This is a genomic window from Paramylibacter kogurei (genome assembly GCF_002742285.1).
GTDB lineage: Bacteria > Pseudomonadota > Alphaproteobacteria > Rhodobacterales > Rhodobacteraceae > Amylibacter > Amylibacter kogurei.
Window position 1 is genome coordinate 113,189 of record NZ_MDGM01000012.1, and the last position, 57,671, is coordinate 170,859.

Here is a 57,671-nt window from a genome sequence, read left to right on the forward strand (position 1 = left end):
TCCGCACCGCTGATAAAATGTTTCGATCCGTTTAAAACCCAATCATCACCATCGCGCACCGCACTGCAATTCATGCCGCGCACATCAGAACCAGCATCAGGTTCTGTCATCGCCAAGGCGTCCATGCGATCACCACGCACGGCGGGCAAAAGATAGCGTTCAATCTGTTCGCCCTGACAGGCCATCAGGATATTTTGAGGTCGCCCGAAAAAGTGATTGAGCGCCATTGAACCACGCCCCAATTCGCGTTCGACAAGCGCAAAATCCATGTGGGTTAGCCCAGCGCCGCCAACTGATTCTGGGAAATTACACGCGTAAAAGCCAAGCTCCTTGGTTTTGTTTTTGATATTTTGTGCGATTTCATTTGGAACTTCGCCGCAGCGCTCTACCAATTGTTCATGTGGATAGATTTCGTTTTCAACAAAACTGCGCACCGTATCCACGATCATTTCTTGTTCTTGGGTCAGGCCAAAATGCATCACGACTATCCTCTGGTTTGCTTGGGATCGGGCAGGGCAGCATGCGCCGCTGCCATGGTTGCAAGATTTGCTGCAAGTTCGGGTTGTGGTTCACACGCGCGGCGTGTTTCAAGGCTGACATGGATCAATAATTGTTCACCTGTGGCCAACAATGTTCCATCCGCCGCCAACATACGATGGTGCAATCGTAGCTTTTTGCCCCTGGCTTCCAATAATTGCGATTGCACAGAAATGGTGTCACCCGCATGGGTTTCCTTGATAAACTGGATATGAATATCCACGGTGAAAAAGCTGTTTCCATTGGCGATATAGGTTTCATCCGCGCCGACCGCGCTCATCATCATGTCGGCAGCATCTGAAAAGACTTGGCCATAACGGCTTTCGTTCATGTGACCATTGTAATCTGTCCAGTCCACGGGAACGATACGGTTGGCAGTGATAACGGGCGCAGACACGTTGGAATCAATCGTTGGGCGAAACGATTTTTCATGAGTGTTTATCAATGCACCAGCGGCGGAATCCTGACCTTTTAATGCACGCATCATCGCGACCAAATTATCATCGCGTAATCGTTCCAATTCGCGGATGGATTTTCCATCCGCTTGATCATCAGATTGTGCACCAATGGTGTTTACCAATTCATCGGTTAATTCGGGAACGTCCATCAATTTTGTCCAAGGCCATTTAAGACAAGGGCCAAATTGTGCGATGAAATGTTTCATGCCCGCTTCGCCCCCGGCGATGCGATAGGTTTCGAACAAACCCATCTGCGCCCAACGCAGCCCAAACCCATATCGGATCGCGTTGTCGATTTCTTCGGTTGTTGCGATCCCGTCATTGATGAGCCATAAACCTTCGCGCCAAACGGCCTCTAGAAAACGATCTGCGATATGCGCGTCGATTTCTTTGCGAACATGCAATGGGAATAACCCCAGCGAGGCAAGGATCGTTTTTGCACGATCTACGATTTCGGTTGGGTTTTTTGCACTTGGCACCAATTCGATCAGGGGCAGCAAATACACGGGATTAAACGGGTGGGTTACAACCAGTTGTGCGGCGCAATCCATGCCGTCTTGTAATTCAGACGGCTTGAATCCTGATGTGGATGAACCAATGATCGCGGCGGAATCGACTGATTTTGCAATTTCTTGATAAACCGCGTGTTTCATTTCCAACCGTTCTGGCACGGATTCTTGCACCCATGATGCACCCGTGACAGCGTCGCCAATTGTATCGCAAAATGTAATGCTGCCTTCGGTTGGCAAAGCGGTGTCGTATAACATCGGAAGCGCGCGGCGCGCATTGGCAAGGACCGCATCAATTTTACGCGCGGCCTCTGGATCGGGGTCGAACACGCGGACATCCCAGCCATTCAATACGAACCGCGCCAGCCAGCCACCGCCGATCACACCACCGCCAATAATTGCTGCTGTTTTGGTCATTTTGGTGCTCGTTTTGTTAGGTTTAGTTTTTCACGCACCTCTGCAGGGCCTATGATTTCCGCACCCATATTTTCGATAATAGCGCGTGCTCGCGTAACCAACGCTTCGTTCGTGGCAAGTTCACCTTTGCCAAGCCAAAGGTTGTCTTCTAATCCCACACGCACATTGCCACCCGCCAAAACGGCGGCGGCGACATATGGCATTTCATTGCGCCCAATTGAAAATGCCGACCAATTCCAATCGGTTGGCACATTATTTACCATCGCCATAAAGGTATTCAAATCATCGGGCGCACCCCAAGGGATACCCATGCAGAGTTGCACCAACGCAGGAGATTTCAAAACCCCGCGTTCAACCAAGTTTTTTGCGAGCCACAAATGCCCAGTATCAAATGCTTCGATTTCGGGTTTAACACCCAAGTCTTCCATCATTGTTCCCATGGCCTCTAACATGCCAGGGGTGTTAGTCATGACATAATCGGCCTCTGCGAAATTCATCGTGCCACAGTCAAGGGTGCAAATTTCAGGCAAGCATTCCGCGATATGTGCCATGCGTTCTTCAGCACTCGCCATATCTGTTCCCGCCCCAAGGGGAAGCGGTGCGGATGGTGGGCCAAACACCATGTCACCGCCCATGCCCGCGGTTAGGTTCAACACCATATCAACATTTGCATCGCGCACACGATCCGTCACCTCGCGGTAAAGTTTGGTATCACGCGATGGCGCGCCCGTTTCGGGATCCCGCACATGGCAATGGACAATTGCGGCACCCGCGTTCGCAGCGGCGATACAGCTTTCTGCGATCTGTTTGGGGCTGCGTGGGACATGGGGGCTTCTGTCTTGGGTTGAACCCGATCCTGTGACAGCACAGGTGATGAATACGCGTTTGTTCATTTCAAGTGGCATGGTGAAATCCTTGGAAGTGTGGTGGCATGATGGTGATATGACTTGCGTTTTCGCGGTGTGCTGAATTAGACATATTTCATGCGATTTTGGACAAAACCACAGCAAGATAAAATCACTGTTGATATTTTGTTATTCGATCAGTTTTCCAATCATTGTTTGGCGAATTGTTTGGAACCCTTGCGTGCGGCAAATGATTTGGCGGGGCAGCGGATTTATCAATGGCGGTTTTTCACGATGGATGGTGGGCCTGTGCAATCATCCAGCGGATTACCGGTGCTGCCCGAACAAGCATTGGGGGCAGCGCAAAATGGGGAATATCTTTATGTGATTAGCAGCTATCATTTTCGCAAATTTGATACGATCGCAACCAAACGTGCGCTTCAATCGGCGGCCAAGCGATCCAGAAATATTCTTGGTCTGGATACAGGATCATGGTTGATGGCATCCGCAGGGTTGTTGGATGGCTGCAAGGCCACAATTCATTGGGACATATTTGATAGTTTTAGCGAAACATTTTTGAATGTGGATGCCAAAAAGGAACGTTTTATTTTCGATGGCAATCGTGGCACCTGTGGTGGAGCAATGGCGGCATTTGATATGGCGCTTGCGTTGATTTCAAAACTGAACGGCGAGGCGTTGAAATTGGATGTGGCGACATTATTCATGCACGACACGCCAAGCGAATTTGGGCGATCATTGGTGATCCATCGCGCCATTGTGCGCGATGCGGTGCATTTGATGCGCGCACATTTGGAAACCCCGATCAAAATTGCACAAATTGCTGAAAATTTGGGGTGCCATGAAAAATATTTACAGCGCGAATTCATCGCTGATCTGGGGGCGCCACCTGGGAAAATATATCGCTATATTCGCCTATCGGCCGCGCGTGATTTGGTGGTGTCAACTCAGATGCCCATATCGGAAATTGCGGTGCGCGTTGGTTACGATAATGCAAGCGCAATGGCACGGGCATTTAAATCACGATTTGGCCACAGCCCAGATAATTTTCGCAAACAATAAAATCAGTGCCCAGATTGGATAAGTGTGCGAATTTTATGTGCCTTTTCAAAATGATCCAGACCATGTGTCTTGATCCACCAAGTTGCCGCCTCCATCAATAAATCGGGATCGTCGTTTTTATTGGCAAAGAACGCGTAAAATGACAGGCCAACATTGTCCCCTTTTTGCGCGATCTTTTGATCACAGATACGGATGGCTTTGTCACGTAATGTCTGGCGCATTTATCAAGAGCCTTTTTTCGTAGAAATTTCAAAATGCGCATCGATGATCTGTTTGGATTTGGCCATGCGTGTTGCGATTTCGGCGCCCAATAATTCGATCGAAGCAGTGTCCGTTGCGTTTTGAAACAAGATTTCGCCAGCGGTGCTAAGCTCGTCAGATTTAAAATCCTCTTTTAATAGCAAGCGCTTTAAATGTTCGACCTTGGTTAAAAACAAATGGTTTTTTATTAATTCATTCCCGTTATCTTCGCTGATCTGCCCCGCTTTTATTGCCCCTTGCAATTGTCCCATCGGAGTAAGTGCATCGATTTTAGAAAGGAGTGCACAAGATTGTGCCAACAATTCAATTTCCAACAATCCTCCTGGTGCCTTTTTCACCGGCAGGGATGAAGCATTCCCATGCGGTTCGGTGCGAAGCCGTTCGATCATTTCAATGACCTGTGTTCGCACCACGGATGGATCGGTTTGGGATACCAGCACCTCTTGGCGAACCGAATTCAAAATATTACCGAGCTGATGATCCGCCGCGAGCACACGTGATCGGGCTAGCGCCAAATGTTCCCACACCCACGCCTTGTTTTTTTGATAATCTTCAAATGATGTAATGCTTGTGGCAACTGGCCCAGATCGACCAGATGGGCGCAAGCGCATGTCCACATCATACAGTTTGCCGTTGTGCATTGATGCAGAGAGCGCGGAAATTAATGTGCGTGTGAATTTGGCGTAATAGCTGCGCGTATCAAGTGCGCGTTTCCCGTCTGAATCGGCCAGTGGGTCGCCAGAAAAAATCACGATGATGTCCAGATCAGACGTACAGGTCATTTCCCGCGAACCAAGTTTTCCCATAGCCAAGACGGCAAATTCGCTTCCTGCTATTTTGCCGTATCGGCGTTCCATTTCGCGCCGAACCAATGCAACACAATGTTCAACGCTCACCTCTGCCAAATTGGAAAATGCACGTTCTGCCGCGCTGATGTTTAGGGTGCCACGCAATTGCGCAACAATGATGCGAAAATGTTCTTCGCGATGCCAGCCGCGAATTTGATTGAGCGACAATTCCAAATCATCGGGATCGCTAATAATCGCAGAGAATATATTCCGATACGTATCGCGATCTCGTTTTGCGGGGGCGAGGGCTGCGTCTTCTAACCCGTCCAATACTTCGGTTTGTTGCGCAAGGCTGCGTGCCAATGGCTTGGACAATGCACATATATCCATGACCAGTTTCAAGAGCTCTGGGCGTTTGTCGAATAGAGACAATAATTGAACCCCTGAATTCAACTGGGACATGAATAGATCGAAATGCTCCAAATGCTCGGCACTGTTGGGGGCATCATCGGCCTCTTGTAAAATGATCGGAATAATGCGGTCAAAGATATCTTTGGCGCGATCTGTGCGCAGGGCGCTGAACGATTGCCAGCGATCAAACATTGCTTGTTGTTCGATGTTTGGCGCATGGCCTGTGTCCGATTTGACATTGGCAACGCCCGTTACCTCGGTTGTGGCGCGTGTGGTTTCCAATGCGTTTAACACGTCTTTGGAGAAACTTTGCAAATCTGCATAGCCAGATAAATTGGCCAATTGTAACATGCCCTTGTCATTATTAGGGAGTGCATGTGTTTGTGCATCGCGTAACATTTGAATGCGGTGTTCAACATCGCGATGCTGTCGATAGGCATGGGTGAGTTTTTCTGCAATCTGGGCATCCAATCGATTGCTTTGCACCAATTGTTGTAATGCCTCTAGCGTATTTGGGGAACGAAGGCTGTCATCGCGCCCGCCATAGGTGAGCTGATGGGTTTGGGTGAAAAATTCGATTTCGCGAATGCCCCCACGCCCCATTTTCATATCATGCCCAAGCAGCGTTATCGGGCCATTAACACCTTTGTGTTGGCGTGCCTGAACCAATATGCTTTGAACATCTTCCATCGCGGCAAAATCAAGGTTTTTGCGCCAGATGAAATTTTGCAAGCGTTTCAGAAATGCATTCCCAGCTTTAATATCAGCAGCACATGCACGCGCCTTGATAAATGCGGAACGTTCCCATGTCCGCCCTTCGTTTACGTAATACACCTCTGCGCTGGACATTGTTGGGCAAACGGGGGTTACGGACGGATTGGGACGAAGCCGCAAATCAGTGCGAAACACATACCCATCGCCGCGCCGTTCATTCAAAGTTTTGTAAACGGCACGGGTAATTTTAACGAATTCAGCACGAATTTCATAAACGTCTGATGCAGGGTAAATCGTATCGTCGAATAAAAATATCAGATCAATATCGGAAGAATAGTTAAGCTCATGCGCCCCCATTTTTCCCATGGCCAAGACAATTAATCCACCACAGGGGTGGTCGTAAAAAACAGAGGCGGGAAGTGTCCCTTTGGCCAATGATTTTGCGATTTCTGCCTTACACGCCGTGTCGGTGGCAAAATCTGCAAATTCGGTCAATTTACGCGTGATGGTTTCTAGCGGCCAAATTCCCGACAAATCACAAATTGCCAACAAAAGAGCGACCCGTTTTTTTGCGATGCGCAAATGGGTAGCAAGATCATCACCACCTTGTGCGACAACTTCATTTAATATCGCGTCAAACACGGCGTCTGGATCGGTGTCCGATACCGTGTTAAGCCATCCAGCCTCGGCATTTAGTAATTCACGTAAATATGGGCTTGATCCCGCGATACCAGCAATCAATTCCTGTGCCTGTTTGGGCAATTGTTGATAAAATTGCACTGTGTCAGCGCCCAATTGGGAATCAAAGGCAACGGGGAATTTGGTGATGTCATTGCGAAAAATCATAACCACATTTAGATAGTGCACAATATGGATGGTCAAGCGCTGGATTATCCAAAATAAATGGGTAATGACGTGTTGACTCTGTCCATTTTGCGCCTATAACCCGCCCATCGCTGTGAAAGCAGTGACCATATTGGTGTTTGTGGCCCCAGCAATGGGATATGCCTGTCGCCCGACGCGATGATGCGAAGGGAAAGGAAAGCACCTTTCATATAAAATGAGAGGAACCAGCCAGTGACTAAACGTACTGCTGCCAAATATAAAATTGACCGCCGCATGGGTGAAAACATCTGGGGTCGTCCAAAATCACCAGTGAACCGTCGTGAATATGGCCCCGGTCAACACGGTCAACGCCGCAAGCAAAAATTGTCAGACTTCGGTATTCAGTTGCGCGCAAAGCAAAAACTGAAAGGTTACTACGGTGATTTGACAGAAAAACAATTCCGCCGCATTTACGCCGAAGCTGTGCGTGTAAACGGTGACACAGGTGAAAACTTGATCGGTTTGCTAGAACGTCGTTTGGACGCCGTTGTATACCGTTCAAAATTCGTACCAACAGTTTTCGCTGCACGTCAATTCGTGAACCACGGCCACGTGACAGTGAACGGTCAAAAGGTAAACATCCCTTCTTACCGTGTAAAAGAAGGTGACGTGATTGAAGTGCGTGATAAATCAAAACAAATGGCTTTGGTTTTGGAAGCAACACAATCCGCAGAACGCGATTTGCCAGAATATTTGAATGTTGATCATGGCAAGTTGACATCAACATTCGTTCGCACACCTGGTTTGTCAGACGTGCCATACCCAGTGATGATGGAACCAAACTTGGTTGTGGAATATTACGCGAAAAACTAATCTTCGCCGACATTCGAATTTTAAGGTCGCTCAGTTTTGGGCGGCCTTTTTCGTTATGAAGGAATGTTTTTAAATCGATCGGGCAGGATGAAACGATATTTATCGACATCTTTGGTCGCATCGGGATCGAAAAAATCCACGGGTCGGATGTTTGCGATTTTGCCACCATTAAAACGGTGAAAGTTGTCGTTGGTTATGGGTTGTTTCCGATGTTCTGGTAATAATTCATCAAACAAATCATGATGGATCAATTCCAAGGGGCTTTCTTCTCTTTTCCAAAATTTTGAAATCGATTTGTGTGTTTCATCTATTGTTTGTTTCCATCGCGATTTTTGACCACCGCGCATTTGTGAAAACGCAACAAGACGACGAGTTTGGCGTTGTTCAAGGTGGCCAAGATCAGCAAACCGAAGATGCACCAACAACAGATTGGTATCAAAACGAACCGGCCCATAGGCCCCATGCCCAGCGATATCCGCGGGCTCTCCAAGAATATGGGGTTTGCAGAAATTCCAGCGATAAGAATAATGCCTGCGCTGAGAAAATACATTTTGCAGCGGGTCAAATGGCGCATCGTTTTCATGTTGATAAATTTCAAGACCAACACCGGAACGGATGCCAATTTCAGGCAGTTCATCCAAATATCCACACAGACCATTTGCATGATCCGCCACATAAATTTCATCTGTATCGTTAAAAACGACACAATCATAATAGGATAAAAGGGATCGCACAAAATTCCCAATTGCCGCAAAACGTTGGTCGTCAAAGCTCCCGCGGCGATCTGCGTTTTTGTCATTCGCGGGTGTGTCAAATGGGATGTTTACGATATTTTTTGCGGCAGGAATGATCGATTTTGCAGATGCTTCGGTGGAATTGTGATCAATGATAAAAAGGTTTTCTTCGCCAAATTGACCCGCATAATAACGATACCAATTGGGAAGATAGAAATCTTCGTCACGCACCATGGTAAGTGCGGCATATCTGCGTTTAGTCACTTTTATCTATCCAATTCACCACTGTGTTTGATGCCATGATAGATAACGCAAAAGAAAAAGCCAGCGTCACATTTGATCGCTGGCCTTAGATTGTTTCAACTCATTGCGTAGATTATCGGCAAATACCCACATCGTCGCATAATACGCCCGCAGCACCACCGACGACGGCACCCGCCACGACGTTACCACCCGCAGTGCTTGCAACAACCGCACCTGTTGCGGCACCGACAAGCCCGCGTTCGGTTTCCGTATTCACAAAACAACCCGTTAATGCCAACATGGCGCTACCACAGATAATAAGAGATATTTTTTGCATGTTTCTGCCTTTGTTTAAGTCAGCACATTGTATTGCATTGACATGTGGTGATTGTAATTCAATTATTTGCGAGCGGCGGTTTTGTGCTGTTTTATATGTGGTATCGGCAAACCATTGCCGATGCAGGTTTTTCGCAAATCAAGAACAAATGAAAACTTGATGCTCGCAAAGGCGTGGCACAAGGAGTAGGGGTTGCGTATGAATAGTCTTTCGATATCTCAAGCCACTGCATTACCACGCTGGCGCCGCCCGTTCGCATTATTGGCCTTGATGACATTTGTGATGCAACTAGCCTATGCCACGTGGATGGCATTGCTCAATAATTTTGTTCATGATCGTGCTGGGTTCGATGGTTCAGACATTGGCTGGTTACAATCCATCCGCGAAGTTCCAGGATTTTTCGCGGTGGGTGTGATCGTCGTTTTATGGGTGATGCGTGAACAGGTTTTGGCGATTGTATCGCTTGTGGTTTTGGGGGGTGCGGTTGCTGTGACCGCATGGTTCCCAACCTTTGGCGGGTTATTGATCACAACATTTATTTCCAGCCTTGGGTTTCATTATTATGAAACGGCAAAGCAATCTTTGGAACTTCAATGGATACCCAAAGACCGCGCACCAGTGATGTTGGGGTGGTTGTTGGCGATTGGCTCTGCGGGTTCGTTGCTGGCATATGGTTCAATCATGCTTGCGTGGAAAGTGTTGGGATGGGATTACAACGCATTGTATATGGTTGGTGGGTGTTTGACGTTAATCATCGCGGTGTTTTGTTATTTTGCTTATCCGCCTTTTCATGGACCAGCGGTGCAGCACCGACATATGGTTTTACGCAAACGGTATTGGCTGTATTATGCATTGCAATTTATGGCGGGTGCTCGGCGACAAATATTTTTGGTTTTTGCTGCGTTCATGATGGTTGAACGGTTCGGGTTCGAGGTACACGAAGTGACTGCGTTGTTCCTTATTAACTATATCGCCAATATGATTTTTGGCCCGATCATGGGCAATCTGGTTTTAAAAATCGGCGAGCGAAATGCACTGGCATTGGAATATGTCGGTTTGGTTTTGATTTTTGCGGCTTACGGCGGGATCTATATCTTTGGCTGGGGCATTGTGTTGGCGGCGAGCCTTTATGTGCTGGATCATTTGTTTTTTGCATTGTCGATCGGATTGAAAACCTATTTTCAAAAGATCGCAGATCCATCCGATATTGCACCCACCGCAGCGGTTGCATTTACGATTAACCACATTGGCGCGGTGGTATTGCCAGCGTTGCTTGGTTATTTGTGGTTGGTGTCACCCGCATCGGTTTTTGCCGCCGCCGCATTCATGGCATTTTTGTCATTGGTATTGGCGCTTTGTATTCCGCGCAATCCTCGCGCAGGGCATGAAACAATTTTTACAGCATTGCATAGACAGCGCCAAGCCACGTAATTGCGCCTGACAAGCCAGACATGGTGGTATAAACAAACGAAAATTCGTAAAACTTCAGAGATAAAAATGCCCACATTCACCGCACTTACGACGCTTTCGAATAAACAAAACGCAGATGCATTGGCGGAAGCGGTTGAAAATATTCATCCCGAACCAACAGGTGTTGGCGTTTTTGAAATCGAAGATGGATCAGGCATGTACGAGGTTGGCGTGTATTTCATCGAACAACCCGATGACATCGCGCTATCTCTCTTGGCGGCGGCGCATGGGGCAAAGCCATTTGCGATTTCTGAATTGCCCGAAACGGATTGGGTTGCTGAGGTGCGCCGTGAACTGGCCCCCGTGCATGCAGGGCGCTTTTTCGTTTACGGAAGCCATGATGCAGACAAGGTTCCAGATGATGTTATGCCATTGCTGATCGAGGCTGCGATGGCATTTGGTACGGGGCATCACGGCACCACACAGGGGTGTTTAACCGCGCTTGATACGCTTGCCCTGAATGGGTTTCATGCAAAAAATGCAGTTGATATTGGCTGTGGTACCGCTGTTTTGGCGATGGGTGCGGCGTGTCTTTGGCCTGAAAATGTCATGGCAAGCGATATTGATGAGGTTGCGACCGAAACCGCATTGGCAAATGTCAAATCCAATGGATTGGAAGGGCGCATTGATGTGGTGACATGTGCTGGATTTGATCACCCTAAATTACATAGCAAGGCGCCATATGATCTTATTCTTGCGAATATTCTAAAGGGACCGTTGGTTGCGCTGGCACCTGATATGCAAACACATTGTGCGCCAAGTGGTTACGTTATTTTATCGGGATTATTGAACGAACAAGCAAACGATGTGAAAGCAGCGTATATCGAAAATGGCTTTGCACTGGTGGATCATTTGAAAATTGGTGAATGGTCAACGCTAACCTTGCAGCGAAACACTTAACATTTCATTTTTTTGAGTTATGCTACCGCATAGGGCTAAAACTAGGTGATGCCATGGATAACAACGCAAAAGATTTCGAAAAACGCTTAAAAAAGATTGAAAAGGGTTACAAAAAATCGGGCCGCCATAAGGTGGGCAGTAACCCAAAAGCAAAACCATATGCTGGTCGCGGCACATACGGTGCGGTTGATACAGGTATGAATTATTATCGTAAACGCGAAGGGTTCAAATTTTGGACATTCATGCGTCGGGTCATGTTTTTTGGTATCCTGGCGTTTTTCTGCGCACTTGGTTTGCGCGTGTTTATGTCAATTCAGATGGGTGCAGATGCGTATGACGCACGTGTGGCGGAACTGCGCGAAGGCACACAGGGTGAACAATACGCCGCTATGGGCATGCAACGTGGCACATTGATGTTAACAGTTGAAAGCTTTGTGCGCGATGTGATGAAGAAACCCGCTGAAAGCGCGCCTGCAACGGCATTGCCAAATGGCACAGCCGTGCCCGCCGATGCGCAAACCCCAAATGCAGAACAAGCGCCAAGCAATTAAGCATTGGCGCTTGTTAAGCGTATCAAAATGTCGGGGAGAGATTACATTTTGATTTTTTGGCAAACTGTTGAAATGTCGCCATAGCAAAGACCGATGTCTGTCAATTCGCGATCTGATAAACGAGACAGCTCTTTTGCGGTCAAACGGCGGGCATACCATGTTGCAACTGTTGAACGAACATTGTCCAAAACATTGATTGCGCGGAATACGGAGATTGCACCAAATGGCGCTGTTTTTACTGGTGAGTGAATAGCCATTGGAACATCCTCTAGTTGGCATGAATTTCTTATCCCGCATGTAGGGAGGCCATAAGTGATTCACAAATGCCCAATTGACATACCCGTGATGCAATCACTGCATATATTTTAAGCAAGCCATGCTTGGCACTTGGCAGATGTTCTTGTTTCGTGCTATCTAATGCAAAACAAAAACAAGAGGCAGGGCATGCGCGTTATTGGAATTGATCCCGGATTGCGAAATATGGGTTGGGGAATCGTTGATGTGTTTGGTTCCAAAACCAGACATATCGCAAATGGCACATGTCGTAGTTCAAACAAAGAAAGCCTTGCCATGCGGCTGATGTCGCTGCACCGCCAATTATCGGATGTGCTGGCCATTCATCAACCCGATACATCTGCCGTGGAACTAACATTCGTGAACAAAGATGGCGCTGGTTCGTTGAAACTGGGACAGGCGCGCGCGATTTGTTTGCTTGCACCTGCGCAATATGGTTTGGACGTTGCCGAATACGCCCCTAATCAAGTGAAAAAGGTTGTGGTTGGCGTGGGGCACGCGGAAAAGCAACAGGTTGATCATATGGTGCGGATGCAGCTGGGCGCGGTTGAAATACATAGTGCCGATGCCGCCGATGCCTTGGCGATTGCGCTGTGTCATGCGCATCATGCACAATTCGCAGGGCGGCTTGATGCGGCCATCGCAAAGGCAGGTGCGGCATGATTGGAAAAATCACAGGGCGCGTTGATTATCGTACAACGGATTATGTGTTGGTCGATGTGCAGGGCGTTGGTTACGTTGTTTATTGTTCTGATCGCACCTTGGCGATGTTACCGGGCAAGGGTGAAGTGACGGCGCTTTATACCGATTTGTTGGTGCGCGAGGATAACCTTCAACTGTTTGGTTTTTTGACCTTGGCGGAAAAAGAATGGCATAAATTGCTGACCACGGTTCAGGGCGTGGGCGCAAAGGCCGCGCTTTCTATTGCTGGAACTTTGGGTGTTGATGGTATTTCACGTGCTATCGCGCTTGGTGATATTGCTGCCGTGAAATCCGCACAGGGTATCGGGCCAAAGATTGCGCAGCGGATCGTGACAGAGTTGAAAGACAAAGCACCAAGCATCATGGCGCTTGGAACTGCGGGCAACACGACGGTGGAGGCGGACACGGATATGGTGATCGAAACGCCAAGCCCAAGTACCCGTGCAGCGTCATCACCGCCACCAGCGCAAACTGCGGGTGCGCAGGCCGATGCATTATCCGCATTGGTGAACCTTGGATATGGCCAAGGAGAGGCCGCCAGTGCCATTGCGTTGGTTTTAGGGGATCAACCTGATTTGGATTCAGGCGGGTTGATCAAGGCCGCGTTGAAACGCTTGGCACCCACGGGTTGATCGGTTAGGGCTGTTGCATGAACGAACCAGACCCAACATTGCGCCCCGACGAATTGCCCGAAGATATTGATCGCGCAATGCGCCCAAGTGCGCTGGACGATTTCATTGGTCAGGCAGGCGCGCGTGCCAACCTTAAGGTATTTATTGAAAGTGCGAAAAAACGTGGTCAAGCAATGGATCACACGTTGTTTTATGGCCCGCCCGGATTGGGCAAAACCACACTCGCACAAATTATGTCCAAGGAATTGGGCGTGAATTTTCGCATGACTTCTGGACCCGTTTTGGCAAAGGCAGGTGATTTGGCGGCGATTCTTACGAATTTAGAAGAACGCGATGTTTTGTTTATTGATGAAATCCATCGTTTAAATCCCGTGGTTGAAGAGGTGCTATACCCCGCACTGGAAGATTTCGAATTGGATTTGGTGATCGGCGAAGGTCCCGCTGCACGGACTGTGCGCATTGATTTGCAGCCATTTACGTTGGTGGGGGCGACAACACGGCTTGGTCTGTTAACTACGCCATTGCGTGACCGGTTTGGTATTCCAACACGGTTGGAATTTTATTCGGTTGATGAACTTTGCCAAATTGTGGAACGCGGCGCGGGATTAATGGGAATCCCAACATCCGCTGACGGCGCACGTGAAATTGCACGTCGCGCGCGTGGCACACCACGGATTGCGGGGCGATTGTTGCGCCGCGTTGTTGATTTCGCTGTGGTAGAGGGCGATGGCACCATTGACCAAAAAATGGCTGACAGCGCGTTAACGCGATTGAATGTTGATGATCTGGGGCTTGATAGTGCAGATCGCCGTTACCTACGCCTCTTGGCGGAAAATTATGGTGGTGGACCAGTTGGCGTTGAAACGATCGCAGCGGCATTATCGGAATCGCGCGATGCAATTGAAGAGGTCATCGAACCTTTCTTATTGCAACAAGGATTGATACAACGCACCCCGCGTGGCCGTATGTTGGCAGCGAAAGCATGGGCGCATTTGGGTCTGTCTGCGCCCAAGCCCGCACCACAATCTGATTTATTTGGAACCGGAAAGTAATGTCAAAAAACACATCTCCCGAAGCCATCGAAAAGCTGTTCGATCATAACGGAACCTATCGTTTTGCGCGTTGGGGGCGCCCGATTGCGCCAGTTGTTTTTGGTGTTGATGATGACACGTTGACGGCGATGAAATCGGCAATGGCAACCACGGTGGGTGTTGCCGGACAAACGCTTGTGGAAACAGATCCAGAACTTGGTTCAAATTTCATGTGGTTCTTTTGCCAAGAATGGAATGAAATAATGTCGGTTCCGGATTTGGAAAAACTGGTGCCAAATCTGGATCAAACGATTGTGCAATTGGAACAACGTAATTTAAATTCACACCGTGTTTTTGCATTTGATAGTGATGGTGCGATCAAGCTGTGTGTGATGTTTGTCCGCATCAAAGGTGAAATGGTGGATGTGCCTGTGCATGTTTTGACCACAGGTGAAACATTTCAGGCAATGGCGTTATGGTCACCCAATGCATTCCAAGACGAAAGCCCAATTGCGATTATTCAGGAAAACAACCTGTGTTTGGTCAAACCAGAATATGCCGCTATTTTGCGCGCAAGTTATGATGCAACCATGCCAGCGGTTGCGGATGATGCATCCCATGCGTTGCGCGTGTCTGCGCGTGCGCTAAAGCTGTGGCAGGATATGCAACAATGACCCCACATGAATTTAAACTGCATGTGTTTTACGAAGATACGGATATGGCGGGTATTGTGTATTATGCCAATTACCTGAAATTCATTGAACGTGGACGATCCACATTAACGCGTGAAATCGGTATCGATCAGCTGGAAATGCAACGCAATGGTGTTGTTTTTGCAGTGCGAAAAGTCGAAGCTGAATACCTTGGCGCCGCAAAATTGAATGACGAATTGGTGATTGCTACAGTTTTGCAACAAGTTAAGGGTGCAAAAATACTGTTTCAACAGGAAGTGTTGCGTGGTGATGAACTATTGTTTTCCGCTTTGATAACAGTGGTTTGCATTGGCGAAAACGGTCGCGCAACGCGTATTCCCGCAGATGCGTTGCAAAAATTCCAGAAATTTTCCGCTTAAAGCGTTAAACGCACCCAAAAATCTAGTTTTTCCTAAAAAAACCCGTTAAACTGACCCGATAATAATAATCGCCACGTAAAAATACGGGCATAGGCAGAACGAGCGGTAACATGGAAGCAGAAGCACTTGGTGCGGCAGCAGAAATTGATTTTTCTATGCTGACTTTATTTTTAAGAGCAACTCTCACTGTAAAAATTGTGATGTTAATATTGATTTTCGCGTCCGTGTGGTCGTGGAGCATTATCATCCAAAAATTTATCAATTACAAAAAAGCCAAAGAAGAATCCGCGATGTTTGATCGCGCGTTCTGGTCGGGTGAACCACTTGATAAATTATACGAGCGAACAGGATCGGAACCAAAAGGTGGATCTGAACGGATATTTGCCGCCGCAATGGGTGAATGGCACCGTTCATATCGCCAAGATGGCGAATTGATCGCAGGTGTTCAGCAACGTATCGATCGTTCAATGGATGTTGCCATCGCGCGCGAGAGCGAAAAATTGAACAACGGTTTAACCTTTCTGGCAACCGTTGGATCAATTGCGCCTTTTGTGGGTTTGTTTGGCACCGTTTGGGGCATTAAAAACGCATTCGAAGAAATCGCCATTCAGCAAAATACCAACCTTGCCGTTGTGGCACCTGGTATCGCAGAGGCGCTGGTCGCAACCGCGCTTGGTCTATTGGCCGCGATCCCCGCGGTGATTTTTTACAATAAACTGTCTACGGATGCCGATAAACTAATCGGTGATTACGATAGTTTCGCCGATGAATTTGCAACAATTCTGTCACGTCAAATCGATAGCTAGGAGGCCATCATGGGTGCAGGTGTAGTGCAACGTGGTGGCGGCGGTGGCGGTAAGCGCCGAAGCCACGCAAAACGCAGACCAATGTCAGAAATAAACGTGACACCATTTGTGGATGTGATGTTGGTTTTGCTGATCATCTTTATGGTGGCGGCACCATTGTTGACGGTTGGTGTTGAAATTGATTTGCCGGACACAAGTGCCGAAGCATTGCCAACAGAACAAGAAGAACCGCTCACAATCACAATTAGTGCCGATGGTGAAATCCAAATTCAAAACGAAGGTTTGAACGGTGCGCCGTTGATTGCAAAACTCAAAGCAATCGCCGCAGAACGTGAAAGCGACAAGGTGTTTTTACGCGCAGATGGCGGCGTAAGTTATAGCGTCGTTGCCGAAGTAATGGGCGCGTTGAACAGCGGTGGATTCAAAAACATCGGACTTGTCACCGACGCAGGTGGCCCCGCACTTGATGGGACAGACCAGTAACCAAATGGATACCGGGATTAAAATATCAGCATCAGCGCATGCGGCATTGATTGCCGCTGCGATTTTTTCTGGACAACTTTTCCGTGCCGCCCCAGAGGATACGGTGGCGGTTGCACAAGTGTCGCTTATTTCTGGTGATGAATTGGATGCAATGACAATCCAAACGGTGGACGAAACCAATATTGACGAACCAACGCCATCAATCACGCAACCAAGCGAACCCGCTGTTGTGGAACCCGAGGTCGCGGAACCAGAATCAAGCCCGCCAGAGGTTGAAGAACCTGCACCTGTTGGTGAGGTTGAAACCACAGATGTTGGCACAGATGCAATCATCGAACAAGCAGGCGAAGTCAAAGACGAAGAATTTGCGATGGCCGCACCAAAACAAGCGGATATCGTGACAGATCAGGTGACCGAAAAACCCGAAGATATTGCCAAGCCTGTGGAACAAGCCATTCCGTCTGTTACACCAAAAGAAAAGCCCAAGGATTTGGTGGAGCCAAAAGAAGAAGCAACGCCCAAAGAAACCACAACCAAGGTTGTGACAGAGGCGGATGAACTAAACCAAAACGATCCAATGAAGACAGTGCGCCCAAAAGGACGCCCGCAACAATTGGCGAAACTGGAAGAACCCGCAGAGGAAAAGCCAGAACCCAAACCCGCGCCAAAACCGGAAACGCAACCCGATCCAACACCCGCGATTGATCCATTGGAACAAGCGATTTTGGATGACCTGAAAGCAGAAGAGGCAAAGCGCACAGCCGCCGCTGAAACTGGTGTTGCAAATGCAACGGCGGGCGAATCCAACGTGCGCAAAGGTTCACCATTGTCGCAATCCGAAAAGGATGGTTTGATATTCGCAATCAAGGAATGCTGGAATGTACCCTTTGGCATTGAAAATGCAGAAGAGCTCGCCGTTACAGTTGGATTTGAATTGCATCCTGATGGGCGTTTAAAGGGGCAGATTAATTTCCTATCTGAGGGGGATGAAAACTCTGGCCTAACAGCAGTGGCATATCGCGCTGCGCGTTCTGCTATTGTGCGTTGCTTGCCCTATGACAAACTGCCCCAAGAAAAATACGATTCTTGGAAAAAGGTAGAAGTCACATTTGACCCCAAGAAAATGGTGCTGCGATGAGCTTTGATCGCGAAAAATGGACAATTATTGGTGGCGTTTGCGCCATGGTGTTGTCGGGGGGCTTGGTCGCGGCAACGTGGATTGGTGGCCCTGCGGATGTTGTGGCCATCGATGATCAGGTACCCGAACGCACATTAAATGCGCAAAAGGAAATCGAAGATATCGCCGCTGCAGAGAAAGCCGCGAAAGCCAAAGAAATCGCCGATCAAAAAGAACGTGATCGTATCGCCGAGATTGCCAAGAACAAAGCAATCGAAGAGCAAATCGAACGTGAACGGATGGTGAAACTGGCGGCAGAAGAGCATGAACAAGAGGTCGCCGCACAATTCATAGCGAGCAAAGTCACCACCGCCGAAATCAAAAGACAATCGCAAACCACAGCACAAGATGTTGAAAAAGATGTGGCAACACCACCTGTTGATCCTGTGGCGGAAACAGGCAGCGAAATTGCCCAACAGAGTGTGACAAAAACAGAAGAAACCCCAGCCGAGCTTGCCGCAAAAGCCAAAGAAATTGCCGATCAAAAAGAGGCGGAACGCGTTGCAGAAGAAAAACGACAAAAGCGGATCGCACAGCGCAAACTTGCACAAGAAAAAGAAGCCGCAAAATTACAAGAGTTAAAGGCGGCACAAGAACGTGCGCAAAAACTTGCGGCGCGCAACAAAGCAGCCGCAGAAAAACGCCAACGTGAATTGGCCTCAGCTCAGAAAAAGCTGGAAGAAGCACAGAAAAATTCGATCGAAGCGTCAATGCCAAGTGCCGTAGCATCGGTGACAGATGCCACGCCTCCTTCCAATGAAACGATGGAAAAGGCAGAGCTAACCAAGGTTACCGATTTGGAAGTCAATCAAGATCCCATTGCACAGGACCCGCCAAACGCAATGGCGCAGTTCAACGTGGCCATGATTGCGAAATTTGCCAAGGAAAAAGACATTGCACGTGCAAAAATGCGCGAAAGAAAATTGAACCCAACCGCATTCCAACCAAAGAAAGCGGCAACAAAGTCAGCAGAAAAGGTTGCAAAAACAGCAACAAACAATGCGAATTTGCTGCCGCGTGTTGCCAAAAATTCGGTTGCGGCACAGATCGCGGCGTGTTGGAAATCTCCGCAATTGTTTGCAGAAAATAACGATAACCGTATCACATTACGTGTTGCGTTAAATAAACAAGGGTTCATGTTAAGTAGCCCAAAACTAACCAATTGGACCGCCGATAATTTTGCCAGATCGGATGGTTTTAGCATGGCGCGTCGCGCTTTGACGCGTTGCCAACCTTATCAATTGCCTGTTCAAAGCTACGCTTCTTGGCGTAATCTTTCGATTGTGTTCGGGCCTAAATCAGTGAGTGTGAAATGACGAATTTCTTGAAATCACTTGCAATCGCAAGTGTGATTGCCGCCCAACCGTATTGGGTTTGCGCCCAAGAAGAAGGCGCATTGCGCATTACCATTGAAGAGGGCATCATCGAACCTATGCCCATTGCCGTGCCAACATTTGTGGTGGGAAATGGCGCAGGTGAATATGCACAAAAAGTGACAGATGTTATCATTCAGGATTTGGTCGGAACTGGATTGTTTCGCGCCATTCCACAGGATGCGCATATTTCAACGGTAACAGATTTTTCTGCGCCAGTTGAATATGCTAATTGGAAAGCGATCAACGCTGATGCGTTGGTGACAGGCAATGCGACCAATGCGGATGGCAAGCTTACATTGCAATTTCGCCTGCACGATGTCACCGGACAGCGCAATATTGGTGAAGGCATGCAATTTGTCGCTGGATCGGACAGCTGGCGGCGCATGGCGCATAAGGTGGCCGATGTGATTTATGCACGCCTAACTGGTGAAGAAGGCTATTTCGATAGCCGCGTTGTTTATATCGCCGAAGAAGGTGCAAAAAATGATCGTAAAAAACGCCTAGCGGTTATGGATTATGATGGTGCGAACATTCGCTATCTTACTGATAGTAATTCAATCGTATTGGCTCCGCGCTTTTCACCAAATGCACGTGAAATTGTTTATACGAGTTATGAAACAGGGCAGCCAACGGTGTTTACGATGAATGTGGATACGCTTGCGCGACGTGCACTTGATCAAACACCCGGTATGACCTTTGCGCCACGATTTTCGCCTGATGGAACCAAGGTTGTTATGTCACTTGCGGATCGCGGTAACACCGATATTTATATGATGGATATTCAATCGGGGCAAAAAACGCGTTTGACAGATTCAGCGGCGATTGAAACCGCGCCAAGTTTTTCACCAGATGGTTCGCAACTTGTTTTTGAATCGGATCGCGGTGGCGGACAACAAATTTACATTATGGATGTTAACGGTAGTGGCGTTCGCAAGGTCAGCAATGGCAACGGGCGATATGGCACGCCGGTCTGGTCGCCGCGTGGTGACATGATTGCGTTTACAAAGATGGTCAATGGCCGGTTCCACATTGGTGTGATGCGCACAGATGGCAGTAATGAAAAATTGTTAACTGCCTCTTTTTTGGACGAGGGTCCAACATGGTCGCCCAACGGGCGCGTTGTGATGTTTTTTCGTGAAACACCGGGGGAAAGTGGCGCACCATCGTTACATTCGGTTGATATTACGGGGCGAAATTTGAAAAAAATTCCAACCCCAACTTTTGGGTCTGATCCTGCGTGGTCAAATCTGTTAAACTAAGGAAAGTGGGCGGTGCCCAAATAACAATAACCAGCGGAAAATCCGCGATAAAAAGGTAGAGCAAATGCAGATTACAAAATTAGCGATTGCCGCGATTGCGGTGTTAAGCGTTGCAGCATGTGACAAAAACAAAGGTTTGGATGACGGACCGATGGATGGCGTCAACGGTGCAAATGGCGCAAATGCGGGAATGGTGGGAAATTCTGATAACATTTCATCATCAAGTCTGGACCCATCCAGCATCGCATATTTCAAAGAAACAATTGGTGATCGCGTGTTGTTCGCCGTTGATCAGGTACAGCTTTCACCCGAAGGTGCCGCAACATTGGATAAACAAGCGGGCTGGTTGATCGCAAATCCAAATGTGACGATTTTGATCGAAGGTCATGCGGATGAGCAAGGCACACGTGAATATAACCTTGCCCTAGGTGCGCGTCGCGCAAGTTCTGTATCAAATTATCTTGCAAGCAAAGGTGTGCCAGATTCACGTCTGAAAACCATCACCTATGGCAAAGAACGTCCGTTGGAAGTATGTTCAACAGAAGTTTGTTATGCCAAAAACCGCCGCGCAGTGACCGTGGTTGCTGGCGGATTGGGAAGCTAGGAAAACGTGATGAAATTGGCCAAATCATTTGTCTTGACCGCATCGATCGCATTTTTTGCGTTCGATGCCAGCGCACAAGATAACAGCCAGACATTGGCCGATATCCGTGCCGAGATGACATATCTATATGCAGAAATTCAAAATCTGCGAAACGAATTGTCGGAAACGGGCAATGCAACGGCGCCCGCAAATTCGGGCCCAGCATTGTTGCGGGTGGATCAAGTTGAAAATGATTTGCGCCGGATCACGGGGCAGATTGAACAACTGGAATATCGCATCGATCAAATTGTCAAAGACGGCACTAACCGTATTGGTGATTTGGAATTTCGGTTGGTTGAACTGGAAGGTGGCGATATTACCCAGCTTGGCAAAACACCAACTTTGGGTGGTGATGTGGGTGCGGCACCATCTGCAACTGTTGATACTGGTGCAGGCATGGAATTGGCCGTTGCTGAAAAATCGGACTATGAAACCGCTGTTGCAATGTTTCAGTCGGGCGACGCCGCGGGCGCAGAAACCCAATTTGCATCATTTTTGCAAAATTACCCAGGTTCACCTCTGACCGCATCCGCGCAATATTGGCAAGGTGAAGCACAGGCGAGCCTTGGCAATTGGAATGATGCATCGCGAAATTTCTTGGCCAGTTTGAAACAAGACGGAGCAAGCGAACATGCGGGCAAGGCTATGTTGGGGCTTGGCATCGGATTGGCGCGTTTGGGTAAAACCGAGCAAGCTTGCCAAACGTTAAACAGTATCGCAACACGATACCCAAATGATACGGCAGTTGGCCAAGCAAACGCCGAAGCAATCGAGCTTGGTTGTTCTTGAATACGCAAAAGACATCGCTTGACTTAACCCCATTTAATCAATGTTTAACCGCGCTTAGCGATGGTGCGATTGGTGCGGCGGTTTCAGGGGGAAGCGATTCAATTGCCATGTTAACCCTGCTTGCCGATTGGTGCGCACAAAACGAGCGAAACCTCTTCGTTGCAACGGTGAACCACAATCTGCGCAAAGAGGCCGCATCAGAGGCCGCATTTGTTGCTGAATTTTGTGCGAAACGCGGGATCGCACATGAAACATTGATTTGGTCGGGTTGGGATCAGCAGGGAAATCTGCAAGATGCGGCGCGAAATGCGCGTAAACATCTTTTGTCTCAATGGGCCAAGAAAAACGCAATTCAAACCATCATGATTGGCCATACCAAGGATGATCAGGCCGAAACGGTTTTGATGCGATTGCTACGGGGGTCGGGTGTGGATGGGATCAGTGGCATTTTTCCAATTGAAGTTGCTGATGGCTTGACGTGGATGCGTCCATTGCTTGAATATAATCGGCAAGATCTGCGTGACTACCTTGTATCCATCAATCAAACTTGGGTTGATGACCCAAGCAATACTGAAACGCGATTTGATCGTGTAAAGTTGCGTAATATATTACAAGATATCAAAGACGCGGGATTATCCACGCATGGGATTATGACCACGGCGAATAATATGAAACGCGCACGTCATTATCTGGAAAACGCATTGTCGAATGCAGCCAGTGATATTTGCCAAGTCACGGGCGCTGGATCTATTTTAATAGATAAAGCGAAATTTTGCGTGCTTGATGCCGAATTACGCCTTCGTCTTGTCGCGCATTGTTTAAAACAAATTTCAGGCGGCATCTATCCTCCGCGCTTAAATGCGTTGGAAATGGTTGTTGGGCGATTATTGTCAGGGCAATCAGCGTCGTTAAACGGTTGTCTGCTTCGGTTACGAGTGGATAAGATGATTGAAATTTCGCGCGAACCCAATGCCATGTCGTCACAACAAGGAATTACCAATCTTTTTGATAATGTTTGGGAAATTACATCGGCGCAAAAATCCAGTGACGTGATTGTTGCGCCGTTGGGCGAAACGGGTATTTCGCAAGTTACAGATTGGCGTGAACTTGGGTTTTCACGATACGCGTTGATGGCCACGCCGGCCATTTGGCGAAAAGAGGAATTGATAGCCGCGCCAATTGCGGGTATGTGCAATGGCTACACCTGTCGATTGACGTGGGGTTATCACGAGTTCTTGACGTCGATCCTGACGCATTGAATCTTTTGAAAATAGCCTTAAGTTTAATGGGCAAAATAGAATCTGTCGTACCTTCGCGACAGGATTTAGGAGAATTACCTTGGGCAACAGCAGAAACCTGATATTTTATATCGTTGGCTTTTTCCTTTTAATGGCGATGTTCAACATCTTTAATGGCGCCGCGAACACACCATCGGATCGATTGGTTTATTCCGAATTGATGGAAAAAGTCGAAGCGGGCGAAGTGAAAACCGCACAGCTTAACGGCGAAAATGTCGTGATCGAAGATAACGCAGGTACAAAATACCGCGCCGTAGTGCCCTATGACGAAGGCGAATTGATTAAAAAGCTGCTTGATGCAGATGTCGAAGTGACAGCGGAGCCACAAGGCGAAACGGCATTCGAATTTTTTGCCAAATACTTCTTGCCGATTTTATTGCTGATTGGGGTGTGGATTTATTTCATGAACCGCATGCAAGGTGGCGGCAAGGGTGGCGCGATGAGCTTTGGTAAATCCAAAGCAAAAATGTTGAATCAAAACGAAGATCGTAAAACATTTGATGATGTTGCCGGCATCGACGAAGCCAAAGAAGAGCTAGAAGAAATCGTAGAGTTTTTGCGCGATCCGCAAAAATTCTCGCGTCTTGGCGGCCAAATCCCAAAAGGTGCGTTGCTAATCGGCCCTCCTGGTACAGGTAAAACATTGTTGGCGCGTGCTATCGCGGGCGAGGCGGGTGTTCCGTTTTTCTCTATCTCTGGTTCTGATTTTGTTGAAATGTTTGTGGGTGTTGGTGCATCGCGTGTGCGCGACATGTTTGAACAGGCCAAAAAGAACGCACCTTGTATTGTATTTATCGACGAGATCGACGCCGTTGGTCGCCATCGTGGCGCAGGTTACGGCGGTGGTAACGATGAGCGCGAGCAAACGTTGAACCAATTGCTGGTTGAAATGGATGGGTTTGAGGCAAACGAGGGCGTGATCCTGTTGGCTGCAACCAACCGTCCGGATGTTTTGGACCCTGCATTAAAACGCCCCGGTCGTTTCGATCGCCAAATTCAGGTGCCAAACCCAGACATCAAAGGCCGCGAGAAAATTTTAGAAGTGCACGCACGCAAAACGCCACTTGGCCCTGATGTGGATTTGCGCATCATTGCACGTGGTACACCTGGATTTTCGGGTGCGGACCTTGCCAATCTGGTGAATGAGGCCGCGTTGACCGCTGCGCGCACTGGCAAACGTTTCGTCACCATGGAGGATTTTGAATTCGCCAAAGATAAGGTGATGATGGGGTCTGAGCGCCGCTCAATGGTTTTGACCGAAAAACAAAAGGAAAAAACCGCCTATCACGAAGCAGGGCATGCCTTGGTTGGTTTGTCATTGGAAGAATGTGATCCAGTTTACAAGGCCACCATTATTCCACGTGGGCAAGCCTTGGGTATGGTGATTTCCTTGCCTGAAATGGACAAATTGCAATACAGCCGAATCGGTTGTGAGCAATATTTGGCGATGGTGATGGCTGGTAAAGCTGCCGAAATATTGAAATACGGCGAAGACCAAGTGACCAGTGGACCAAGTGGTGACATCCAACAAGCATCGGCAATGGCGCGTTCAATGGTGATGCGCTGGGGCATGTCCGACAAGGTTGGTGACATTGATTACCAAGCTGCGCATGAAGGTTACACAGGCGGCAATGTCGGCGGTTTTTCAATTTCTGCAAAAACCAAAGAATTGATCGAAGACGAAGTGAAGCGCCTGATTGACGAAGGTTACAAAACCGCGACCAGCATCTTGAAAAAGAAAAGCAAAGAATTTGAACGTCTGGCGCAGGGTTTGTTGGAATACGAAACGCTGACTGGCGAAGAAATTCAAAAGGTCATTGATGGCAAGAAAATCGGCGAAGATGACGACGATGACAAACCATCGGGCGATGCAAAACCAAGCGTTGCAGCAATTCCAAAAACCAAGAAGAAACCGCGCAAACCTGACGCGGGATTGGAACCCGAACCAACCGCATAAAAAAGAGGCCCGCCAATGGCGGGTCTTTTCTTTTGGGGAACAAGGTTTCGGATATGAAACGTAAAAACCGCTCAAAGCCGATTCAGATGCGTTTTGTGTCGGTTTTTATCTGCGTCTTGGCTTACAAATCGCGCCATAGATAGTTATCACATTTCTCTGGGAGAGCTTGAATATGGCCTATAAGACCGACATCGAAATCGCACGCGAGGCGAAAAAGAAACCGATTCAAGAAATCGGTGCGAAACTGGGCATCCCCAGTGATGATCTTTTGCCATTTGGTCATGACAAGGCAAAGGTCAGCGCGGAATTTATCGCCGCACAACGTAACAAAGAAGACGGCAAGCTGATCTTGGTAACCGCGATTAACCCAACACCCGCGGGTGAGGGGAAAACCACCACCACGGTTGGTTTGGGTGATGGATTAAATGCCATTGGCAAAAAGGCTGCGATCTGTATTCGCGAAGCATCCCTTGGCCCATGTTTTGGGATGAAGGGTGGTGCCGCTGGTGGTGGTTATGCACAAGTGGTTCCAATGGAGGATATGAACCTTCATTTCACGGGTGATTTCCATGCGATCACATCGGCACACAACCTTTTGTCAGCGATGATTGATAATCATATTTATTGGGGTAACGAGCTGGAAATTGACCAGCGCCGTGTCGTTTGGCGCCGCGTGTTGGATATGAACGATCGGGCATTGCGTGACATTGTCACCAGCCTTGGTGGCGTATCAAACGGTTTCCCACGCCAAGCCGGTTTCGATATTACCGTTGCATCCGAAGTGATGGCGATTTTGTGTCTGGCACTTGATATCGACGATCTGCAAAAACGTCTTGGTGATATTATCGTGGCTTATCGCCGTGATCGCACACCAGTGTATTGCCGCGATATCAAGGCTGATGGTGCGATGACGGTGTTGTTGCAACAGGCGATGCAGCCAAACATCGTTCAAACGTTGGAAAACAATCCAGCATTCGTACACGGTGGGCCCTTTGCAAATATTGCGCATGGTTGTAATTCGGTTGTTGCCACGACCACCGCATTGAAGTTGGCGGATTATGTGGTGACAGAAGCGGGTTTTGGCGCCGATCTTGGTGCGGAAAAATTCCTTAATATCAAATGTCGTAAAGCAGGCATCGCACCAAGCGTGGTTGTTTTGGTTGCCACTGTGCGTGCAATGAAAATGAACGGTGGTGTGGCCAAAGCCGATTTGGGTGCGGAAAATGTGGATGCAGTGAAAAATGGTTGCCCAAACCTTGGCCGTCATATTGAAAATCTGAAATCATTTGGTGTGCCTGTGGTGGTTGCGATTAACCATTTTGTCACCGATACCGATGCCGAAGTACAAGCCGTAAAAGATTTCGTTGCCAGCCAAGGATCCGAAGCGATCCTATCCAAACATTGGGAATTTGGATCAGAAGGTTCCAAAGATTTGGCGACGCGGGTGGCACAAATTGCTGATGCGGATATGGCAAGTTTTGCTCCGATCTATCCCGATGAAATGCCTTTGTTCGAAAAGGTGGAAACCATTGCCAAACGCATTTACCGCGCTGACGAAGTATTGGCAGATAAGAAAATTCGAGATCAGCTAAAACAATGGGAAGAACAGGGTTATGGCAACCTGCCAGTCTGTATGGCGAAAACGCAATACAGCTTTAGCACCGATCCAAACCTGCGCGGAGCACCTGTTGGCCATTCGGTTCCGGTGCGAGAAGTGCGGCTTTCTGCTGGTGCTGGTTTCATTGTGGTGATCTGTGGTGAAATCATGACAATGCCAGGTCTGCCACGTATCCCATCCGCCGAAGCCATTTGCATTAATGACGATGGCGTCATCGACGGTCTATTTTAATTTTACCAACCAATTGGCCCGCGTTTAAAATGAACGCGGGCTATGAATAATGAAAAGGTGTGAACATGACTGCTAAAATTATTGATGGGAAAGAATTTGCAGTGCGCGTTCGAACCAAGGTGGCAAACCATGTTGCACGCCTGAAAGAGGAAAATCATATTGTTCCAGGTCTTGCCGTTGTTCTAGTCGGTGAAGATCCTGCATCAGAGGTTTATGTGCGCAACAAGCATATATCCACCATCGAAGTTGGGATGAATAGTTTTGAACATAAATTGCCGGTGGATACATCTGAGGCGGATTTATTGGCATTGATTGATCAGTTGAACAATGATCCCAGCGTGCATGGAATTTTATGTCAGCTTCCTTTGCCAAATCATCTGAACGAAGAATTGGTGATTAATTCGATTATACCGTCCAAAGATGTTGATGGGTTTCATATTTCCAATGTTGGTCTTTTGGGAACTGGGCAAAAATCAATGGTGCCATGCACCCCATTGGGATGTTTGATGATGTTACGTGACCACCACGGGAGCCTGTCTGGATTGAACGCCGTTGTTGTGGGACGGTCGAATATCGTGGGTAAACCAATGGCAAATTTGTTGTTGCGTGACAGTTGTACCGTCACAATTGCACATAGCCGCACGAAAAACATCGAAGAGCTTTGTGCAAATGCCGATATCGTGGTTGCCGCAGTTGGACGCCCAGAGATGATCACCGGTGATTGGATCGGTAAAGGTGCAACGGTTATTGACGTTGGTATCAACCGCATTCCGCACCCAACGATTGAAGGAAAATCCAAACTTGTTGGCGATGTGGATTTTGAAACAGCCAAGGAAAAAGCGGGCGCGATTACTCCCGTGCCCGGTGGTGTCGGCCCAATGACGATTGCCTGTCTTTTGGCCAATACGTTGACCGCCTGTTGCCGCGCAAATGGTTTGGAAGAACCAGAGGGCCTGACAGCCTAGGGATTATGCCTGCGGCGCGGATATTTTGAACATTTGGAATGATCGAAAGATCAAGTCACGTTATGGATTGACGTTTCCACAGCGTGAAGAAAGCTTTCGGCGGATGAACTTGCGCTAAAGAGTTGATAGGTTTGTGTATCTGTTCGCAAGATTATACAGCCCATGTGTTCCATCATCGTGCGGGCGAAATGTCCGATCAAAAATTTATCAGTGTGAAGATCAATCGGGCAGATACGTTCCAATGCGAGAATGACATTTTCCCCGGAAATTTCCAGTGCAACCCAGCCATCGGATTGGTCCGTCACATAATCAAATTTGTCTTGTATTGTGTTTGTTTCGCCAATGACGAACCATTGATCGATCTGAGTTTGAAAGACGCGACAGTTTGGTGATTTCAATCGTAGCGATGTTGGTGCAAGCGGGGGTGCTTGATTGAACAGTTCAATGAAGTTTTGGTCAAAAAGCGCGTGATCATGCAACGGTTTTGCAATTGAGATAATAGAAATATCACAGATTTCACGAAGCGAGATACCACCAATCTCTGTTGCAAAGCCTGCGAGCCGTGATCGTGATTGTAAGGTTGGTTTAGCCACGTTGGATCGCTCCTTCTGGGTCGTACATATGAGGCGAAACAATTTTAACTGGGATATCGCGACCGCGGATGCCATCCCATGCACGAATAATATCCCCGTGACGCATATGACCATTTTTAACAAAGCCTAGCCCGATGGAATGTCCGAATGTCGGAGAATGGGCAACAGATGTCATCCAGCCCAAGTCGTTTTGGGTGGTTGGTTTGGAACCCAATTCAAGGAAATGTGCGCCGGCTTGAAGTGCGTGAGATTTATCAACGGGCTGCAATCCAACCAAACGCACCACATTGTCGTTAATCAGAACTTCTCGTTGGGATAGAGTTGCGCCGATGCTATCCTTTTTCTGTGAAACCATGCCGCCCATCCCAAGGTTTAAAGCGGTAGTTGTGCCATTGATTTCATTTCCAACAACGTGACCTTTTTCAATCCGCATAACGCTGAGCGCTTCGGTACCATATGGTGTTGCGTCGAATTCTTGCCCTTCGGCCATCAAGGCGCGGATCAAGGAATCGCCGTAACGTGTTGGAACCGCGAGTTCATAGGCAAGTTCGCCAGAAAATGAAATTCGAAACAGGCGTGCGGGAATACCGTTACAAATCGTGATTTCACCACATGCCATGAATGGAAATACTTCGTTCGATAGGTCTTGGTTATCCACAATTTTAGCGAGTAGAGCGCGCGAATTAGGCCCAGCAATGGCATATTGCGCCCATGCATCTGTCGTTGAAATCAAATGAACATCCATTTCGGGGCAAAGACATTGGCGAGCAAATTCCATGCGACGATAAACCAATACGGCATTGGCGGTTGTTGTGGTCATCACGAAATGATTTTCACCCAATCGCGCAGTGGTGCCATCATCGTAACAAATGCCATCTTCGCGCAACATCAGGCCATATCGCACCTTGCCAACAGGCACCTTGAGAAATGGATTGGCATAGATGAAATTGAGGAATGCAGCGGCGTCTGTGCCTTGGATATCGATTTTGCCAAGCGTTGTGACATCGCAAATACCAACAGATTTTCGCGTTGCCAATACCTCGCGATCCACAGATTCACGCCAATGTGTTTCGCCAAGTTTTGGATACCATTGCGCACGAAGCCAGTTACCTGTTTCAACGAATACGGCATTCTGTTCACTGGCCCATTGATGGCTGGGGGTTTTGCGAATGGGTGCGTAATTTTTGTCCCGCGCCCGCCCGCCCAATGCGCCCATGGCGACAGGGGTATAGGGGGGGCGAAATATGGTTGTACCCGTTTCGGGAATGGGTTTTCCTAACATCTCTGCCATGACGGCCAGCCCCAGAACATTCGATGTTTTCCCTTGATCTGTGGCCATGCCAAGTGTGGTGTAGCGTTTGAGATGCTCTACCGCGTGAAACCCTTCTGTTTGGGATAGTTTGATATCCTTGGTGGTGACATCATTTTGCAAATCCACCCAAGCGCGGTGTTTTTGATTGGCAACATGCCAAAATGGCGTAATGGCAAAAGCTTCGTCAATTGCGCGTGGCGGTTGGGTTCGCTTGGTTTGAAAGCCGATCGATTTCAGAACAGCATTGGTGGTTTGATGTGCGGATTTGATGGCCGCGCCAAGCGTGAGATCGCCATTCGCAGCACCAACAACCGACATCCCGACTGGTCTTGATTTAGATGGAACAAAGGCTGCGATATCGTTGCGCCATTCTGGGCGACCACGTTGATGGCATGTGAGATGCACATTGGGTGACCACCCCCCCGCCACCGCCAAGCAATCGGTTTGTATGACATGTCCATTGGACAAAGTAATTGAACGCAAAGCTTTGCGCCCAGTAGTGTTCACAACCTGTGTACCCATCATGATTGCAACACCTGAAAATGTGGCGGGTGGGGGTATGTCGCGTGTATCAACGATTGCGGTGATTTTTACGCCCTGATCAACCAGATCTTGTGCAATCTGCCAGCCAGAATGATTGTTGGTGAAAATTGAAATCTGTTTACCCGCAGCGACACCGTAACGTTTGGCATAGCTGCGCACGGCACCTGCCAACATGATGCCAGGGCGGTCATTGTTTGGAAACGCAATTGAGCGTTCGGTTGCGCCACTGGCCAGTATCGCGCGTTTCGAATAGATGCGCCATAACACCTGACGCGGCTTTCCGTTGCTGTGCAATTGATGATCGGTTTTGCGCTCAAGGGCACTGTAAATACCATGATCGAATGCACCCAACACCGTGGTGCGTGGCAAGATGCGCACATTGCCAAATTCCTGAAGCTGAGCAAGTGTTTCGGATGCCCATTGATCGGCGGGAATGCCATCGATTTCATGGCGTTCGCTGTTCAGCCTTCCGCCCAATAAAAAATCTTCGTCTGCGATGATGACTTGTGCACCTGCGTGTGCCGCCACGCGTGCCGCGGCAAGCCCCGCAGGGCCCGCACCAATAATTAACAGATCACAATGCAAAAAACCTTTGTCGTAGATGTCGGGGTCTTCTTCGCCCGACAGCTTGCCCAATCCTGCACTTGCGCGAATTATTGGTTCGTAGAGTTTTTCCCAAAACGCGCGTGGCCACATAAAGGTTTTATAATAAAACCCAGCCCCTAAAAATGGCGAAAGCAAATCCGTTGCTGCCATAAGGTCGAAATTTAATGGGCCGCGATGATTTTGGCTGGTCGCGTATAAACCATCGTAAAGCTCTGTTACGGTGGCGCGGGTGTTCGGCTCGTTTGACGCAGCTTGTCGCAGTTGCACCAATGCATTTGGCTCTTCTGATCCTGCGGAAAAAATCCCGCGTGGGCGATGATATTTAAACGAGCGCCCCACCAGATTGATCCCATTCGCAAGAAGCGCGGATGCCAATGTATCACCTTGATAACCCTGTAATATTTTGCCATTAAAGGTAAATGTACAAGGCTTGTCGCGATTGATTTTTCCACCTGATAATCGGTTTATCTGGGTCATGACGCCGAACCTTTGCGCGCCACATCACGCGCCAGTTCAACTGAACTAATCTCATGTGTCAGAGTATTGCGTGTGATGATGAGCCAACTGCGATCACCTTGTTCGTGATACCATAATTCGCGATATTCACCCGCTGGGTTTTCGCGTTGATACAGATATTCATGAAATTGCGCGATTGCATCATCCGCCTGCCAATCGGGCCGCGATAACAAAGTTGCATCACCCAAATGGACAAATTCGGAAGCGTCGCGTGGGCCAAGGAGAGGGTGGTGAATAATCATTGCGTTCCTACCCGTTAATGCAAGTTTGGTTGCGCGCCAGCGCCTTTTTCATCGATCATTGCACCACGTGCAAATCGATCCAAATGGTATTGTGTTGCTGTTTCATGCGGGCGGTCGGTGGCCAGAAGATGTGCATAGGCATCACCGGATGCAGGTGTGGCCTTGAACCCGCCATAACACCATCCACCATTGAAATAGAGCCCATCAATATGTGTTTTATCAATGATCGGTGACCCATCCATCGACATATCCATAACGCCGCCCCACATACGCAACAATCGCGCACGGCCCAGAAATGGCATCAAGGCCATCATATCCTCGGCAACATGTTCAATGACGGGGAGGTTTCCGCGTTGGGCGTAGCTGTTGTAACCATCAATATCGCCACCAAAGACCAAGCCACCTTTATCTGATTGACTGATATATAAATGACCAGCGCCGAATGTCACAACGCCTGGAATGGTCGGTTTAAGCCCTTCGCTGACGAAGGCTTGTAAAACATGGCTTTCAATCGGGAGCCGCATCCCAGCCTTGGCCATCACCATGCTTGACGATCCCGCGACGCAAACGCCAACTTTGTTCGCGCTGATGGTGCCGCGGGTGGTTTGAACACCTGTGCATTTGCCATCATGTATGGTGAAACCGGTGACTTCGCAATTTTGGATAATGTCCACGCCATGGCTATCGGCGCTGCGGGCATAACCCCATGCCACCGCATCATGGCGTGCAGTGCCCGCGCGGCGTTGCAACAATCCACCTTTGATGGGAAAACGCGCGTTGTCAAAATTCAAAAATGGCACCATGTCGCGAACCGCGTCAATATCCAGCAATTCGGCATCCGCACCAGACATCAGCATCGCATTGCCACGGCGCGCAAATGCATCGCGTTGTGCATCAGAATGCGCAAGGTTCAAAATCCCGCGTTGTGACATCATGACGTTGTAATTCAGGTCGGTTTCCAAACCTTCCCAAAGCTTCATTGAATGTTCGTAAAATGGTTGATTGCCATCCAGCAAATAGTTGGATCGCACAATCGTTGTATTGCGCCCGATATTGCCAGAACCAAGCCACCCTTTTTCCAAAACGGCAACATTGGTGACGCCATATTTTTTTGACAGATAATGTGCGGTGGCCAAACCATGCCCACCACCACCAACGATGACGATATCATAATGTTGTTTTGGATCGGGTTCACGCCAGACAGGTTTCCAGCCCTTATTCCCCGTCAATCCGTTTTTAATAATACTGAGCGCCGAATATCGCATTGGCATGCCTCCTGAAACCAGATTGGCATGAACGCGATAATTCACAAGCCTAAATAAGACATTTGAAGCGATAGAATGGACAGAAATATGTTTATGAAAATAGTAGGCTGGTGCCAGCATTACCAATTGAACTGATACTCATTAAACTTACTTGCAACCAGCCCTAACGCAAGGTTCCACCCCCCGCGTTAACCAAGAGATAAGATTTTGTTACAAACTTACAAGGTACGCAAAGCCAGTTTATTTCAATAAAACGGATTTTATTTTCTGTCCCAACGTTATTGCGATAGCGCTATCATGCATCAACAAATCTAGGGTTGTGTTATTCGCATGTGACGGTTCATCCCCTTGTGAAAACGCAGGCATAATAATGCGGTTGTCATCCACCATGAAACACCGGTGATTTGTGGTTTTTCCATTTGCATTCACAATTTTAGAAGGATTGTAATATCCTGAAATTTCACGGACACCCGTTTGGGTGGCTTGGTTGCGAAAACAAATATCTTTGTGGTGAAACACATTTTTATGGCTTCCTCCCAAATCAACGGGGCCAGCATTGGAATCCCCGTCGATCCAAACCCAGCGACGACCAGCGGTGAGGGCGGATAGCCGTTTGTGATCAACGCTATGTAATGAATCAAGTGACTTCAATTCATCAAAGCTATTCCCAAGGCAAACCACAATTTCAGGGTTCAGTCGTTTTATATCATCGCCCAATCGCGCAAGACTTTCTTGGGTATGAAACGGGGGCAGCATATTTTTATACGCTTTGCTGTGTTGGGCTGATTTTGCCAGATGGATGTTGGACACACACAACAGTTTTTCATTCGGCCACCACAAAGAACCGGAATGGTTTGCAACCAGTTTTTCACCCGAAAAATTGAATTCATGCTGTGACATGAAAACAGAAAATCCCTTGCAACGCTTTATTGCAAGGGATTTTAAAATTTCGAATGCTTTGTAAGTTGTTATTTTTCGATAATTGAATCGGCGACAAACAGGTTTTCCCACGCGCGATCAAGCAGTTCTGGTGTTAACTGTGGCTCGCGCCCCTCATAAGCACAGATCGTCAACATCTGTTCAATCAGGAACCCAGGCTGGTAGGCCGCGTATTTATTATCCACCGAAGGATATTTTTCGGTGAACAGATGAATGGCGACTTCTTCGGGCAATTTAACCCCTTTGGCTTTGGCCACCAACATCATGATTTGCAATAGCTGTTCGCGATTTGGCGCATCAATCAGAATTTTGGAATTAATCCGTCGCAACGCAGCACCATCAAAGATTTCTTTGGGGTGAAAGTTGGTTGAAAAAATAACCAGCGTGTCAAATGGCACAAGGAATTTTTCACCCGAGTTAAGCGCAAGGATATCTTCGCCCGCTTCCATCGGGGTAATCCAGCGGTTAATCATGGCCTGTGGTGGATCAACCTGACGCCCAAGGTCATCGACGATAAACAAACCGCCAGTTGATTTTAACTGTAACGGAGCCTGATAGGTTTTGGACACTGGATTGTAAATCAAATCCAACATATCAAGGCGCAATTCACCACCTGTTAAAACCGCGGGACGGCGACAAAGAACATATCGCGCATCAAAACGATCCGCGCGTACACGCAATGCGCTGATGTCGTCATGTTCTTCGACGGCTTGTTCATGCACAATCGGATCATAAAGCGAGATAACTTGGCTCTGATATTCCAAAAATCTGGGGATATAGATTTTTTCACCGATGGCATCGCGAATGCGCCCAGCAAGTGTTGATTTACCATTGCCAGGTGGGCCGTAAAACAAAACAGATTTGCCCGAATTTACCGCAGGGCCGATTTGATCGAGCAATGATGCACTGATCACAACCCCTTTGAATTTTTCAACCAAACGTTCCTTTTTGATCGTCAAATGGGATACGGATTGGCGCTCAACTTGTTCGGCGAACATGGACATTGGCACTGGCATTGCACCGAAATATTCGGATTGCATGAATGCTTCGATTGCGCGCGCTTTGCCGTTTTCTGTCAATTGATAGCGGAGCTCGGAATTTTCCGTGTCACCCGTTTTACCAAGTGTTTCAATCAATTGTTGGTCGCGACAAATGGTGATCAATTCGTTCACAACGGGGGCGCCGACACATAACACCTTGGACATTTGAGATACTGTTTCAAGATTGGTGCGGAAAATCGTTTTGATCAAAATATCGCGCATAAATACGGTGCCAAGGCCCGTTTCTTCGATATTGCGCGGGGCTTTAGGCGGAATAATCGCGCGGCTTTCCTCTTGCGCCGATGTCGATTTTTCACGTTTTGTCAGCGTTGAAACAATCGACTTTTCTGGTGCGGGCTCTTTTGTGCGACCTTTGCCAAATTGCGTACTGCGAAAATCCATATGTATTACCCTTGGAAAAATTCGGTTCTATATCCATGCATCGCGTGCATTATCATCCAAGAATGCGCGTTTTTTGAGGCAAAATCAAATTCTTATCAATTGGTGTGGGTTTTTAATATCTACTGTGATTATTGCATTGCGCTGTACAGAAGATAGGCGGACAACGATCCCGCCAAAGGAAGGCCAAATGGAAATTTGATTTTTTCAGACCAAGATTTCCAATTCGCAAAGAGTGTTGTTTTTAATGCCGTGCGATCCACTACGCGATGCAAAACCACCGCCGCAATTGATAAAAAAGACAATAAAAACAGATATATGGTTACATCGCGATAAGCAACAAAAGGCGCGATTGCCGCAAATAATTTTGCATCGCCACCACCAATTAAACCCATGGAATTAAGGATGAAAAACAAAATCAAAACGCCGACGGCCTGTAAAATTCGGATCCCAAATTCGGGCAGGGGCATGAAAAATGCACCGAAAATGACGAATACTGCAAATAATGCGATATTCGCTTTGTTCGGGATCGTCATATTTTTAAGGTCACTCCATGCGCACCAAATCACAATTGGAAATGTTACGCACAGAAAAAACCACAGCCCAAATTCGCTCATCTTACGACATTCTTATTCAATGCTTTCAATGTATCAACAGCCGCCGCAAAATGGCGTGGGTGAAGATCAATCGCCTCTTCCACCATTCCGCGCCCGATATCGATTTTACCTTGCTTAATGGCGCTTAGCCCCGCTGTATAGGTTAGCTCTGCGCGTTCAATTTCGGTCATTTGAATGATGGGCAGTGCAAATTCACCGCGTTGCGCACGCGCCATGACAAGATTGTTTTTGGCGGTGAACAATTTGGGATCATAGGTGATTGCTTCGAGGTACAGCTTTTCGGCCGCTTTGTAATCACCGCGCACAAATTTCGAATAACCCCAGTTATTTAAAATGCCAGATGGCTGTGTCGTAAGACCCGCCGCCGTTTCATAAAAGCTATCTGCCTTTTTCCATTTTTGTTGGGAATCGGCGATCATCGCTTCAAACCGGTAACGTTGATATGTTTCAACGGTAGGGGGGACGAGGTTAAGCTGTTCTGCTGCGCGTTTCCATTGATTGCTGCTGATCAATGCACCGGCGAAATCAATGCGGTCCTGTGAAACCGATTTTTCTTCGTTGACCAATTTTTCATAGACCAGCACCGCTTCTTCGTTACGTTTTGCGCGTACCAAAGATTTTGCCAGACCACGTTTAAGGTCGATCCGCTCTGGATCTTTTACAGAAGCATCGCGGAAATACGCGGCGGCTTCGTTTGGGTCTGCCATTGTTAACATGATGTCGTTTAGGTTGGTTTCATCCACCACACCCACAACGGTTTTTTCTTCTTTTGATTTGCTATTCTTGTCACAAGCCACCAATAGCGTGCTCGACGCGATGATTGCGACAGTCGAAAATAGAAATTTCCGCATGACCAATTCCCTGTAACTGCCCGTATGCGTTATGATTTTAACAGCAAGTATCGTCCGTTGCCGCGTCGAACCAACGCAAAGTTATTGTTATTATTAACAGTAGAATAACGACTTTCTTCTAGATTTGCGATAGCCTGTGTTAAATTTGCGCGAATTTCGTCCGATTTGCCACTATCCAGCGCAAAGGCAAGCCTGAAAACACGCTCTGCTTCGCCGTATTGTTGTTGATTTGACAGAACAACACCCAAATTATTCCATGCAGGAACAAATTCTTTGTCCTTTTCAACTGCAAGTTCCAGCAATTGTTTTGCCTGACCCAATCGACCCAACCGCAGGTTTGCGGATCCAAGCGCACTGAGAACATCAACGCTAAACCCTTGATCGACTGCTGCGCGGTTATATGCGCGCAATGCCAATTCATATTCACCACCTGCCATTAAACGATGCCCGACAATCAAACCATCAACGGCTTCGTCAACGCGGGAAAATCCAACGGGGGCATTCACCCCATCATTGAGAGATTTTAGTGGTTTATTGGCGGGATCGCAGGCTGTCGCCAAAATCAAAATACTGGCGACGCCGAGCGTTGTTTTTATTTTATTGGCTTTGGCCCAGGACCAAGAAACGATAGATGTCATAAATAGATGGACCGATCAAAATCGCCAGAAGCGGTGGCAAGATAAATAGCATTGTACACAGTGTCATTTTTGTAGGCAATGTGTTTGCTTTTTCTTCGGCGCGCATCACGCGTTTGTCACGCATCTCTGATGAAAACAGACGCAACGCTTCACCGATGGTGGTACCAAATGTTGCTGACTGAATAAGAACGGTTACGAATGCCTTGATATCCGCAACATCGCTTCGGCTTGCGAAATCACGCAACACTGTTGAACGATCCTTACCAGCGCGCATTTCGTTTGAAATGATCGTGAGCTCTTCGGCCAATGTTGGATAGCCATCTTCAATTTCGCGCGAAACCCGCAAAATCGTATGATCCAAGGTTTGGCCAGATTCCACACAGATCAACATCAAATCCAACGCATCGGGAAACGCTTCTAACAATTCCGTTTGGCGGGTTTGACGACGGCGTTCCACCCAATAATGGGGCAGGTAATAACCCGCCAACGCTGGCCCCAAAATCATCAAGGCCATTTTGATCGGTGTGCTACCTTCGGTAAACAAGAACACATATAAAGACGCGGCCACCAATGCCCCCAAGGACAATAGCAATTGCGCAGCGTGAAATGTGCGCACCGCACTACTTGTGCGATATCCCGCTTGGATCAGCTTGAGCCGCCGCGCACTATATTGTTTTTGGTCCTGTGGTTCCAAATACGCAGCAAATCGATCAAGGTTGGGCCCTGATTGTTTCTGACGCAAGGCGGCCTTGTTCTTGGGATCGTTTTTGTTGGCTGGAATAAACGCTGTCGAGCCTTCCAATTTATCAAACGGATCCACCTGGCGTTTCAAGGCCATCGGAAGCGCGATCATAATCAGGAATACGCCAAGCATACCAATTACGATTAACGGCCCATTGGGCCCCAATGCGTCTACAATAAATGCGAAAATTTCTTGAATAAGTTCCAAATCGCTACCCTGTCTATACTTTAATATTAACCATTGCGCGCATTACAAAGATGTTGACCACCAACATCGCGATAACAAAAATTGCGCCAGGTACGTAAATTACACTTTCTTTAATCGCGTCATAATAATTTGGGTTCATCAATTGGATGGCAACCAACGCACCAAATGGAAAGACTGACAAAAACCAGCCTGACCATTTTGCCTCTGCGGTGATGGCACGTACACGGCGGAAAAGTTTGAACCGTGCACGAATAATTTTGGATAAGCCGTCTAAAATTTCGGCCAAGTTACCACCTGAACGTGCCTGAATACCAACAGCAACCGCGAAAAAGCGAACGTCTTGTAAATCGATACGATCCGCCATGTCGTTTAACGCTTCGGTTACTTCCATGCCATATGTTGCCTCATCGGCGATAATGCCAAATTCGCTTCCGATTGGGTCGGGCATTTCCGCGGCGACCACGTTAATTGCGCTGGAAAACGGGTGCCCAACTTTTAGTGAGCGCACAACCAGATCAACCGCGTCAGGAAGCTGTTCTTCGAAATCTGAAATACGTTTTTTCGCCTTGGAGTTTAACCAATAATAAACGCCACCGACGCCCAAGATGACGGCAACAATGCCACATGTGGTTGGGCTGGCACTAGTGAAAAATGACAACATGATAAAGCTGAAAATCGCAACAAAGATCATGATCATAAACAATGCGCGGGGCGAAAACTGAATATTCGCTTGCGCCGCTTTTTTAGTAAGGATCGATACAATCGGAAGCGATAGTGAACGGCGATGCTGATCGCGTTCTTTGCGCAACGTTTGCAACACTTCTTCTTGATCTTTACCTTGTTCCAGCAATGCCAAACGACGGTTCAGTGTTTTGGCATTACTAATCGTTTTGCCAAATGCCATAAGGTACAGGCCCTCGACGATCAAAATCACGCCGATAAAAATCAACAGAAATATAATTGCCTGATAGCCCATGGTTTTCCCCTATTGCGCCGCGGTTTGGGTATAAATGCTGGTCGGCAGACCGTAACCCCATTGTTCGAAACGATCCGTGAATTTTGAGCGGATACCTGTTGGGGTAAACCGTCCTTCGATCTTACCCTCAGAGTTAGTGCGGAGGATGTCGTATTTAAAGATCTCTTGCATAGAAATAATGTCACCTTCCAAACCGGTCAGTTCAGAAATAGAGGTCATACGACGCGAACCGTCTTGTAGACGTTTCACCTGTACCACCACATTTACCGCGGATGCGATTTGTGAACGCGTTGCACGAAGCGGCATTTCCACACCCGTCATCGCAATCATATTTTCCATACGCGATGTCGCATCACGTGCAGAGTTGGCGTGAATTGTTGTCATCGAACCATCGTGACCGGTGTTCATCGCCTGCAACATATCGATAACCTCGTCGCCACGCGTCTCACCCACGATGATACGATCTGGTCGCATACGCAGAGCGTTTTTCAAAAGATCACGTTGTGAAACTTCGCCTTTGCCTTCAACGTTGGCGGGGCGGCTTTCCATACGTGCGATATGGGTTTGTTGTAATTGAAGCTCGGCCGTATCCTCGATTGTCGCGATACGTTCGTTATTGGCGATAAAGCCAGACAATGCGTTAAGCGTTGTGGTTTTACCTGAACCTGTACCGCCCGAAACGATGATATTCAAACGACAGGAAACGGCGGCTTGCAAATATGCGGCCATCTCTTCGGAAAAGGCACCAAATGCGATCAATTTATCGATGCTGAGCTTTTCTTTTTTAAATTTACGAATGGAAACCAATGCACCGTCAACGGCGATGGGTGGAACCATTGCGTTAAAGCGCGAACCATCGGTCAAACGCGCGTCAACATATGGGTTACTTTCGTCGATACGACGACCAACAGCGGAAACGATTTTATCGATCACACGACGCAAATGCTGTTCGTCGCTGAATTGAACATCTGTCAGGGAAAGTTTACCGTCAACCTCGACGAAAATCTGTTTACAGCCGTTGATCAAAATATCGTTGATATCTTCGTCTTTCAACAATGGCTCTAACGGCCCAAGGCCGGTAACTTCGTCAAACAATTCCTGGATCAGGTTTTCGCGTTCGGCTTTGTTCAAAACCGTACCAGTTTCCGCCAAGCCATCCATTGTAATGGCCAGAATTTCGCGTTTCAAATCCGCGTCACTGGCCGTCTCAATCGCGGCTAAGTTCAAGTTTTCCAAAAGCCTGCGGTGCATATCAAGACGCAGATCCATCAACATCCGACGGCGTTTGTCCTCTTTGGACATGGCCTGTTGCGCAGGCGCCGCCGCTTTTGCGGTGGGTTTTGCAACCGCAGCAGATGTTGAAACGGGTGCGAGTGTTGCGCCAGTAGGTGTTGCTGGCTTTTGGTACTTTTTAAACATACGTTATGCCCTTGCTTTTACGTCCGCCGAGTCCTTGGCAACAGAAACCAGATTTTCGGCAATTTTGCGAATTTCTTTTCGCAGCGGGTTGCGGCCCGCCACTTCGGCCAAGGGTGTCCCTTGGTCACATGCATTCAAGACTTGTTTGCCACCATCAGGCAGCGCCCAACGGAATTCTACGTTCAAACTGTCTGACATGCGTTTCATCCGTGAACGCCCTGACAGATCGGTTTTCTTGGGTGCACGGTTCATGATGAACTGCACCTTTTCATATGGCAGATCATCGGATTTCAAAACGCGCAAGAAACGCAACGCATTTTGTGCGGTGCGCATTTCAACTTCGCCCACAGCAAGGTAAAGTTTGGCGCGTTGCAATACGGCTTCGCTCCAGCTTACCAATGCGGTTGGCAAATCAACGATGACGTAATCATACATTGATGTGACCAAATCAAGCAGTTGTGCAATTTCTTCTGCATCTGCAACTTCGAGCGGAACCGCATCAATTGGTGCGGGCAATACGTCTAATTTGCCTTTGTATTTGGGCACGGCTTGGCTAAACGCTTGGCTGTCTAGCCCAACGCCAGAAGACAATAATTCCAATCCAATATCAGAACGCCCAACGTCAAGATATGTTGCGATCGACCCAAATTGGAAACCGAAATCTAGCAAACAAACCTTTGCGTCGTCTTTGGCAATGATATTTTGAATTTCCCAAGCAAGGTTGGCAGCAAGTGTCGATGCGCCAACACCACCAGCCAATCCATAAACAGGCAGTAAAATTCCATCCTTGCCAGTTGCCACAGGTGCTTGTTGTGGTGCCGGGGCAGGTGGCGCAATAGGCTGCACATTTGATGGGGCAGCTTGCGGTGCCTCTTGTGGGGCAGCGGGCGTAGGCGCAGGTGTTTCTGGTTGCGCTTGGGGCGCTGGTTCTGCTGCGGGCTGCACGTCTTGTGGTTCAGGTGCTGCATTAAATGTCGGCGCCTCGGGCGCGGCCGCGGTTGGTGTGGCCGCTGCAACATCAGGTTCTGCAACGGGTGCAGGGTCTTCAATTGCGGGCGCTGCAGGTGCAGCGGATGCATCCTGTGGAATTGGTGTTGATGGTGCGCCTGTGTCAGTCAGATCAAAATTCATCATCGGCGCAGCGGGTTTCGTTTCAACCGGGGTTTCTTCAGCCTTTGCAAAGGATGCTTTCAATGCACCATCGGGCAATGGATAGGGAAGAAAGTCATCGGCGTCAGACCGCATAAGTTGTTGTAATGAAACGGCATCTAGGTTTTTTGTGACCAATGTAACCGACAATTGGCGAGACTTTGCCGCGCCAACAATTTCGACGATATTTTCAATATCAACATCATCAGTTTCATCAATTGCAATCAACACATGATCCATCTGTTCAGAATGGCGGCTGTTCAAAACTGGTAGTGCGTCTTCTAAATTCAATCCGCCCCAATTTTCGCCAAATAAATCCTGCATCTGATCAATGATTTGATCAAAGGCTTCAAGATTTGGTGCAATTGCGCATGCAATGATGCGGCCGCTATTGTCAGATGTCATGTCCCTTACTTCCCTCGTATTAGCGAATCGATAAAATCATATTCTTAAGTGCTAACCATAAGCCAAGTATAGAAAGAATATGGCTTTTTTTGGGGCAGGGCGGGGCAATGCCCATAAAAAAAGTGCAGCAAAGACACGTTTCTGCTGCACTCGAAAGGTTTATTTTTTGTTAAGCTTCAACTTATTGGTTTGAACTCACCTGTGTGTTGTCGCCTTCACCAACATAACGGCGATAAATACCGCGGGCGTATTTGCCATCCAGCAAACCATCATTCGCTGGGTTATAGAACCCTTTAACCTCGGTCACTGTGCGACGGTTCTCGCGGCTGCGGCCTTGGGTTAATACCAAGGGGCGTGTTTCGCCAAATGAAACCACGGCTTCCACTTTGCGACGATCAACACCCTGTGCGATCAAATAATTGACCGCGGCCTGTGCACGACGTTTACCCAAACGCTGGTTGTAAGCATTGCTACCCACTTTATCAGCATGTCCAAACACACGGAACGTGATGTCAGGGTGCGCCAAAATCCACTGTGCTTGTTGGCGAAGCTGTGCTTGTGCGTTTGCATCAAGTTTCGCTGAATCAAACGCAAAGTTGATTGTGGCGGGTGCCTCTGATGCGAACAAACGCGTCAAGCTTTTGATGTATTCCAGACGTTCGCTGATTGACATGACCTTAACATTATTGGCCGTGGCATATCCAAATCCACCGTGCAACGCATCGGCGCCAGCGTCACGCCCGCCCAGTGTTGTGTATCGAGATTCAGGTGCACAAGCGCCAAGAGCGGCAAGGAACGAAATGCTGATTGTAAGTTTTTTCAATGTCATTGTCTTACTCCACCACATATCCATAGGAACCTTTGTAATCCTGCGATGAAACAGAGCCCGCTGCGGTGCCTTGTACGACACCACGTGATTTTGGTGCTGCTGTTTTACCATTCAGGAACAAATCCGCTTCTGTTGGCAATTTCACACGATCCGTTGGCAATACCAAGCTGTCGCCATTGACAGGTGTTACCAAGTGCGGCGTAACGATAATCACCAGTTCACTTTGGCTGCGCGCGTAATCGGCACTGCGAAACAGTGACCCAAGGATTGGAACGTCGCCGATCCAAGGAACCTGAGACGCGACATCGTTAAAGTTGTCTTGCAACAGACCCGCAATCGCGATGCTTTGCCCGTCTTTCAACTCAACAACAGTTTCTGCGCGACGTTCGCTGAACGCAGGGACAGATATACCGCCTGTTGTAATTGAATTGGTCGAGTCAACGTTACTTACAGATGTGTTAATGACCAGATTGATCAAAGAATCACGCAAAACTGTTGGCGTGAATTCCATTTGAACACCAAACGGACGATAAGAAATCGAATATCCGCCTTCGCCGTCACTCACAGGGATTGGGAATTCACCACCAGCAAGGAAGTTTGCTTCTTTACCTGAAATTGTGGTCAAGTTTGGTTCCGCCAATGTGCGAACCATGCCCTTAGTTTCAAGAGCTTCAAGCAAAAGCCCCATGGTCGCGCCACCGACACTGAAATCCAACCCAAGCATGCCCTGACGATTGTTGCTGGATGTAATTCCACCGATCCCACCGCCAAGGAAACCGCTAAAGTTGCTGCCTTGTACGGCTTGCCCCGCACCTGCGGCGACATCGCCAGCACCGTTAATAAATCCGATGCTTGCACTTAGCTCTTTTGATACTGAGCGACTCATTTCGGCAAAGCGTACTTTTAACATTACCTGTTGTGCGCCGCCAACATTCATCAAGTTGGTCACTTTGTCTGGCGCATAACGCCCAGCCAACTCCAATGCTTGGCTTAATGGTTGAATACCACTCACCGTGCCGCTTAATACGATGCCTTCACCCGCTGTGCGGACATCAATTTTTTCATCGGGCAGAATTTCGCGTAAACGCTCTTTGAATTCTGCGATATCAGGTGCGACTTGAATTTCAACATTGGTGATCAAGTTGCCTTCTGGTCCCAATAACGTCAACGTGGTGCGTCCTGGGGTTTTACCAATGATATAAATGGTGCGATCGGTTAAAACCGCAACATCGGCCACGCCTGGGTTTGCAACGGATAATTCGGCAAACGGTTGGTCTGCTTCCATCACGACAGCGCGGTTAAGTGAAATGCGGATGTTACTGGACGTAGCTCCGCGCATAATTTTCAATGTTGATTGTGCTGCTGCGATATCAACAATTGCTGTACTGCTGGACAAGCCGATCAAGCTTGCCGCAAGTAAATTGCGTAGTTTCATTGTGATCCTGCCTCTCTGAACCACGGGTGTGTGACATATTTTTTTGTCGTTATTGTCTGACTGTGGAACAATTCGTGTTTTATTTCAAGAATCAATATCTTGGACGCCACAAATTATGTGGACAACACGCAACAGTCTGTAAAAGGCAGGTATGAAAAATTGGGTCAGTTACACGGAACAGGAATGCGTTTTACTTCACCGCCTTGGCGGGAAACTACTGTGCAAACCTGTTTCTTGGCAACAGGTGCCGCTTTTTCTGGTTCTTTGATATCAAGCAAGATGCGCTGGTTGATCTCGATTTCTTCTTCGTTCTTTTCGGTGTCTTCGACGCCACGCAATGCCATTTGCAATTTCCCTGTTGCTTGGGCTTGCGCCAATGATGCAACGGTACGCGGTGGTACAGCCACCGTAATTGTGCGCGCAACCACAGAACGATTGATATCTTCGTCAGAAATCTGATCAATCGCGATCAATGTGATGCCATCAAGGATCAGACGTGAAATGGTTTCGTTACCGACACGACCGGTCCAATAAACATCGATATTATCACCTGGGCGTAAGAAGCCGGATACACCGGATGCCACATCAACACGCAATGCGAATGCGCGTAAACCTTGGCCCAATGTTGTGGATAGCCCCCCACCTTGACCAAAATCAGAAACTTTTTTTACTGAAATAATTTCGCCCGCATCAATTGCGCGCAAAACTGTGCGTGGTTCGGTTTCTACACCTTCTGCACCAAACAGTTTTTCTTTGCTGTTGAATGCGGCCTTCGGAACGCCTTCGCTTGGCCAATCAATAAATTTAACATCTTTGTCGCCAAGCCGCTTGCCGTATTTCAAATCTTTGGTGGCAATGGCAACAGGAACGAATTTGATGTTTTTCGCGACTTTGCCACGCAATTGCGCAACCAACTGATCTTGTTCGGTCAGACGTTGCATAACCATATACGCAACCGTGCCAGCGATGGCCAAACCAAGCAGAAGAATTAAGATGGATAAAATGCGCATTTAAAGTTCCCAATGTTTGGTCGGCGTCAAAGTGAAATTTGTTTCACAACAGCATTCATCATAAGCATCATAAGAATACAAGCAAGACTTGCAGGGATAAATAATCTGTGTGTTAGATGAAAAAAACAGCCCCGCGGGGCTGTTTTCGAATTCAAATTCTATTTGGTGACAAAACGCTGTGTCTTGAAACCAAGTCAGCTATTAAGAGCCAGTTGCTTCAGCAGCAGCTTCTTCCATTGCTGTACCTGAGTTTTCAACTTGTGTCGCGATTTTGCCAACTGTTTCGCTGATTGGGCCACGCAATACGTTGCCGATACCCAAAGCCAAGATAACCAAAGCAGCTGCAAGAACAACCCAGTCTACAGTAACCGCACCAGATTCGTCTTTTTTGAACATGTTAAATAGTTTCATAATTTTACCCTTTTCAAGTTTTAAGTCGCCCCACCCTCATGAGGCATTGGTTTAGATAGTTGTGATCGTCTTAGCGTTGATCGACACTTCCCGTTCTCGGTGATACAAATAAAGACACCAATTGCGGCAACAATTGGTTTTTAGGAATGTTTTTCGAACAAATCTAAATATTTTTTGATTTACCCTTATAAAACAGCAACTTATCGCTCAATTTTTTTTGCTTTGCGGTCCAAAAGACACAAGTTTGCGCTCTTTTGCCCTTATTCCCGCCCGATTTTAACGCTGGTTTTTGGTTTTTTTACGTGTCTAATGGTCAAAAAGGGTGAATTCATGTGGCTAAATTCGATCGGTAAAGGAATCGCAATTGCGTTGATTCCAGCATTTTTCACAGTTTCACCTGTATTTTCGCAAAATGCGGACTTTACCTTTAAGCGGGTAAAGGTTGATCCAAACCGCAAAGGTCCGCGCATCAACATCCAAATCGAACCAACGGTAGAGGCACCAATACCGGAACCAGAGGTTGCTGCAACACCCGATGATGTGGATTTGCAAGATTGGTTCTGGTCAGAAGTATCACCAAACCTTGCCAATGCGGATATCAATCGGATGAATGTCGCGGTGGCCAAGTTGCAAAAAGAGACGGAAAAAAACGCTGCTCTCAAACCGCAACTCGATTCAATGCAAGGTCTGGTGAACAAATTTGGCAAGGACATTTTGATTGCATCATTGGGCAAACAGGTTTCGCCCGCGTTCTTGTTGGCGATCATTTCGGTGGAATCTGGCGGTCGGGTTGATGTGACCAGCAGTGCAGGAGCACAGGGGTTAATGCAATTGATCCCGGCCACCGCCGAGCGGTTCAATGTAGAAGATGTTACAGACCCCGTTCAAAACATAACGGGTGGTGCGGCATATCTGGAATGGCTGCTTGCCGAATTTCGCCACGACCCATTATTTGCACTGGCTGCGTATAACGCAGGTGAAAATGCGGTGAAAAAACACGAAGGCGTTCCACCCTACGCAGAAACCCGCGCCTATGTGCCCAAAGTTGTTGCCGCTTGGCAGGTGGCACGTATGTTATGCAAAACACCACCTTTGGGTGTTTCCGACCCATGTGTTTTTAACATCCAGTAAGATTTGCAATCATCTCAATCTGATTTGGGCTGTTTTGCTTGACCTGCCAATCGATATTGCCCATCAATCCTGCAACAAATGGGGAGAGAACTATGAGCAAGCAACTTTGGCAGCCATCTGATGCGCGGATCACCGCGAGTTTGACGCAACAATTTATCAATGGTTTACCAAAAACAGCGGGCTCAATCCCGAATTACGATGCGCTTTGGAATTGGTCGGTCCAAGACAAAGCTGCGTTTTGGTCGGCATTTTGGGAATTCGCCAATATCATCGGAGAGCGGGGAAATCTTGCGCTAAAAAATGAAGTGGATGTAAAAAACGCCAAATTCTTCCCAAACGCACAATTGAATTACGCCGAAAACCTTTTGCGCCAAAAGGGTGGCGATGCGGCTGTGGTGTTTCACGGTGAAAATGGTGATCGCTTGGAATGGAGCTGGGATGAATTGCATGCACAGACTTCGCGTATTCAACAAGCTCTGATTAAACAGGGTATCGGGCAGGGTGATCGCGTGGCGGCATTTGTTCCAAACACACCTTATACATTGGCGGCGATGTTAGCGGTTACCAGCCTTGGTGCGGTCTGGTCATCATGTTCACCTGATTTTGGCTATAATGGTGTGATGGATCGTTTTGGCCAAATAGAACCAAAACTTTTGTTTTGCGCTGATGGTTATTTTTATAACGGCAAAGAATTTTCAAGCGTTGAAACCGCACAGAAATTGGGTGCGGATATTCCAAGCGTGCAACAGGTGATTATTACTCCTTATATAGGGACTGATCTATCTGCCCTTGAATTGGGTGATAAATGTACAAGCCTTGCGGATTTCACGGCATCAATTGAACCCCAAGAAATCGCATTCACCCGCGTTGCATTTAACGCACCTTTGTTCATCCTGTTTTCATCGGGCACAACGGGTTTGCCAAAATGTATTATCCATTCCGTTGGTGGTACGTTATTGCAGCATGTCAAAGAACATCAGTTGCAAGGCGACATTCGCCCCGGTGATCGCTTGATGTATTTCACCACTTGTGGCTGGATGATGTGGAACTGGTTGGTCAGCGGACTGGCATCAGGGGCCACATTGATATTGTTCGACGGGTCTCCGTTTTATCCAGATGGCAATCGCCTAGCCGATATCGCACAGCGTGAAAAGGTTACACATTTTGGCACATCTGCGAAATATATTGATGCCTGTGCCAAGGGTGGGATTACCCCCGCAACCACACATGATCTGTCCGATCTGCGCACGATATTTTCCACAGGTTCACCGCTCGCACCAGAAGGGTTTGAATATATCTATGACGCGTGGAAATCAGATGTATGCCTATCATCCATCGCGGGTGGCACAGATATCGCCGCGTGTTTCACAGGGGGCAGTCCGATCAGCCCCGTTTACTCTGGCCAATGTCAAAAACGCCAATTGGGCATGGATGTGCGGGTGTTTGATGACGAAGGGCGCGAAACCAATGGCGAACCGGGCGAGTTGGTTTGTGTTGGCCCGCATCCATCGCAACCAATTGGTTTTTTCAATGACCCATTGGGCGAAAAATACCACAATGCCTATTTCGCGAAATTCGATAATGTCTGGCATCACGGCGATTGGGTCGAAATCACGCCAGAGGGTGGCGTTGTGTTTTTCGGGCGTTCTGATGCGGTATTAAACCCAGGGGGTGTGCGTATTGGTACTGCGGAAATCTATCGTCAAGTGGAGCGGATCGAACAGGTGCTAGAAGGCTTGGTCATTGGCCAGCAATGGGACAATGATGTGCGTGTCGTATTGTTCGTGCGCCTGCGCGATGGTGTGACATTGGACGATGAACTGGCAACGCGGATCCGCAAGGAAATCCGCGCCAATGCAACCCCGCGCCATGTACCTGCAAAAATCATAGCGGTGGCCGATATTCCGCGCACCAAATCGGGAAAGATTACGGAACTTGCGGTGCGCGATGTTGTGCATGGACGCCCTGTGAAAAACACCGAAGCCTTGGCAAACGCAGAGGCGCTGGAGTTGTTTAAAAACCTGCCAGAGCTTCAGGATTAAACGCATGTTCAATTATGTCGCGCGCGAAAGCAAACGTTTCATCACCCGCTGTGTAAACACGTGGGAAGGGATAGCGATCACTTGGAAAGACGAAGCAAGCTTTCCTCAATGGGTGGTGATCAACATTATTTCGATCACGCTGACATTCGTGTTTCCCATCAGCACAACGCAACAGGCATTGTTGATTGCGCTGGGTCTTTTGATCCTTGTGGTGGAGTTGCTCAACACCGCGATCGAGGCTTGTATTGATCGCATTTCAGACGACATTCATCCCCTGTCCAAAAAGGCCAAGGATGCAGGTTGCGCCGCTGTGGCGCTGACCGCGATCACGGGGTTGATCGTTTGGATTATCGTGCTGTGCGGGCTTTATGCCTAAGGCGTTTTGCCTTCAAACATATAACTGCCTTCGGGTAAATCCAGTGCCGCTTGTAAATCGCGCAGCTGTGCGTTTGACAGCGTGATACGCATCACCGTTTCGGTGCGCGGGTCAAGCTGTTCTATGGTGACTTGTGATGCGAATGCATTGATGGTGACATCCTCTTTCAACGGGATTTCTCCGTCATCAACTAGTGTCACTACGGTGGCGTCAAATTCGTGTTCGATTGTAAACATAACGACAGCTTAGGCAGTGAGCCGTGGCGCGTAAAGACGTAAAAACACCCGTGGGACAAGTGTCGGACAACTGTCGGACATATGGCGGACAAGCGGGGGACAGATCGCCAGCTTGTCAAACCACGCAAAAACCGCCAAACCAGCCATATGTTACAGATTGAAAATGTGGTATCGGACAAGGGTTCGAAATACGCGGTCAGCGGTGGCGCGGTTGCCAGCCGTGACGACGCATTGGCATTTATCAAAACCCTTAAGCGCAAAAAGAAATATGCAAAGGCCACCCATAACACATGGGCGATGATTCAATCCGATGGCACACAGATCAAAAACGACGATGGTGAATCGGGGGCGGGCGCAATTATTTTGCGCATGTTGGAACGCGACGGCGTGTTCGATCATATCATTGTGGTAACCCGATGGTATGGCGGCACGCATCTGGGTGGTGATCGTTTTCGCCATGTGCAAACCTGTGTGCGTACCTATCTTGATGCGCTAAAATAATGTGCGCAAAAAAGAGACTCTAATTTTCACGCCATAAATGATAGTATCTTGCGATAATCTTCAATTTTCGGAGGTCGTATCGTTATGAATTTATTTACCAAGTTCTTTTTATTATTGTTTCTTATCGCCCCAACTGCCCATGCCCAAGACCCGCGTTTGGATTTGCTGCGCGAAATGATGGATGCGGTTTGTGGTGAATATCAATATTCGGGTGGACAACAGGGCGTTAAAATCAGCGGCGATGCCGAGGCAAAGATCGGCGGCATCATGAATAAACTTGTTGATGTCGGCGTGTCTGCCGCGGGCGAGTTTAACGAAAAGGAATATGTTGGCGTTCTGCGTGCCGAAGCAGGGGCGCAATTAATGGATGTGCGCGCCTGTCGTAAAAAGGTGTTTGACGACATGAAGGTCATGGTTGTTTCCACCCCAGTGGAAAAGATCGAAGAATCCGAAACGCTTCCAACCAAACCGCATTCGGCGCTGACGCCACAACCATTGTTGCAACCTGTAACCACGCAACCTGTGGCAACCGCGCCTGTTGAAAATACATTTGCAAAGGAAACACCAAACCCCAGCTTTGATTGTAACAAGGCGGGAACGGCGACGGAATTTACGTTGTGTGGTGATGCTTATTTGGCGTCATTGGATCGACGCGCATCGGCTCTTTATTTTGCGCTTCGTGATCGGCTGGGTGGGCAAGCGCGCAAAAACCTGTTGGCATCACAGCGTGAATTTTTAAAGGTGCGTAATGATTGCGGGGCAAGTGTGCCATGTTTAACGGCCGTGCAGGAACGCCGCATTGTGGAATTGGATGGCTAAATTGCCCGTGCCAATTGGCCAAGGATAATCGCGCTAAACAAACAGGCGGATGCGGCCAGAACAAACCCATGCCAGATCGCCACCGAATAACGCAAGCTATCCCAGCGGTAAAATACGACACCGGCCGTGTAAGTTAACCCACCCGCCGCGATCAAGGCAGAGCTGGCAATCGGCATGGTTTGAATGATCGGCCAAGCGAGTGCGAGGCTGAGCCAACCAAGGGCGAGATATAATAACGTGGATTTCCAATTCGGTGTTTGCCAAAAAAACACCTTCCAAATCATCCCGCCCAGCGCAATCAACCAGACAAGGCATAATACAGAATAGCTAAACCCGCCCCCGATCAACACCACCAACGGTGTGTATGTGCCCGCGATTTTTAAAAATATCGCGGCGTGATCGAATTTGCGAAACGTTGGGCGCAGGCGTTCAATCGGTGTGAAATGATAGAGCGCGGATGCGCTAAACGCGAAAACCATGGCGATGGCATAAACCGTTGCGGCGGCAATATCGCCCCGCTCGCCAATGCGCGTGACCAAGATCAAAAGCGCAACACCCCCAACCAACGAACCGATGATCCCCAAGGCATGCATCATCCCATCCGCCACCCGTTCGGGGCGGCTGTAAGGGGGATAATAATTTGGATGTCTCTGTTCCATAATATGAAACATAGGATCGAATTGCGGCAAAATAAGTGCCAAATTTTACCGATTTGGGGAAGTTGGGGGGATTAGACGTAAGGTTTGTGCTTGAAAACCAAGGCGGCGCAAGCCGCCCGCGCCCGTAGCAATGCGGATTTTCGAAGAAATTCCGCACACCCTATGGGGCGGGTTGTGTAGGTTCAGGAACCTATCTTTGTAAACTCAATTTCAGTGCTTCTAGGTCTGAAACATCATCTTGACGATGTATCATCCTATGGCAATTGGCGCAAAGCATGGCGAAGTCTTTTTCAGTTAAAGTTCTGAAAGCGTCAATTTCTAAGTCGGCAAATGGTGTAAGGTGGTGAGCTTCAATGTATTCGCGCCCCAGTTCACCATAAGTTTCTTCAAAATCAAACTCGCAAACCATACATTTATAACCCATCGATTTCTTAAACTTTGAGGTATTGCCGCGCCCATCAAATTTCTTGTGTAAAGATAATTTTTTCTTTTCCATTATGCTTAGCTCAATTCCTGTCTCTTCTTTATTCGGAAGCTCGCTATAGCCATTAGATGTTATCAATTCCTTATAGACACCTAGAATTGCAAAAAGATCTTCTTCGACAGTATTATTATTTGCGAGATCGTCCAGGGTGTAGGTTCTGCCTAAAACGTGTCCGGCTTCATATCCGCTTGTTGGTCCTTTAGCATCCCCAAGGTCGATAGAGCTTTGTGTCAATCGAGGTGGAATACGTTCCACTCTGCTACGCATAGTTTTGGCGCGAGATGCCAGCTCTTGGCATGCGGATTTATTGTTTCCGAATTCCTCTGTGATTTGGGCAACGCCTTGGTTCAAAGACAATGAAATTGTTTTGTCTGCATTATTAACAAGGTAGACAATGTAATACCCTTTTTGAGCACTCTCTGTTATCAGTGGGTGAAACACTGCTACCCACGGCACGAAAGTCCACCGCCCCTTACCAACACTGCTAACGCAATTAAATTCTGTGGGAAGGATGTCTTGGAATATAGCTGATAATTCGTTGGTTACAAATTGTGCAAAAGGATTGTCCTTTATGGGTGATGTGCTTTGAGTTTCATATTCGCTTGTAAGTTTTGCAAGACCTTTTGATATACTCAATTTTCTTCCTTAAAATATGGACAAAGTTAAATAAATATCGCGCAACGATATGCCAACACAAGCAAGAACTCAACTCTACTGAAGGCAACTTGTTGCCCGCGCCTGACCTTCCCCCTGGGAAGGCGCTTCGCACCGTCCCAAGGTCAGGCGCTGCGTTGCTATTAATGTCATCGGTTGGTCTTGGTGTTTCTAACCAAGGCGACCCCACAAATCATACTCACTCGCTTCATCAACCTCAACGCTGACAATATCCCCAACGCTCAACGTATCCGTGCGCTCATCAATAAACAGGTTGCCGTCAATCTCTGGTGCGTCTGCTTTGGTGCGGCATGTGGCGATGCCGTCCTCGTCGATATCGTCGATAATCACATCCATGGTGGTGCCAACTTTGGCGGCCAATTTCGCCTCTGATATCGCTTGGGATTTTTCCATGAAACGATTCCAGCGGTCTTGTTTCACGTCATCCGCCACATGATCGGGCAGGGCGTTTGAACGTGCGCCATCGACGTTTTCATATTGAAAACAGCCGACGCGATCCAATTGTGCCTCGTCCAGCCAATCCAACAGATGCTGAAATTCCGCCTCGGTTTCACCGGGGTAGCCGACGATAAATGTCGAACGCAGGGTGATATCGGGGCAAGTGTCGCGCCATGCGGCGATTTCGGCCAATGTGTTGGATGATTTCGCAGGGCGCGCCATGCGTTTGAGCACATCAGGGTGGCTGTGTTGAAACGGAATGTCCATATAGGGCAGCACGTTATTGGACGTATCCGCCATGATCGGGATCAGATCGCGCACATGGGGGTATGGGTAAACATAATGGAGCCGCACCCAAGCACCAAGCGATCCCAGATCGCGGGTCAGATCGGTGATATGTGCACGGTGATCGCGATCAACCGCATGTTTGATATCAACGCCGTAAGCGGAGGTATCTTGGGAAATGACCAGCAATTCCTTAACCCCTGCATCCACCAATTTTTCCGCCTCGCGCAGCACGGCATGCGCTGGGCGTGATTGCAGCCGTCCGCGCATATCGGGGATGATGCAAAATTTGCATTTGTGATTACAACCCTCTGAAATTTTGAGATAACTGTAATGGCGCGGGGTCAGTGACACACCGCTGGCAGGCAACAGATCGATATAGGGATCAGGCGCGGGGGGCACGGCGGCGTGCACCGCATCCAACACCTGTTCATATTGATGGGGGCCCGTCACGGCGAGCACGGATGGGTGCGTGCCGCGAATGTAGTCTTCCTCTGCACCCAAACAGCCGGTGACGATGACCTTGCCGTTTTCCGACAATGCCTCGCCAATGGCATCAAGGCTTTCGGCCTTGGCGCTATCAAGGAAACCACAGGTGTTGACGATCACGGCCTCAGCCCCTGTGTAATCAGGGCTGATGGCGTAACCTTCGGCGCGCAAGCGTGTCAGGATGCGTTCGCTATCCACCAATGCCTTGGGACAGCCCAGCGATACCATGCCGATTTTCGGCTGGCCGTGGCGGGTTGGTTCCACAATACGTGCGCGGGGCGCCAGATCAGGGCGCAGATTTGGTGGGTTCTGTGACATGGATGTTGCCTTAACGCGCACAATGGGCGCTGGCAAGTGGGCTTAGGTGAACTTGGGCGGGCGTTTGGCCATTTGGGCTGCGACCTTTTCCATCTGGTTTTTGCCACCGATGATTTCGGCCTGAATGCGTGCCTCTGTATTCAGCGCGGATTTGGTGGTGCCCCATGTTTCATTGACCAACCGTTTGGACGCGGCCAATGCATCGGGGGATTGTTGCTTCAACCCATCAATCATCCCCATGGCAACGGCGAGTGGATCAGCGGCAACATGGGTGATCAGGCCCAGTTTCTTCGCCTCTTTCATATCCAAAACGCGCCCTGTCATGATCAAATCAAGCGCTTGGTCGGCGCGCATCAAACGGGGCAGGGATTGGGAAATGCCCATATCGGGGATCAGACCCCATTTGGCCTCCATAATCGCGAATTTGGCATCCTCGGCGGCGATGCGAAAATCCGCGCCAAGTGCAAGCTGTGCGCCCGCGCCAAAACACACACCCTCGATCACCGCAATCACGGGAACGGGCACATCGGCCCAGATGGCGGCGGGAGCTTGGAATTCATTTGGCGCACCTTCGGGGACTTCGATCATGCGTTTTTTCACGCCTTCCAGATCACCCGCAAGCGACATTAGGCTGGCCAGATCAATGCCCGAACAAAATGTGTTATCCGCACCTTGGATAATCACCGCACGCAACCCCGCGGTTTGCGCCAGCTCTGCGCCCGTTGCGGCCAGTTCCTGCATCATTTCAAATGACATCGCGTTTTTCTTGTCGGGGCGGTTTAACGTGACCAATGCGATATTGTCATCAATGTCGAGCGTCAGCGTGTTGAGCATGGTTCAATCCCTTGGGTTGTTTGCGGGCAGGTTAGCGTGTTGCCAAACAAAACGCCAAATGAAACGTGGCGTTATTTGTCAGGGGTGAGAGTGCCGCGATAGGCGGCGATTAAACCCACCAATGGTGCGGCGATGCGCACGTTGAAATGAAATTTGCCATCAAGGGTGGATTCAAAACTGTCCCCACTTGGCAACAGGAATTTTGGCATGGGAATGCCCAACACCGTCCAGCGCCGTGGTTGTAAATATAACCGATCATCGCGAATAACGAGCGCCAATGAAACGCGGACTGCGCCAAAGCGCTCGGTTAACAAATGCGCATCACGTCCCGTACCAATTGATTGGGTCGAGCGGAATTTTTGCCCATCGAAATCGCGCTCCCAAAGCTCGCTATTTTTTGATGGGGTAAAGGTGACGTTGACAGGAATTTCACCATCTGTTGTGGCAAATCCGATCAATCGTGCGATGGCGCGTGCCAGACGGGATTTTCCATGTTCGCCAGTGGCATTCCCCGACCAGCGGCGCGGGCGGGTATCATTGTGCAAATCCTGAACGGGTTTTGGCAGGGTATCAAAGGCCGCGCCTAAAATTTGGCGATAAATCGGGGCGTCACTGGTAATGCTTTCACGCCAGCCCGTGATAATTGTGCGATTATTAAACGCCATATCATAATCAGCGAGTGACAATGCATTTGTGGCCGGACGCGCACCATTTTCGGGGCGTTCCCCACGCAAAACCTTGCGCAAAATCACCTCGATCGCCATGGATGGGATGAAGGGGCCATCATCGCCCTCTGCCAATAAATGCCACGACATTTCATGGGGTTGGCCGTTGCGTGTTCCAACGCCGCGCACGAACATGCCGCCACGATGTTCGCCAAACTTCATACGGTTCAAAACCCAATAAAATAGCGGTGAAAATCGTGTGAAGGCAGGCAATTTGAATTTTGCTCGCGCCTTTGCCAATAGGTTCAAAATACGATGCAAAATTTCGGGCACGGGGCCTGCCCCCATCCAAATGTCGGTGATATCGGGATGGGCGCGTGGGATGACCTGTAGATCGGGGACATCAACCAGTGAAAATCGCAAATTGCGCAGCGGTAATTCACCAGGGGGTGCCACGGTGAAATATTTGCTTTCGCCAAGCCCGATTGCGCTGGTTTCAACACCGCCACGGGTCAATTTTACATCACCACCCGCATAGCCAACAACGGCGCGCATCACGTTTAACCCGATCCCTGCATAGGGCGATGGCGCAATGCCACCCGTAACCTGTTGCACCACCATCGTGTTTTCCATTTCGCGGATCACGGCGGCGGTTAAAACGGGAAAGCTGCTCACGCCAGAGAGCATGAAAATACCTGCATCCTTGGCGGCCGCGTCAAATTGCGACGTGCCAAAGACAAAATCGGAACCATCGGCAAAATCAAGATAGTTTACGCCAGCGGCAATACATGCTGACAAAACCCGATACGGATCATTGCCGTAATCTTGGAATGGGCCAGTGGCATCAATCAAAATATCAGGGTGCAGATCATTAAGTGTTGCGGCAATTTCGTTACGATCAACGCCAATGGGCGAATAAGTTGCGCTGCCTGTTTGGGCGGCGCAGAAAGCCTGTGCCTTGGATAAATTGCGCCCTGCGATGTAAATGTGAATTGATGTATCCGCCAATAATTGCGCCAAACGCCCACCAAAAACACCATAGCCACCGAGGATCATGATCGTCAGTTTTTGTGTCATGTGTCTCTCCGCACCTTATTCAATGTGATCAAATACTGATGCGGGTGTGGGCACAACTGTGCGAAATGGCGCAGGTTTGGGCGAAAAAGGGGGTGGCGTAACGTTTAAGTCAATTCACGTTGACATGTGCATTGCATCGCGACAATGCTGGGGCATGAGCAAATCTGACAAAACAAAATCAGCCATTTTAAACGTGGCACGCAAACAATTTT

58 protein-coding genes (2 of these 58 running past the window's edge) are annotated in these 57,671 nt (G+C 48.4%); 27 read left to right on the forward strand and 31 right to left on the reverse strand.

Going from position 1 to position 57,671, the window contains the following annotated elements; translation table 11 throughout:
- The 3 genes in view from BFP76_RS06005 to bcoG are tightly spaced (at most 5 nt apart) and all read right to left on the reverse strand, a layout consistent with a single transcriptional unit that may run on beyond the window.
- A protein-coding gene (locus tag BFP76_RS06005; RefSeq protein WP_099592279.1) for an acyl-CoA dehydrogenase family protein crosses the window boundary here: on the reverse strand, nt 1–479 show its start. Its footprint begins 682 nt before the window's first position; the window shows 479 of its 1,161 coding nt (coding positions 1–479); its start codon is at nt 477–479; its stop codon lies off the left edge, out of view.
- Between the two features lie 5 nt (nt 480–484).
- The gene (locus BFP76_RS06010; protein WP_099592280.1) at nt 485–1,921 is read right to left on the reverse strand and encodes a carnitine 3-dehydrogenase; all 1,437 of its coding nucleotides are present in this window, start codon (nt 1,919–1,921) and stop codon (nt 485–487) included.
- Nucleotides 1,918–2,826: a 3-dehydrocarnitine:acetyl-CoA trimethylamine transferase BcoG gene (gene bcoG / locus BFP76_RS06015; RefSeq protein ID WP_099592281.1), complete on the reverse strand. Its 909-nt coding sequence runs from the start codon at nt 2,824–2,826 to the stop codon at nt 1,918–1,920. Before bcoG ends, BFP76_RS06010 begins: the two co-directional genes overlap by 4 nt.
- A 78-nt stretch (nt 2,827–2,904) precedes the next feature.
- Between bcoG and BFP76_RS06020 the strand changes: the two genes are divergently transcribed.
- The gene (locus BFP76_RS06020; protein WP_240513992.1) at nt 2,905–3,846 is read left to right on the forward strand and encodes a GlxA family transcriptional regulator; all 942 of its coding nucleotides are present in this window, start codon (nt 2,905–2,907) and stop codon (nt 3,844–3,846) included.
- Nucleotides 3,847–3,848: 2 nt separating this feature from the next.
- Here BFP76_RS06020 and BFP76_RS06025 read toward each other — a convergent pair whose 3' ends face one another.
- A complete protein-coding gene (locus BFP76_RS06025; protein WP_099592282.1) occupies nt 3,849–4,067 on the reverse strand; it encodes a DUF6500 family protein in 219 nt (72 codons plus the stop codon).
- A gap of 3 nt (nt 4,068–4,070) precedes the next feature.
- Nucleotides 4,071–6,902: a [protein-PII] uridylyltransferase family protein gene (locus BFP76_RS06030; protein WP_133117394.1), complete on the reverse strand. Its 2,832-nt coding sequence runs from the start codon at nt 6,900–6,902 to the stop codon at nt 4,071–4,073.
- 195 nt (nt 6,903–7,097) lie between these two features.
- Here BFP76_RS06030 and rpsD point away from each other — a divergent pair, with 195 nt between their 5' ends.
- The gene (gene rpsD / locus BFP76_RS06035) at nt 7,098–7,718 is read left to right on the forward strand and encodes a 30S ribosomal protein S4 (RefSeq protein ID WP_099592284.1); all 621 of its coding nucleotides are present in this window, start codon (nt 7,098–7,100) and stop codon (nt 7,716–7,718) included.
- A 53-nt stretch (nt 7,719–7,771) separates the two neighbouring features.
- Here the strand turns inward: rpsD and BFP76_RS06040 are convergent, their stop codons facing one another.
- Nucleotides 7,772–8,716 carry a glycosyltransferase family protein gene (locus BFP76_RS06040; protein WP_133117395.1) on the reverse strand — a complete coding sequence of 315 codons (945 nt, stop codon included), beginning with the start codon at nt 8,714–8,716 and terminating at the stop codon, nt 7,772–7,774.
- 112 nt (nt 8,717–8,828) lie between these two features.
- Entirely contained in the window at nt 8,829–9,032 is a 204-nt protein-coding gene (locus tag BFP76_RS06045; protein WP_099592286.1) for a hypothetical protein, read from the reverse strand.
- Nucleotides 9,033–9,230: 198 nt separating this feature from the next.
- Here BFP76_RS06045 and BFP76_RS06050 point away from each other — a divergent pair, with 198 nt between their 5' ends.
- The 3 genes from BFP76_RS06050 (at nt 9,231) to BFP76_RS06060 (ending at nt 11,953) form a co-directional block, all read left to right on the forward strand.
- A complete protein-coding gene (locus BFP76_RS06050; RefSeq protein WP_099592287.1) occupies nt 9,231–10,463 on the forward strand; it encodes an MFS transporter in 1,233 nt (410 codons plus the stop codon).
- Between the two features lie 66 nt (nt 10,464–10,529).
- A complete protein-coding gene (locus BFP76_RS06055) occupies nt 10,530–11,402 on the forward strand; it encodes a 50S ribosomal protein L11 methyltransferase (RefSeq protein WP_099592288.1) in 873 nt (290 codons plus the stop codon).
- A 53-nt stretch (nt 11,403–11,455) separates the two neighbouring features.
- Nucleotides 11,456–11,953: a hypothetical protein gene (locus BFP76_RS06060; RefSeq protein WP_099592289.1), complete on the forward strand. Its 498-nt coding sequence runs from the start codon at nt 11,456–11,458 to the stop codon at nt 11,951–11,953.
- Between the two features lie 41 nt (nt 11,954–11,994).
- On the opposite strand, the gene BFP76_RS06065 is transcribed toward BFP76_RS06060, so the two are convergent.
- Nucleotides 11,995–12,210, reverse strand: a complete 216-nt coding sequence (locus tag BFP76_RS06065; RefSeq protein WP_099592290.1) for a DUF1127 domain-containing protein — start codon at nt 12,208–12,210, stop codon at nt 11,995–11,997.
- A gap of 187 nt (nt 12,211–12,397) precedes the next feature.
- Between BFP76_RS06065 and ruvC the strand changes: the two genes are divergently transcribed.
- The 16 genes from ruvC (at nt 12,398) to folD (ending at nt 28,286) form a co-directional block, all read left to right on the forward strand.
- Nucleotides 12,398–12,910: a crossover junction endodeoxyribonuclease RuvC gene (gene ruvC, locus BFP76_RS06070; protein WP_099592291.1), complete on the forward strand. Its 513-nt coding sequence runs from the start codon at nt 12,398–12,400 to the stop codon at nt 12,908–12,910.
- Nucleotides 12,907–13,581, forward strand: coding sequence for a Holliday junction branch migration protein RuvA (gene ruvA / locus BFP76_RS06075; RefSeq protein ID WP_099592292.1), 675 nt, complete (start codon nt 12,907–12,909; stop codon nt 13,579–13,581). The genes ruvC and ruvA overlap by 4 nt, the downstream gene beginning before the upstream one ends.
- 17 nt (nt 13,582–13,598) lie before the next feature.
- Nucleotides 13,599–14,633: a Holliday junction branch migration DNA helicase RuvB gene (gene ruvB / locus BFP76_RS06080; RefSeq protein WP_099592293.1), complete on the forward strand. Its 1,035-nt coding sequence runs from the start codon at nt 13,599–13,601 to the stop codon at nt 14,631–14,633.
- The gene (locus tag BFP76_RS06085; protein ID WP_099592294.1) at nt 14,633–15,286 is read left to right on the forward strand and encodes a hypothetical protein; all 654 of its coding nucleotides are present in this window, start codon (nt 14,633–14,635) and stop codon (nt 15,284–15,286) included. The genes ruvB and BFP76_RS06085 overlap by 1 nt, the downstream gene beginning before the upstream one ends.
- Nucleotides 15,283–15,684, forward strand: a complete 402-nt coding sequence (locus tag BFP76_RS06090; RefSeq protein ID WP_099592295.1) for a YbgC/FadM family acyl-CoA thioesterase — start codon at nt 15,283–15,285, stop codon at nt 15,682–15,684. Before BFP76_RS06085 ends, BFP76_RS06090 begins: the two co-directional genes overlap by 4 nt.
- A 110-nt stretch (nt 15,685–15,794) precedes the next feature.
- The gene (tolQ, locus tag BFP76_RS06095) at nt 15,795–16,490 is read left to right on the forward strand and encodes a protein TolQ (protein ID WP_099592296.1); all 696 of its coding nucleotides are present in this window, start codon (nt 15,795–15,797) and stop codon (nt 16,488–16,490) included.
- A gap of 9 nt (nt 16,491–16,499) precedes the next feature.
- Nucleotides 16,500–16,973, forward strand: a complete 474-nt coding sequence (tolR, locus tag BFP76_RS06100) for a protein TolR (protein WP_099592297.1) — start codon at nt 16,500–16,502, stop codon at nt 16,971–16,973.
- A 4-nt stretch (nt 16,974–16,977) separates the two neighbouring features.
- On the forward strand, nt 16,978–18,111 hold the full coding sequence (locus tag BFP76_RS06105) for a hypothetical protein (RefSeq protein ID WP_099592298.1): 1,134 nt from the start codon (nt 16,978–16,980) through the stop codon (nt 18,109–18,111).
- The gene (locus BFP76_RS06110) at nt 18,108–19,466 is read left to right on the forward strand and encodes a coiled-coil domain-containing protein (RefSeq protein ID WP_099592299.1); all 1,359 of its coding nucleotides are present in this window, start codon (nt 18,108–18,110) and stop codon (nt 19,464–19,466) included. The genes BFP76_RS06105 and BFP76_RS06110 overlap by 4 nt, the downstream gene beginning before the upstream one ends.
- Entirely contained in the window at nt 19,463–20,785 is a 1,323-nt protein-coding gene (gene tolB, locus BFP76_RS06115) for a Tol-Pal system beta propeller repeat protein TolB (RefSeq protein WP_099592300.1), read from the forward strand. The genes BFP76_RS06110 and tolB overlap by 4 nt, the downstream gene beginning before the upstream one ends.
- A gap of 64 nt (nt 20,786–20,849) precedes the next feature.
- Nucleotides 20,850–21,389 (forward strand): peptidoglycan-associated lipoprotein Pal, encoded by a 540-nt coding sequence (gene pal / locus BFP76_RS06120; RefSeq protein WP_099592301.1) that lies wholly within the window; start codon nt 20,850–20,852, stop codon nt 21,387–21,389.
- A gap of 9 nt (nt 21,390–21,398) precedes the next feature.
- Nucleotides 21,399–22,217: a tol-pal system protein YbgF gene (gene ybgF, locus BFP76_RS06125; protein WP_099592302.1), complete on the forward strand. Its 819-nt coding sequence runs from the start codon at nt 21,399–21,401 to the stop codon at nt 22,215–22,217.
- The gene (gene tilS, locus BFP76_RS06130) at nt 22,214–23,476 is read left to right on the forward strand and encodes a tRNA lysidine(34) synthetase TilS (RefSeq protein ID WP_099592303.1); all 1,263 of its coding nucleotides are present in this window, start codon (nt 22,214–22,216) and stop codon (nt 23,474–23,476) included. Before ybgF ends, tilS begins: the two co-directional genes overlap by 4 nt.
- A 79-nt stretch (nt 23,477–23,555) precedes the next feature.
- Nucleotides 23,556–25,472, forward strand: coding sequence for an ATP-dependent zinc metalloprotease FtsH (gene ftsH / locus BFP76_RS06135; protein ID WP_099592304.1), 1,917 nt, complete (start codon nt 23,556–23,558; stop codon nt 25,470–25,472).
- Nucleotides 25,473–25,644: 172 nt separating this feature from the next.
- Nucleotides 25,645–27,321, forward strand: coding sequence for a formate--tetrahydrofolate ligase (locus BFP76_RS06140; RefSeq protein WP_099592305.1), 1,677 nt, complete (start codon nt 25,645–25,647; stop codon nt 27,319–27,321).
- Between the two features lie 65 nt (nt 27,322–27,386).
- Nucleotides 27,387–28,286: a bifunctional methylenetetrahydrofolate dehydrogenase/methenyltetrahydrofolate cyclohydrolase FolD gene (gene folD / locus BFP76_RS06145; protein ID WP_099592306.1), complete on the forward strand. Its 900-nt coding sequence runs from the start codon at nt 27,387–27,389 to the stop codon at nt 28,284–28,286.
- 50 nt (nt 28,287–28,336) lie between these two features.
- Here the strand turns inward: folD and BFP76_RS06150 are convergent, their stop codons facing one another.
- The 17 genes from BFP76_RS06150 to BFP76_RS06230 form a co-directional block, all read right to left on the reverse strand.
- A complete protein-coding gene (locus BFP76_RS06150; RefSeq protein ID WP_240513993.1) occupies nt 28,337–28,879 on the reverse strand; it encodes a sarcosine oxidase subunit gamma in 543 nt (180 codons plus the stop codon).
- Entirely contained in the window at nt 28,872–31,817 is a 2,946-nt protein-coding gene (locus BFP76_RS06155) for a sarcosine oxidase subunit alpha family protein (protein WP_099592308.1), read from the reverse strand. Before BFP76_RS06155 ends, BFP76_RS06150 begins: the two co-directional genes overlap by 8 nt.
- A complete protein-coding gene (locus BFP76_RS06160) occupies nt 31,814–32,098 on the reverse strand; it encodes a sarcosine oxidase subunit delta (RefSeq protein WP_099592309.1) in 285 nt (94 codons plus the stop codon). Before BFP76_RS06160 ends, BFP76_RS06155 begins: the two co-directional genes overlap by 4 nt.
- A 14-nt stretch (nt 32,099–32,112) precedes the next feature.
- Nucleotides 32,113–33,363, reverse strand: coding sequence for a sarcosine oxidase subunit beta family protein (locus BFP76_RS06165; RefSeq protein ID WP_099593917.1), 1,251 nt, complete (start codon nt 33,361–33,363; stop codon nt 32,113–32,115).
- A 240-nt stretch (nt 33,364–33,603) separates the two neighbouring features.
- Nucleotides 33,604–34,263, reverse strand: a complete 660-nt coding sequence (locus tag BFP76_RS06170; RefSeq protein WP_099592310.1) for a metallophosphoesterase family protein — start codon at nt 34,261–34,263, stop codon at nt 33,604–33,606.
- A gap of 68 nt (nt 34,264–34,331) precedes the next feature.
- Nucleotides 34,332–35,744 (reverse strand): ATP-binding protein, encoded by a 1,413-nt coding sequence (locus BFP76_RS06175; protein WP_240513994.1) that lies wholly within the window; start codon nt 35,742–35,744, stop codon nt 34,332–34,334.
- Between the two features lie 128 nt (nt 35,745–35,872).
- Complete coding sequence (locus tag BFP76_RS06180; protein ID WP_099592311.1) at nt 35,873–36,358, reverse strand: A24 family peptidase; 486 nt, start codon at nt 36,356–36,358, stop codon at nt 35,873–35,875.
- Complete coding sequence (locus BFP76_RS06185) at nt 36,355–37,209, reverse strand: tetratricopeptide repeat protein (RefSeq protein WP_099592312.1); 855 nt, start codon at nt 37,207–37,209, stop codon at nt 36,355–36,357. Before BFP76_RS06185 ends, BFP76_RS06180 begins: the two co-directional genes overlap by 4 nt.
- A gap of 29 nt (nt 37,210–37,238) precedes the next feature.
- A complete protein-coding gene (locus tag BFP76_RS06190) occupies nt 37,239–37,847 on the reverse strand; it encodes a tetratricopeptide repeat protein (protein WP_099592313.1) in 609 nt (202 codons plus the stop codon).
- Complete coding sequence (locus BFP76_RS06195) at nt 37,807–38,796, reverse strand: type II secretion system F family protein (protein WP_099592314.1); 990 nt, start codon at nt 38,794–38,796, stop codon at nt 37,807–37,809. The genes BFP76_RS06190 and BFP76_RS06195 overlap by 41 nt, the downstream gene beginning before the upstream one ends.
- A gap of 13 nt (nt 38,797–38,809) precedes the next feature.
- Nucleotides 38,810–39,772 (reverse strand): type II secretion system F family protein, encoded by a 963-nt coding sequence (locus BFP76_RS06200; RefSeq protein ID WP_099592315.1) that lies wholly within the window; start codon nt 39,770–39,772, stop codon nt 38,810–38,812.
- Nucleotides 39,773–39,781: 9 nt separating this feature from the next.
- Nucleotides 39,782–41,191, reverse strand: a complete 1,410-nt coding sequence (locus tag BFP76_RS06205; RefSeq protein WP_099592316.1) for a TadA family conjugal transfer-associated ATPase — start codon at nt 41,189–41,191, stop codon at nt 39,782–39,784.
- A gap of 3 nt (nt 41,192–41,194) precedes the next feature.
- Nucleotides 41,195–42,745, reverse strand: a complete 1,551-nt coding sequence (locus BFP76_RS06210; protein ID WP_099592317.1) for a CpaE/TadZ family protein — start codon at nt 42,743–42,745, stop codon at nt 41,195–41,197.
- Nucleotides 42,746–42,926: 181 nt separating this feature from the next.
- Nucleotides 42,927–43,574 carry an OmpA family protein gene (locus BFP76_RS06215; protein WP_240513996.1) on the reverse strand — a complete coding sequence of 216 codons (648 nt, stop codon included), beginning with the start codon at nt 43,572–43,574 and terminating at the stop codon, nt 42,927–42,929.
- A gap of 4 nt (nt 43,575–43,578) precedes the next feature.
- Nucleotides 43,579–45,009 (reverse strand): type II and III secretion system protein family protein, encoded by a 1,431-nt coding sequence (locus tag BFP76_RS06220; RefSeq protein WP_099592318.1) that lies wholly within the window; start codon nt 45,007–45,009, stop codon nt 43,579–43,581.
- A gap of 164 nt (nt 45,010–45,173) precedes the next feature.
- The gene (gene cpaB / locus BFP76_RS06225; RefSeq protein ID WP_099592319.1) at nt 45,174–46,019 is read right to left on the reverse strand and encodes a Flp pilus assembly protein CpaB; all 846 of its coding nucleotides are present in this window, start codon (nt 46,017–46,019) and stop codon (nt 45,174–45,176) included.
- A gap of 201 nt (nt 46,020–46,220) precedes the next feature.
- Complete coding sequence (locus BFP76_RS06230) at nt 46,221–46,430, reverse strand: pilus assembly protein (RefSeq protein ID WP_099592320.1); 210 nt, start codon at nt 46,428–46,430, stop codon at nt 46,221–46,223.
- Nucleotides 46,431–46,760: 330 nt separating this feature from the next.
- On the opposite strand from BFP76_RS06230, the gene BFP76_RS06235 reads away from it, so the two are divergent.
- The 3 genes from BFP76_RS06235 (at nt 46,761) to BFP76_RS06245 (ending at nt 49,979) form a co-directional block, all read left to right on the forward strand.
- A complete protein-coding gene (locus tag BFP76_RS06235; protein WP_099593923.1) occupies nt 46,761–47,561 on the forward strand; it encodes a lytic transglycosylase domain-containing protein in 801 nt (266 codons plus the stop codon).
- Between the two features lie 92 nt (nt 47,562–47,653).
- Nucleotides 47,654–49,603: an acetoacetate--CoA ligase gene (locus tag BFP76_RS06240; RefSeq protein ID WP_099592321.1), complete on the forward strand. Its 1,950-nt coding sequence runs from the start codon at nt 47,654–47,656 to the stop codon at nt 49,601–49,603.
- Nucleotides 49,604–49,607: 4 nt separating this feature from the next.
- Nucleotides 49,608–49,979, forward strand: coding sequence for a diacylglycerol kinase (locus BFP76_RS06245; RefSeq protein ID WP_099592322.1), 372 nt, complete (start codon nt 49,608–49,610; stop codon nt 49,977–49,979).
- Here the strand turns inward: BFP76_RS06245 and BFP76_RS06250 are convergent.
- Complete coding sequence (locus BFP76_RS06250; protein ID WP_099592323.1) at nt 49,976–50,215, reverse strand: hypothetical protein; 240 nt, start codon at nt 50,213–50,215, stop codon at nt 49,976–49,978. The genes BFP76_RS06245 and BFP76_RS06250 overlap by 4 nt on opposite strands.
- Before the next feature lie 147 nt (nt 50,216–50,362).
- Between BFP76_RS06250 and BFP76_RS06255 the strand changes: the two genes are divergently transcribed.
- Together BFP76_RS06255 and BFP76_RS06260 are read left to right on the forward strand one after the other, a co-directional pair.
- Nucleotides 50,363–50,716 carry a YigZ family protein gene (locus BFP76_RS06255; protein WP_099593925.1) on the forward strand — a complete coding sequence of 118 codons (354 nt, stop codon included), beginning with the start codon at nt 50,363–50,365 and terminating at the stop codon, nt 50,714–50,716.
- A gap of 84 nt (nt 50,717–50,800) precedes the next feature.
- Nucleotides 50,801–51,535 carry a lysozyme inhibitor LprI family protein gene (locus BFP76_RS06260; protein ID WP_099592324.1) on the forward strand — a complete coding sequence of 245 codons (735 nt, stop codon included), beginning with the start codon at nt 50,801–50,803 and terminating at the stop codon, nt 51,533–51,535.
- Here the strand turns inward: BFP76_RS06260 and trhA are convergent.
- The 5 genes from trhA to BFP76_RS06285 form a co-directional block, all read right to left on the reverse strand.
- Entirely contained in the window at nt 51,532–52,194 is a 663-nt protein-coding gene (gene trhA / locus BFP76_RS06265) for a PAQR family membrane homeostasis protein TrhA (RefSeq protein WP_099593927.1), read from the reverse strand. The genes BFP76_RS06260 and trhA overlap by 4 nt on opposite strands.
- Before the next feature lie 190 nt (nt 52,195–52,384).
- Nucleotides 52,385–53,314: an MrcB family domain-containing protein gene (locus tag BFP76_RS06270; protein WP_099592325.1), complete on the reverse strand. Its 930-nt coding sequence runs from the start codon at nt 53,312–53,314 to the stop codon at nt 52,385–52,387.
- 189 nt (nt 53,315–53,503) lie between these two features.
- Nucleotides 53,504–54,883 carry a 30S ribosomal protein S12 methylthiotransferase RimO gene (gene rimO, locus BFP76_RS06275; protein ID WP_099592326.1) on the reverse strand — a complete coding sequence of 460 codons (1,380 nt, stop codon included), beginning with the start codon at nt 54,881–54,883 and terminating at the stop codon, nt 53,504–53,506.
- A gap of 42 nt (nt 54,884–54,925) precedes the next feature.
- Nucleotides 54,926–55,717: a crotonase/enoyl-CoA hydratase family protein gene (locus BFP76_RS06280; RefSeq protein WP_099592327.1), complete on the reverse strand. Its 792-nt coding sequence runs from the start codon at nt 55,715–55,717 to the stop codon at nt 54,926–54,928.
- Between the two features lie 71 nt (nt 55,718–55,788).
- Nucleotides 55,789–57,459 (reverse strand): saccharopine dehydrogenase family protein, encoded by a 1,671-nt coding sequence (locus tag BFP76_RS06285; RefSeq protein WP_205661382.1) that lies wholly within the window; start codon nt 57,457–57,459, stop codon nt 55,789–55,791.
- Nucleotides 57,460–57,613: 154 nt separating this feature from the next.
- On the opposite strand from BFP76_RS06285, the gene BFP76_RS06290 reads away from it, so the two are divergent.
- A protein-coding gene (locus tag BFP76_RS06290) for a TetR/AcrR family transcriptional regulator (RefSeq protein WP_165775671.1) crosses the window boundary here: on the forward strand, nt 57,614–57,671 show its 5' end (the start). It continues 485 nt past the right edge of the window; only the first 58 of its 543 coding nucleotides appear in the window; it begins with the start codon at nt 57,614–57,616; the stop codon falls past the right edge of the window.

Excerpts from the sequence above, each read along its gene's own strand:
- BFP76_RS06010 (WP_099592280.1), bottom strand. The coding sequence starts at position 1,921 with ATGACCAAAACAGCAGCAATTATTGGCGGTGGTGTGATCGGCGGTGGC.
- bcoG (WP_099592281.1), bottom strand. The coding sequence starts at position 2,826 with ATGCCACTTGAAATGAACAAACGCGTATTCATCACCTGTGCTGTCACA.
- BFP76_RS06020 (WP_240513992.1), top strand. The coding sequence starts at position 2,905 with ATGCGATTTTGGACAAAACCACAGCAAGATAAAATCACTGTTGATATT.
- BFP76_RS06025 (WP_099592282.1), bottom strand. The coding sequence starts at position 4,067 with ATGCGCCAGACATTACGTGACAAAGCCATCCGTATCTGTGATCAAAAG.
- BFP76_RS06045 (WP_099592286.1), bottom strand. The coding sequence starts at position 9,032 with ATGCAAAAAATATCTCTTATTATCTGTGGTAGCGCCATGTTGGCATTA.
- BFP76_RS06050 (WP_099592287.1), top strand. The coding sequence starts at position 9,231 with ATGAATAGTCTTTCGATATCTCAAGCCACTGCATTACCACGCTGGCGC.
- BFP76_RS06055 (WP_099592288.1), top strand. The coding sequence starts at position 10,530 with ATGCCCACATTCACCGCACTTACGACGCTTTCGAATAAACAAAACGCA.
- BFP76_RS06060 (WP_099592289.1), top strand. The coding sequence starts at position 11,456 with ATGGATAACAACGCAAAAGATTTCGAAAAACGCTTAAAAAAGATTGAA.
- BFP76_RS06065 (WP_099592290.1), bottom strand. The coding sequence starts at position 12,210 with ATGGCTATTCACTCACCAGTAAAAACAGCGCCATTTGGTGCAATCTCC.
- ruvC (WP_099592291.1), top strand. The coding sequence starts at position 12,398 with ATGCGCGTTATTGGAATTGATCCCGGATTGCGAAATATGGGTTGGGGA.
- ruvA (WP_099592292.1), top strand. The coding sequence starts at position 12,907 with ATGATTGGAAAAATCACAGGGCGCGTTGATTATCGTACAACGGATTAT.
- ruvB (WP_099592293.1), top strand. The coding sequence starts at position 13,599 with ATGAACGAACCAGACCCAACATTGCGCCCCGACGAATTGCCCGAAGAT.
- BFP76_RS06085 (WP_099592294.1), top strand. The coding sequence starts at position 14,633 with ATGTCAAAAAACACATCTCCCGAAGCCATCGAAAAGCTGTTCGATCAT.
- BFP76_RS06090 (WP_099592295.1), top strand. The coding sequence starts at position 15,283 with ATGACCCCACATGAATTTAAACTGCATGTGTTTTACGAAGATACGGAT.
- tolQ (WP_099592296.1), top strand. The coding sequence starts at position 15,795 with ATGGAAGCAGAAGCACTTGGTGCGGCAGCAGAAATTGATTTTTCTATG.
- tolR (WP_099592297.1), top strand. The coding sequence starts at position 16,500 with ATGGGTGCAGGTGTAGTGCAACGTGGTGGCGGCGGTGGCGGTAAGCGC.
- BFP76_RS06105 (WP_099592298.1), top strand. The coding sequence starts at position 16,978 with ATGGATACCGGGATTAAAATATCAGCATCAGCGCATGCGGCATTGATT.
- BFP76_RS06110 (WP_099592299.1), top strand. The coding sequence starts at position 18,108 with ATGAGCTTTGATCGCGAAAAATGGACAATTATTGGTGGCGTTTGCGCC.
- tolB (WP_099592300.1), top strand. The coding sequence starts at position 19,463 with ATGACGAATTTCTTGAAATCACTTGCAATCGCAAGTGTGATTGCCGCC.
- pal (WP_099592301.1), top strand. The coding sequence starts at position 20,850 with ATGCAGATTACAAAATTAGCGATTGCCGCGATTGCGGTGTTAAGCGTT.
- ybgF (WP_099592302.1), top strand. The coding sequence starts at position 21,399 with ATGAAATTGGCCAAATCATTTGTCTTGACCGCATCGATCGCATTTTTT.
- BFP76_RS06140 (WP_099592305.1), top strand. The coding sequence starts at position 25,645 with ATGGCCTATAAGACCGACATCGAAATCGCACGCGAGGCGAAAAAGAAA.
- folD (WP_099592306.1), top strand. The coding sequence starts at position 27,387 with ATGACTGCTAAAATTATTGATGGGAAAGAATTTGCAGTGCGCGTTCGA.
- BFP76_RS06155 (WP_099592308.1), bottom strand. The coding sequence starts at position 31,817 with ATGACCCAGATAAACCGATTATCAGGTGGAAAAATCAATCGCGACAAG.
- BFP76_RS06160 (WP_099592309.1), bottom strand. The coding sequence starts at position 32,098 with ATGATTATTCACCACCCTCTCCTTGGCCCACGCGACGCTTCCGAATTT.
- BFP76_RS06165 (WP_099593917.1), bottom strand. The coding sequence starts at position 33,363 with ATGCGATATTCGGCGCTCAGTATTATTAAAAACGGATTGACGGGGAAT.
- BFP76_RS06170 (WP_099592310.1), bottom strand. The coding sequence starts at position 34,263 with ATGTCACAGCATGAATTCAATTTTTCGGGTGAAAAACTGGTTGCAAAC.
- BFP76_RS06175 (WP_240513994.1), bottom strand. The coding sequence starts at position 35,744 with ATGGATTTTCGCAGTACGCAATTTGGCAAAGGTCGCACAAAAGAGCCC.
- BFP76_RS06180 (WP_099592311.1), bottom strand. The coding sequence starts at position 36,358 with ATGAGCGAATTTGGGCTGTGGTTTTTTCTGTGCGTAACATTTCCAATT.
- BFP76_RS06185 (WP_099592312.1), bottom strand. The coding sequence starts at position 37,209 with ATGCGGAAATTTCTATTTTCGACTGTCGCAATCATCGCGTCGAGCACG.
- BFP76_RS06190 (WP_099592313.1), bottom strand. The coding sequence starts at position 37,847 with ATGACATCTATCGTTTCTTGGTCCTGGGCCAAAGCCAATAAAATAAAA.
- BFP76_RS06200 (WP_099592315.1), bottom strand. The coding sequence starts at position 39,772 with ATGGGCTATCAGGCAATTATATTTCTGTTGATTTTTATCGGCGTGATT.
- BFP76_RS06205 (WP_099592316.1), bottom strand. The coding sequence starts at position 41,191 with ATGTTTAAAAAGTACCAAAAGCCAGCAACACCTACTGGCGCAACACTC.
- BFP76_RS06210 (WP_099592317.1), bottom strand. The coding sequence starts at position 42,745 with ATGACATCTGACAATAGCGGCCGCATCATTGCATGCGCAATTGCACCA.
- BFP76_RS06215 (WP_240513996.1), bottom strand. The coding sequence starts at position 43,574 with ATGACATTGAAAAAACTTACAATCAGCATTTCGTTCCTTGCCGCTCTT.
- BFP76_RS06220 (WP_099592318.1), bottom strand. The coding sequence starts at position 45,009 with ATGAAACTACGCAATTTACTTGCGGCAAGCTTGATCGGCTTGTCCAGC.
- cpaB (WP_099592319.1), bottom strand. The coding sequence starts at position 46,019 with ATGCGCATTTTATCCATCTTAATTCTTCTGCTTGGTTTGGCCATCGCT.
- BFP76_RS06230 (WP_099592320.1), bottom strand. The coding sequence starts at position 46,430 with ATGAAACTATTTAACATGTTCAAAAAAGACGAATCTGGTGCGGTTACT.
- BFP76_RS06235 (WP_099593923.1), top strand. The coding sequence starts at position 46,761 with ATGTGGCTAAATTCGATCGGTAAAGGAATCGCAATTGCGTTGATTCCA.
- BFP76_RS06240 (WP_099592321.1), top strand. The coding sequence starts at position 47,654 with ATGAGCAAGCAACTTTGGCAGCCATCTGATGCGCGGATCACCGCGAGT.
- BFP76_RS06245 (WP_099592322.1), top strand. The coding sequence starts at position 49,608 with ATGTTCAATTATGTCGCGCGCGAAAGCAAACGTTTCATCACCCGCTGT.
- BFP76_RS06250 (WP_099592323.1), bottom strand. The coding sequence starts at position 50,215 with ATGTTTACAATCGAACACGAATTTGACGCCACCGTAGTGACACTAGTT.
- BFP76_RS06255 (WP_099593925.1), top strand. The coding sequence starts at position 50,363 with ATGTTACAGATTGAAAATGTGGTATCGGACAAGGGTTCGAAATACGCG.
- BFP76_RS06260 (WP_099592324.1), top strand. The coding sequence starts at position 50,801 with ATGAATTTATTTACCAAGTTCTTTTTATTATTGTTTCTTATCGCCCCA.
- trhA (WP_099593927.1), bottom strand. The coding sequence starts at position 52,194 with ATGGAACAGAGACATCCAAATTATTATCCCCCTTACAGCCGCCCCGAA.
- rimO (WP_099592326.1), bottom strand. The coding sequence starts at position 54,883 with ATGTCACAGAACCCACCAAATCTGCGCCCTGATCTGGCGCCCCGCGCA.
- BFP76_RS06280 (WP_099592327.1), bottom strand. The coding sequence starts at position 55,717 with ATGCTCAACACGCTGACGCTCGACATTGATGACAATATCGCATTGGTC.
- BFP76_RS06285 (WP_205661382.1), bottom strand. The coding sequence starts at position 57,459 with ATGACACAAAAACTGACGATCATGATCCTCGGTGGCTATGGTGTTTTT.